The organism is Flavobacterium sp. ZB4P23 (assembly GCF_003970375.1).
Lineage (GTDB): Bacteria > Bacteroidota > Bacteroidia > Flavobacteriales > Flavobacteriaceae > Flavobacterium.
On record NZ_RYDK01000002.1, the window covers coordinates 342,111 to 399,781 of the forward strand.

Annotated in this window: 42 protein-coding genes, 2 tRNA genes and 1 pseudogene (2 of these 45 cut by a window edge); 22 read left to right on the forward strand and 23 right to left on the reverse strand. The window is 35.8% G+C overall.

Going from position 1 to position 57,671, the window contains the following annotated elements:
* Positions 1–486, reverse strand: the 5' portion of a protein-coding gene (locus tag EKL99_RS04720) for a carboxymuconolactone decarboxylase family protein (protein WP_126568854.1). It extends 66 nt beyond the left edge of the window; only the first 486 of its 552 coding nucleotides appear in the window; its start codon is at positions 484–486; its stop codon lies off the left edge, out of view.
* Between the two features lie 88 nt (positions 487–574).
* Positions 575–1,429, reverse strand: a complete 855-nt coding sequence (locus EKL99_RS04725; RefSeq protein WP_126568855.1) for an AraC family transcriptional regulator — start codon at positions 1,427–1,429, stop codon at positions 575–577.
* Between the two features lie 511 nt (positions 1,430–1,940).
* On the opposite strand from EKL99_RS04725, the gene EKL99_RS04730 reads away from it, so the two are divergent.
* Complete coding sequence (locus EKL99_RS04730) at positions 1,941–2,405, forward strand: hypothetical protein (RefSeq protein WP_126576486.1); 465 nt, start codon at positions 1,941–1,943, stop codon at positions 2,403–2,405.
* A 192-nt stretch (positions 2,406–2,597) separates the two neighbouring features.
* Here EKL99_RS04730 and hemL read toward each other — a convergent pair whose 3' ends face one another.
* From hemL to EKL99_RS04750, 4 genes are all read right to left on the reverse strand, one after another.
* Positions 2,598–3,884 carry a glutamate-1-semialdehyde 2,1-aminomutase gene (gene hemL / locus EKL99_RS04735; protein ID WP_126562220.1) on the reverse strand — a complete coding sequence of 429 codons (1,287 nt, stop codon included), beginning with the start codon at positions 3,882–3,884 and terminating at the stop codon, positions 2,598–2,600.
* Positions 3,885–3,916: 32 nt separating this feature from the next.
* On the reverse strand, positions 3,917–4,822 hold the full coding sequence (locus EKL99_RS04740) for a glucosaminidase domain-containing protein (RefSeq protein ID WP_126462017.1): 906 nt from the start codon (positions 4,820–4,822) through the stop codon (positions 3,917–3,919).
* Positions 4,815–5,729: a 1-aminocyclopropane-1-carboxylate deaminase/D-cysteine desulfhydrase gene (locus tag EKL99_RS04745; protein ID WP_370453903.1), complete on the reverse strand. Its 915-nt coding sequence runs from the start codon at positions 5,727–5,729 to the stop codon at positions 4,815–4,817. The genes EKL99_RS04740 and EKL99_RS04745 overlap by 8 nt, the downstream gene beginning before the upstream one ends.
* A gap of 201 nt (positions 5,730–5,930) precedes the next feature.
* Entirely contained in the window at positions 5,931–6,209 is a 279-nt protein-coding gene (locus EKL99_RS04750; protein WP_126462014.1) for a hypothetical protein, read from the reverse strand.
* 125 nt (positions 6,210–6,334) lie between these two features.
* Here EKL99_RS04750 and EKL99_RS14510 point away from each other — a divergent pair, with 125 nt between their 5' ends.
* The 7 genes from EKL99_RS14510 (at position 6,335) to EKL99_RS04785 (ending at position 13,549) form a co-directional block, all read left to right on the forward strand.
* A complete protein-coding gene (locus tag EKL99_RS14510) occupies positions 6,335–6,523 on the forward strand; it encodes a DUF5522 domain-containing protein (RefSeq protein WP_126462011.1) in 189 nt (62 codons plus the stop codon).
* Between the two features lie 17 nt (positions 6,524–6,540).
* Complete coding sequence (locus EKL99_RS04760) at positions 6,541–8,577, forward strand: urocanate hydratase (protein ID WP_126576487.1); 2,037 nt, start codon at positions 6,541–6,543, stop codon at positions 8,575–8,577.
* 49 nt (positions 8,578–8,626) lie between these two features.
* Positions 8,627–9,163 (forward strand): DUF4136 domain-containing protein, encoded by a 537-nt coding sequence (locus EKL99_RS04765; protein WP_126462005.1) that lies wholly within the window; start codon positions 8,627–8,629, stop codon positions 9,161–9,163.
* A 60-nt stretch (positions 9,164–9,223) separates the two neighbouring features.
* Complete coding sequence (locus EKL99_RS04770; RefSeq protein ID WP_126562216.1) at positions 9,224–9,625, forward strand: group III truncated hemoglobin; 402 nt, start codon at positions 9,224–9,226, stop codon at positions 9,623–9,625.
* 36 nt (positions 9,626–9,661) lie between these two features.
* Positions 9,662–10,822, forward strand: coding sequence for an esterase-like activity of phytase family protein (locus tag EKL99_RS04775; RefSeq protein WP_231507372.1), 1,161 nt, complete (start codon positions 9,662–9,664; stop codon positions 10,820–10,822).
* A 99-nt stretch (positions 10,823–10,921) separates the two neighbouring features.
* On the forward strand, positions 10,922–11,419 hold the full coding sequence (locus tag EKL99_RS04780) for a hypothetical protein (protein WP_126576488.1): 498 nt from the start codon (positions 10,922–10,924) through the stop codon (positions 11,417–11,419).
* A 372-nt stretch (positions 11,420–11,791) separates the two neighbouring features.
* Entirely contained in the window at positions 11,792–13,549 is a 1,758-nt protein-coding gene (locus tag EKL99_RS04785; protein WP_126576489.1) for an aromatic amino acid hydroxylase, read from the forward strand.
* Positions 13,550–13,653: 104 nt separating this feature from the next.
* On the opposite strand, the gene EKL99_RS04790 is transcribed toward EKL99_RS04785, so the two are convergent.
* The 4 genes and pseudogenes from EKL99_RS04790 to alaS form a co-directional block, all read right to left on the reverse strand.
* Positions 13,654–14,274: a DUF4230 domain-containing protein gene (locus tag EKL99_RS04790; RefSeq protein ID WP_126562723.1), complete on the reverse strand. Its 621-nt coding sequence runs from the start codon at positions 14,272–14,274 to the stop codon at positions 13,654–13,656.
* 2 nt (positions 14,275–14,276) lie between these two features.
* Positions 14,277–15,227, reverse strand: a complete 951-nt coding sequence (locus tag EKL99_RS04795) for a GSCFA domain-containing protein (protein ID WP_126576490.1) — start codon at positions 15,225–15,227, stop codon at positions 14,277–14,279.
* 26 nt (positions 15,228–15,253) lie between these two features.
* Positions 15,254–15,583, reverse strand: a pseudogene (locus EKL99_RS04800) (GxxExxY protein).
* Positions 15,584–15,673: 90 nt separating this feature from the next.
* Positions 15,674–18,367 carry an alanine--tRNA ligase gene (gene alaS, locus EKL99_RS04805; protein ID WP_126576491.1) on the reverse strand — a complete coding sequence of 898 codons (2,694 nt, stop codon included), beginning with the start codon at positions 18,365–18,367 and terminating at the stop codon, positions 15,674–15,676.
* Positions 18,368–18,705: 338 nt separating this feature from the next.
* On the opposite strand from alaS, the gene EKL99_RS04810 reads away from it, so the two are divergent.
* The 7 genes from EKL99_RS04810 (at position 18,706) to EKL99_RS04840 (ending at position 25,508) form a co-directional block, all read left to right on the forward strand.
* The gene (locus tag EKL99_RS04810; RefSeq protein WP_126461980.1) at positions 18,706–19,683 is read left to right on the forward strand and encodes a M23 family metallopeptidase; all 978 of its coding nucleotides are present in this window, start codon (positions 18,706–18,708) and stop codon (positions 19,681–19,683) included.
* Positions 19,684–19,759: 76 nt separating this feature from the next.
* Positions 19,760–20,092 (forward strand): MerR family transcriptional regulator, encoded by a 333-nt coding sequence (locus tag EKL99_RS04815; protein WP_126576492.1) that lies wholly within the window; start codon positions 19,760–19,762, stop codon positions 20,090–20,092.
* 69 nt (positions 20,093–20,161) lie between these two features.
* Positions 20,162–20,749 (forward strand): LemA family protein, encoded by a 588-nt coding sequence (locus EKL99_RS04820; protein WP_126576493.1) that lies wholly within the window; start codon positions 20,162–20,164, stop codon positions 20,747–20,749.
* A 149-nt stretch (positions 20,750–20,898) separates the two neighbouring features.
* Complete coding sequence (locus EKL99_RS04825) at positions 20,899–21,336, forward strand: TPM domain-containing protein (RefSeq protein ID WP_126455359.1); 438 nt, start codon at positions 20,899–20,901, stop codon at positions 21,334–21,336.
* Positions 21,336–22,121, forward strand: a complete 786-nt coding sequence (locus tag EKL99_RS04830) for a YgcG family protein (RefSeq protein WP_126576494.1) — start codon at positions 21,336–21,338, stop codon at positions 22,119–22,121. Before EKL99_RS04825 ends, EKL99_RS04830 begins: the two co-directional genes overlap by 1 nt.
* Positions 22,122–22,308: 187 nt before the next feature.
* A complete protein-coding gene (locus tag EKL99_RS04835) occupies positions 22,309–22,722 on the forward strand; it encodes an Rrf2 family transcriptional regulator (protein ID WP_126576495.1) in 414 nt (137 codons plus the stop codon).
* Between the two features lie 242 nt (positions 22,723–22,964).
* On the forward strand, positions 22,965–25,508 hold the full coding sequence (locus EKL99_RS04840; protein WP_126576496.1) for a TonB-dependent receptor: 2,544 nt from the start codon (positions 22,965–22,967) through the stop codon (positions 25,506–25,508).
* A 259-nt stretch (positions 25,509–25,767) separates the two neighbouring features.
* Here EKL99_RS04840 and EKL99_RS04845 read toward each other — a convergent pair whose 3' ends face one another.
* Positions 25,768–28,590: a T9SS-dependent M36 family metallopeptidase gene (locus EKL99_RS04845; RefSeq protein WP_126576497.1), complete on the reverse strand. Its 2,823-nt coding sequence runs from the start codon at positions 28,588–28,590 to the stop codon at positions 25,768–25,770.
* Positions 28,591–29,217: 627 nt separating this feature from the next.
* Between EKL99_RS04845 and EKL99_RS04850 the strand changes: the two genes are divergently transcribed.
* Together EKL99_RS04850 and EKL99_RS14515 are read left to right on the forward strand one after the other, a co-directional pair.
* Complete coding sequence (locus tag EKL99_RS04850) at positions 29,218–29,970, forward strand: DUF2490 domain-containing protein (RefSeq protein ID WP_126461962.1); 753 nt, start codon at positions 29,218–29,220, stop codon at positions 29,968–29,970.
* A 112-nt stretch (positions 29,971–30,082) separates the two neighbouring features.
* Positions 30,083–30,226 (forward strand): hypothetical protein, encoded by a 144-nt coding sequence (locus EKL99_RS14515; RefSeq protein WP_231507373.1) that lies wholly within the window; start codon positions 30,083–30,085, stop codon positions 30,224–30,226.
* Positions 30,227–30,355: 129 nt separating this feature from the next.
* Here the strand turns inward: EKL99_RS14515 and der are convergent, their stop codons facing one another.
* Both der and era read right to left on the reverse strand, forming a co-directional pair.
* Positions 30,356–31,666 (reverse strand): ribosome biogenesis GTPase Der, encoded by a 1,311-nt coding sequence (der, locus tag EKL99_RS04860; protein WP_126461959.1) that lies wholly within the window; start codon positions 31,664–31,666, stop codon positions 30,356–30,358.
* Positions 31,667–31,938: 272 nt separating this feature from the next.
* Positions 31,939–32,820 (reverse strand): GTPase Era, encoded by an 882-nt coding sequence (era, locus tag EKL99_RS04865; RefSeq protein ID WP_126452863.1) that lies wholly within the window; start codon positions 32,818–32,820, stop codon positions 31,939–31,941.
* Positions 32,821–32,938: 118 nt separating this feature from the next.
* On the opposite strand from era, the gene EKL99_RS04870 reads away from it, so the two are divergent.
* Both EKL99_RS04870 and EKL99_RS04875 read left to right on the forward strand, forming a co-directional pair.
* A tRNA-Met gene (locus EKL99_RS04870) sits at positions 32,939–33,011 on the forward strand.
* 34 nt (positions 33,012–33,045) lie between these two features.
* Positions 33,046–33,118 (forward strand) — tRNA-Met (locus EKL99_RS04875).
* A gap of 575 nt (positions 33,119–33,693) precedes the next feature.
* On the opposite strand, the gene EKL99_RS04880 is transcribed toward EKL99_RS04875, so the two are convergent.
* The 7 genes from EKL99_RS04880 to EKL99_RS04910 form a co-directional block, all read right to left on the reverse strand.
* On the reverse strand, positions 33,694–34,653 hold the full coding sequence (locus tag EKL99_RS04880; RefSeq protein ID WP_126576498.1) for a type IX secretion system membrane protein PorP/SprF: 960 nt from the start codon (positions 34,651–34,653) through the stop codon (positions 33,694–33,696).
* A 45-nt stretch (positions 34,654–34,698) separates the two neighbouring features.
* The gene (locus EKL99_RS04885) at positions 34,699–44,550 is read right to left on the reverse strand and encodes a T9SS type B sorting domain-containing protein (RefSeq protein WP_126576499.1); all 9,852 of its coding nucleotides are present in this window, start codon (positions 44,548–44,550) and stop codon (positions 34,699–34,701) included.
* A gap of 158 nt (positions 44,551–44,708) precedes the next feature.
* On the reverse strand, positions 44,709–46,937 hold the full coding sequence (locus tag EKL99_RS04890; protein ID WP_126568865.1) for a PorP/SprF family type IX secretion system membrane protein: 2,229 nt from the start codon (positions 46,935–46,937) through the stop codon (positions 44,709–44,711).
* Position 46,938: 1 nt separating this feature from the next.
* Positions 46,939–48,399, reverse strand: a complete 1,461-nt coding sequence (locus EKL99_RS04895; RefSeq protein WP_231507374.1) for a gliding motility-associated C-terminal domain-containing protein — start codon at positions 48,397–48,399, stop codon at positions 46,939–46,941.
* 75 nt (positions 48,400–48,474) lie between these two features.
* Entirely contained in the window at positions 48,475–49,761 is a 1,287-nt protein-coding gene (locus tag EKL99_RS04900; protein ID WP_126576500.1) for a hypothetical protein, read from the reverse strand.
* A 174-nt stretch (positions 49,762–49,935) separates the two neighbouring features.
* Positions 49,936–50,376 carry a hypothetical protein gene (locus tag EKL99_RS04905; RefSeq protein WP_126568867.1) on the reverse strand — a complete coding sequence of 147 codons (441 nt, stop codon included), beginning with the start codon at positions 50,374–50,376 and terminating at the stop codon, positions 49,936–49,938.
* 600 nt (positions 50,377–50,976) lie between these two features.
* Positions 50,977–51,831: a leucine-rich repeat domain-containing protein gene (locus tag EKL99_RS04910; protein ID WP_126576501.1), complete on the reverse strand. Its 855-nt coding sequence runs from the start codon at positions 51,829–51,831 to the stop codon at positions 50,977–50,979.
* Positions 51,832–52,096: 265 nt separating this feature from the next.
* Here EKL99_RS04910 and EKL99_RS04915 point away from each other — a divergent pair, with 265 nt between their 5' ends.
* Positions 52,097–52,285: a hypothetical protein gene (locus EKL99_RS04915; protein WP_126576502.1), complete on the forward strand. Its 189-nt coding sequence runs from the start codon at positions 52,097–52,099 to the stop codon at positions 52,283–52,285.
* A gap of 20 nt (positions 52,286–52,305) precedes the next feature.
* Here the strand turns inward: EKL99_RS04915 and EKL99_RS04920 are convergent, their stop codons facing one another.
* Positions 52,306–52,581: a 4a-hydroxytetrahydrobiopterin dehydratase gene (locus EKL99_RS04920; protein WP_126576503.1), complete on the reverse strand. Its 276-nt coding sequence runs from the start codon at positions 52,579–52,581 to the stop codon at positions 52,306–52,308.
* 174 nt (positions 52,582–52,755) lie between these two features.
* Here EKL99_RS04920 and EKL99_RS04925 point away from each other — a divergent pair, with 174 nt between their 5' ends.
* Entirely contained in the window at positions 52,756–53,904 is a 1,149-nt protein-coding gene (locus tag EKL99_RS04925; protein WP_126461947.1) for a GNAT family N-acetyltransferase, read from the forward strand.
* Here EKL99_RS04925 and EKL99_RS04930 read toward each other — a convergent pair.
* Positions 53,897–54,796, reverse strand: a complete 900-nt coding sequence (locus EKL99_RS04930; protein ID WP_126576504.1) for a diacylglycerol kinase family protein — start codon at positions 54,794–54,796, stop codon at positions 53,897–53,899. The two genes, EKL99_RS04925 and EKL99_RS04930, sit on opposite strands and share 8 nt — an antisense overlap.
* Positions 54,797–54,860: 64 nt before the next feature.
* On the opposite strand from EKL99_RS04930, the gene EKL99_RS04935 reads away from it, so the two are divergent.
* Positions 54,861–55,829, forward strand: coding sequence for an App1 family protein (locus EKL99_RS04935; RefSeq protein ID WP_126461942.1), 969 nt, complete (start codon positions 54,861–54,863; stop codon positions 55,827–55,829).
* 32 nt (positions 55,830–55,861) lie between these two features.
* On the opposite strand, the gene EKL99_RS04940 is transcribed toward EKL99_RS04935, so the two are convergent.
* Positions 55,862–57,671, reverse strand: the 3' portion of a protein-coding gene (locus EKL99_RS04940) for an ABC-F family ATP-binding cassette domain-containing protein (RefSeq protein ID WP_126461939.1). Its footprint extends 98 nt past the window's final position; 1,810 of the gene's 1,908 nt are visible here — the last part of the coding sequence; the start codon falls outside the window, past its right edge; it ends in the stop codon at positions 55,862–55,864.

Consider the following 57,671-nt stretch of genomic DNA (forward strand, 5'->3'; position numbering starts at 1 on the left):
GTTACTAATTGTTTTTACCGCAATTCCGGCAATAATACCTAAAACATGCGTTTCTGTATATCCTGCGGCTAAAAAGGCATCAACTTCTTCTTGTGCAACATTCCCGCGGTTTGCAGTAAGCGAACGCGTTAGTTTTGATAAAGCGGCTAGTTTTAGATCTGGCACTTCTTTTCCATCGCGAATGGCATTGGTTACTTCAGTGGGTACTTTTGACATTTTATCGGCAATAAAACTGTGAGCAGACGTACAATATTCACAATTATTTTCATAAGCTACCGAAAGAAAAACAACTTCTTGTTCTACAGAATTAAAACCTGAATTGGCTCTAAAGCTGTTGTATCCATAAATATAGATATCTAACAACGCTGGATTTTGCCCCATGCCTTTGTACATATTAGGTACAAATCCTAATGTTTTTTGAGTGTTGTCAAAAATTGCTTGAGATATTGGAGAAACTGGATTATTTTCTAATTTTAAATGTGCCATAATTTTTGTTTTATATTAATTAGTATTTGTTATTCAACATTACAAAGGTGCAACAAATAAGAAGCTTAGACTTTTGTAATTCGTTCAACTATTTGGGTAATTGGTTCAAACGGAAATTCGATGGCGTTTGACTGTATTTTTCGTGAAAAAGTGTCGAAAAATTGGCTAAATCATTGAAACCACAATCGAAAGCAATGTTTGTAATGCGTTCATCAGATATTAATAAAAGTTCAGCTGCTTTTTCTAATTTTTTATTTCTAATATAATTGGCTGGACTATCGTCATAATTTTTTTTGAATTCTCTCTTGAATGATGAAAGACTTAGGTTGGTCATTTGAGCCAACTCTTCCGAACTTATAGGATTGTATAAACTATTTTCTATAATTTGCTTAAAAGTATAACTAGTAGGAGAAAAAAGTTGAGATAAAATTTGTTGAATAACAGGCGCATTTTTGGTTTGACATAAAAGCAGAATTATTTCTTTTAATTTAATGACTAACAAATCTTCGTTAATAAGTGTGGGATTGTCAAAATAAAAAAGCAAGCCTTCTATGTATTTTTGGATTAGAAAATCGTTATTGATTTGGGTTATATCAATAGTTTGATCGACTAATTTTGGTTGCTGAAAAATCTTAGGCAGATCGGTCTCATAAATTTTCTTGAGTATTTCAGGATGAAAATGGACAAATACGATCTGACTTTTTTTAGAAAGAGTATTGCCTTTCATTTGACTGAAGTAAGTACCACATTTGAGCAAAACCGCTTCGTTTACGGGTACTGATATACTTTGATGCTGCATTTTGTAGTCTACTTGCCCTTCGAGCATGTATAGAAAACAAGCTTCATTAGGCACTGGATTTGGGATTTTGAATGGTGCTTCTATTGTCACTTTTTCAAAAATTATATTTCCGAATAATTGGTATTGTTTTCTTTCTGTAATCATTTGAATAGTGTTAAGAGCAAACCAACATCTCGTTTATTTTTTCCGAGACGAAAAACAAAAACCTAGTTTTAGAGTCAAATGGAATTAATCCCTTTATAAATTCCAGCTTCCACTTTTTTTAGCGATTTCCGTCAATGGCTATTCGTTTTTGTTTGTCGCTTTATAATTAGCTAAAGTACTATAAAATTTAGATTTCAAAACCATATCTAACTCTTTTACTACGATATTTAGCTTTTTTTTGATAGTCTTTACCATCGAGTCTAGAGTTAAATTACTACTGTTTTAGGGGTGCAAAAAAACAAATAATAAACCATAGTGATAGTTTTTTAGAATTTCACAACAAATTAACGATTGAGTTATCGCATTAATTATAAGTAAAGCTATCCCAAATCAGGATTTTAAATATGATTTAAACCTTTACTACCCTAAAATCAAACGATAATTTTTTGTTAAGGATTAAACTTTTTAGGTCTATTGTTATCTTATATACATAAAACTTAAAACAAAACAAATGAAAAAATTATTTATCGTTGCATTATTAGTTGTCGGAATGACAAGCTTTGCACAAGAAAAAGAAGCAAGACCGGAAAGAGCTCAAATGGAGCAATTAACTCCTGATCAAAGAAATCAACTGCAGTTAAAAAAGATGACTCTGGAATTAGATTTGAATGCTTCACAACAAAAAGAAATGAGTACAATCATCGCGGAACAAAGTATTAAAAGAGAAGCTAAAATGGCCGAACGAAAAGCAACTAAAGATTCAGCTAAAAAACAACCGACTTCTGACGAACTTTTTGCTAAGAAAAGCCAAATGTTAGATGAGCAAATTGTGATGAAAAAACGAATAAAAAAAATTCTTTCAGCAGACCAATATAAAAAATGGGATGAAATGAAAGGGAACAAACATCACGGAATGAAAAAAAGAATGATGCATCATAAAAACAAAAAACCAGTAGAAACGGGTAATAAAAAATAATCCTTTCACTTAAACTAAGTAATAACCATGGTATAATGTCGTATTTTAAAATCAGGATAAAATTATATAACAATCTGATTTAAAACTATTTTACTTAAAGTTAATTCTTTTGACTTTACGCCTTTTAAACTTTCGACTTACTTATTTCATCTTACTTCATAAAAAAGCCCCAAAATTTGGGGCTTTTTTGATTTAAAATGTTTTCGAAACTTTAGCTATCGCTTGAATGGTGAAATCTAAATCTGCATACGTTAATGCATCCGTAATAAACCACGTTTCGTAAGCGGATGGCGCAATATAAATTCCTTCCTGCAATAATCCGTGAAAGAATTTCTTGAACGTTTCGTTGTCGCCGTTTGCAGCCGTTTGAAAGTCTACAACCGGAGCCGCATCAAAGTGAACCGAAATCATTGAGCCAATAGTGTTGATTGTAAATGTAACATCATTTGCTTTCAGCACTTTATCAATTCCTGCCGCCAAATACGCTGTTTTCTCTTCTAGTCTTTTAAAAATAGTACGATCACTGTCTAAAGCTTGTAACATGGCTAATCCTGCGGCCATTGCCAATGGATTTCCAGACAATGTTCCTGCCTGATACACAGGACCTAACGGAGCAAGATAATTCATGATTTCTGCTCGGGCGGCAAATGCACCAACAGGCAATCCTCCACCGATTACTTTCCCAAAACAAACGATATCAGCCGTTACATGCAATAATTCCTGAACACCACCAGCGGCGAGTCTGAATCCGGTCATTACCTCATCAAAAATCAAGAGAATTCCGTTGTCGGTACACAATTGGCGTAAGCCTTCCAGAAAGCCTTTATTAGGCGGAATACAACCCATATTCCCCGCAACAGGTTCCACGATTATAGCAGCAATTTCATTTTTATTCGCATCTATTAAAGTGGCTACGTTTTCTAAATCATTGTATCGTGCCAGCAAAGTATCTTTGGCCGTCCCTGCTGTAACACCAGGACTGTTTGGCGAACCAAAAGTAATGGCTCCACTTCCGGCTTGTATCAAAAACGAATCCGAATGTCCGTGGTAACAACCTGCAAATTTGATTATTTTATCTTTTTTTGTAAAACCACGAGCCAGCCGTACAGCGCTCATACAGGCTTCGGTACCAGAGTTTACAAATCTAATTTTATCGATATTTGGAACCATAGCAACGGCTAAAGCAGCAATTTGTGTTTCTAATTCTGTGGGCATCCCAAACGAGGTTCCCAACTTCGCTTTCTCTATCACGGCGTTCACAACCGGTTCGTAAGCGTGTCCTAAAATCATTGGTCCCCATGAATTGATATAATCAATCAAACGGTTGCCGTCTTCATCGTACAAATAAGCACCTTTGGCACTTTTGACAAAAATAGGAGTTCCTCCCACTGCTTTAAACGCTCTTACAGGTGAATTTACGCCACCAGGAATTACTTTTTCTGCTTCAGCAAAAAGCTGACTACTTCTTTTATATAACATGTATGAAATTATGAATTATCGTTATTTTAAAATTATTTTACTACCAGTTTTTGTCCAATAGAAAGGGCATTGTCCGAGAGGTTGTTTTTTTGTTTTAAATCCTCAATCTTTAATTCGAATTTTTTCGAAATAGAATATAGCGTATCGCCTTTTTGAACCACATAGGAATCCAGCCCCTTAGGGATTGTATTTCTGGATTCAACCGTTAATTCTGTTATCATTTGTTTTTCATTGGACACATAATTAATATCCAGAACCTGATTGTCATATTCATGCAAATTGTAGCGTTCAATATACGAAATCAATTTATCCGGATATTTAGGATCTGTGGCATATCCGGCGGCTTTTAAGCCTTTGGCCCAAGCTTTATAATCGCCTTTTGAGAATTCAAATAATCCAGCATAGCGGCTTCTTCCTGTTAAAAATAAAGCGTGATCTTTAAATGATTCTGATGGATTGTCATATTTTCTAAAACATTCCTGTGCAGCATCGTCATCATGCCTGATACTTTCACCTGTCCAGCCTACATGGCATTTTATTCCAAAATGATTGTTCGCATTTAAAGCCAAATTACCCTTCCCGGCACCAGACTCTAAAATGGCCTGCGCTAAAATAATACTTGCAGGAATACCATAATTCCTCATATTGCCCATTGCAATATCTTTGAATATGGAAACGTAGGTTACAATCACATCATTTGTAACTATTGTTTTTGAAGTTGAAACAATCTCTTCCGTTTCACTATTATTCAGTTCTTTACTTGATGATTTTCCTGCGGTGGCACGTACTGTTTTGGTTTTCTTTTCATATCCCTTTTTAGCCGTCGTAGCAATTTTTGATTTTGAAGGCGCTTTTTTGGTAGTAACAATAATTGGTTTAGTGGCATTACAACTCACCAAAGTTATTAGTATAAATAGCAGTAGGATTTTCTTAATCATTGATCTCAATTATTGGTAATTGTTTGTTCCGAAGTTTCATATTCATTCCCTGAATTCCCTGAATTCCGCCCGTATGAATTAGTAAAATTTTTGATTGGGCAGGAAAATAGTTTTTTTGAATTAGATCTATAACACCAAAAACCATCTTTCCCGTGTAAATTGGATCTAAAGGAATCTTATTTTGCTTATAAAATGAATTGATAAACCCGATTAATGCTTCATTAACTTTTCCGTAGCCCCCAAAATGATAGTCTGTAATGAACTCCCAGTTTTCATTTTGTACAAAACTACGAATTTCTTCTTTCAAAAAGTCGCCTTTTAAGGCCGGAAACCCTAAAACTTTTTGATGCGGCAAAGCACTGTTTATGATGCCGGAAATGGTACCGCCAGTTCCTATCGCACAACAAATATAATCAAATTGAGCATCTTCCTGAGTTAGAATTTCCTCACATCCCTTGATAGCAAGATCATTAGTCCCGCCTTCCGGCAGGAGATAAAAACGACCGAATTGTTGTTTTAATTTCTCCAAAAATGAGTCATCACTTTTTAACCGATACGCGTCTCTTGAAATAAATTCCAGTTGCATTCCACAATTTTGAGCGAAAATTAATGTTGGATTCTCTGAGATTTTACTTTCTAATTCCTCACCACGGATAATCCCGATGGTTTTAAATCCTTTTTCTTTTCCCGCATAAGCCACAGCTGCTATATGATTGGAAAAAGCACCTCCAAAAGTAAGCAATGTGGTCTGCTCGTTTTTTTTGGCTTCAAGCAAATTGTATTTCAGTTTTCTAAACTTATTTCCGGAAACAAAAGGATGAATCAAATCTTCTCGTTTGATGGTTACTGAAATAGAGTTCGGAAATGCTGTAATTACCTTTTGATTCAAACGAATATTTTTTGACACAAAGGTAAATTTATATATAAAAAAATACAACCTTTATAGATTGCATTTTGTATTAATTCTTTTCAAGTGGATTTAATTTTTAATTATAATTTTCTGACCACCTCTATTTTGTCTTTTGTAGCTAATTTTACAATGTAAATACCATCGCAAAGACCCGCAGTAGAAAACGCATAGCAGGTATTAACTCCCGAATTTTCTTTCTTAAAAAATCAATTTTCCGGCTACATCATATAAACCACAAGCAACAAGATCCAATAACAAGAGATTACTGATTTTTAGATCTTTTGCAGAATTGTTTTGATAAATTACAAAATTTTTACGCACTGCCTCTTCAACTCCTAAACGGGAATTGTTTTTAAAGGTAATTTCAAACTGGGTATTATTGACACCAGCTGGAAGTGACAACTCATGGAAATCGTTTTTCATCTCTAATCCATGATATCCTTTTGGAATTAAATATTTAGAAACAATCAGAAACATTCGCTATAAAATTATAAATTTGTACTACTAAAATGGTGCTTTTTAATGAAAAAGCGCAATCATTTGAATCCCAATTTAGCAATTGAACGAAATCGAATGACGCCTGCAATCGCACAATACCAAATATGATGGACCAAAGTACTGAAAATAAATTAATAGAAGGGGAAGATTTCTATTACACACCCGAAGGCTATAAATGTTTTACTGAAAAACACCATTTAAAACGGGGTTATTGCTGTAAAAGTGGCTGTCGTCATTGTCCGTATAAAAGCCCGCTAACCCCCAAAGGGGGAAAAAGAAGAGATTATGAATAATAAAAGCTTACATTACTATGACTAATTCACCTCACATAACTCCTACCACAATTCCGATTTCAGAAACCAGGACCCTTTTTAAAGAACAAATACAACAAGGAATCCCATCGGTTTTACCAAAACCAAAACCATACGATATAGATATCAATCACGCACCAAAGCGTAAAGAAATCCTTTCGAATGAAGAAAAAAAATTAGCACTTCGTAATGCTTTGCGTTATTTTGAACCAAAACATCATAATGAGCTAATAAAAGAATTTCGACAAGAATTAGAAATATACGGCCGTATTTATATGTATCGCTTTCGTCCCGATTATGAAATGCGTGCGCGTCCAATAAATGAATATCCTGGAAAAAGCGAACAAGCCAAAGCAATTATGCTGATGATTCAAAACAATCTGGATTACGCCGTGGCACAACATCCGCACGAATTGATAACCTATGGCGGCAATGGAGCTGTATTCCAAAACTGGGCACAGTATTTATTGACGATGCAATACTTATCAGAAATGACCGATGAGCAAACATTGACGATGTATTCCGGGCATCCAATGGGATTATTTCCCTCGCATAAAGAAGCGCCACGAGTTGTAGTAACAAACGGCATGGTAATCCCTAATTATTCTAAACCGGATGATTGGGAAAAAATGAATGCTTTAGGCGTTTCTCAATACGGCCAAATGACCGCCGGAAGTTACATGTATATTGGCCCGCAAGGAATTGTACACGGAACAACTATCACGGTTTTGAATGGTTTTCGTAAAATAAAACGCAGTCCAAAGGGCGGATTATTTGTTACTTCTGGTTTGGGCGGAATGTCTGGCGCACAACCTAAAGCCGGTAATATTGCCGGTTGTATCACCGTTTGTGCCGAAGTAAACCCTAAAATTACACATATTCGCCACAGTCAAGGATGGATTAATGAAGTGATTGAAAATATTGATGCGCTGGTAAAAAGAGTCGCTTTGGCGCAAGCCAATAATGAAATTGTGTCCATCGGATATCTTGGAAATGTGGTTGAGGTTTGGGAAAAATTTGACCAGGAAAACATCCATATTGATTTAGGATCAGATCAAACTTCGCTACACAATCCTTGGGCAGGTGGCTATTATCCTGCTGACATTTCCTTTGAAGAAGCCAATGAAATGATGGCATCAACTCCTGATTTATTTAAAACAAAAGTACAAGAAACATTACGACGTCATACGACAGCAATCAATAAACACACTGCCAAAGGAACGTATTTCTTTGATTATGGAAATGCTTTCTTACTGGAAGCTTCCCGTGCCGGTGCAGATGTCATGGCAGAGAATCACATCGATTTCAGATATCCGAGTTATGTACAGGATATCATGGGACCCATGTGTTTTGATTACGGTTTTGGCCCTTTCCGATGGGTTTGTGCTTCGGGAAAACCAGAAGATTTAGCCAAAACAGATGTAATTGCTTGCCAGGTTTTGGAAGAAATGTCCAAAACAGCTCCCGAAGAAATTCAGCAACAAATACAAGACAATATTCATTGGATAAAAGGCGCACAAGAAAACAAATTGGTTGTAGGCTCACAAGCACGAATCCTTTATGCAGATGCTGAAGGACGCGTAAATATTGCCGAAGCTTTCAATCAGGCTATTGCCAATGGCGAAATAGAAACCGTAATTTTAGGTCGCGATCACCATGATGTTTCCGGCACCGATTCTCCATACAGAGAGACTTCTAACGTTTATGATGGCTCAAGATTTACCGCCGATATGGCGATACAAAACGTCATTGGAGACAGCTTTCGTGGAGCCACTTGGGTATCCATTCACAATGGCGGTGGCGTGGGCTGGGGAGAGGTAATAAACGGCGGATTTGGTATGGTTCTTGATGGTTCAAAGGAAGCGTCAAGACGTTTAGCATCAATGCTTTTCTGGGATGTCAACAACGGAATTTCCAGAAGAAGCTGGGCTAGAAATGAAGGAGCAGTATTTGCAATAAAAAGAGCGATGCAAACGGAACCTTTATTGAAAGTAACCATCCCTAATATAGTCGCTGACAATTTGTTGGATTTTTAAAAATTTGAACGTATCTTTAATAAACATTTAGTAATCAAAAAAACAGGTCATGAAAGCAATTAAACTCCTTCTCGCATTTCTACTTTTAGTATTTGCCTCTTGCGCTTCCGTAAAAGTATATTCTGATTATGATAATAATGTGGACTTTATTCAATACAAAACGTACGCTTTTCATAAAAAAGGCATCGATCGAGTTGAAATATCAGAATTGGACAAAAAAAGAATACTCAATGCCATAGATCGAGAATTAAGTAAAAAAGGAATGACCAAAAGTGAAAATCCAGATTTGCTGATTAATATATTAACTAAAGAAAGAGAACGCATTGACGTAAATCAGTTCAACGCAGGCTGGGGTTACGGATGGGGTTGGGGATGGAATCCTTACTTTTGGGGAGGCCGCAGCAGTTTTGTTTCCTCATCAACGGAAGGGACATTGTATATTGATTTAATTGATGCCAAGAAAAAAGAATTGGTTTGGCAAGGCGAAGGAGTTGGTTATTTGACCGAAACCCGAAGTGAAAAAGAAAAACAAATTAATGAATTTGTGGCAAAAATTCTTGAACAATTTCCGCCCAAAGTAAAATAGTTTACCATCACATTTCAACATAAAAGCCTACCTTTGCGTAGGCTTTTTTTATACCTAATTATGGCACAATTTAACGACATTTCCACATTCGAAGATATCAAATTACTAGTGAATACTTTTTATTCTAAAGTTCAAAAAGACGAATTTATCGGACCCATATTCAACGAAAAAATAGGCAATCGCTGGCCGGAACATTTAGAAAAAATGTATCGCTTTTGGCAAACTATTTTACTTGAAGTGCATTCCTATTCCGGAAGTCCATTTCCACCACACAAACAATTACCGGTCGCCAAAGAACATTTTGACCGCTGGATGCAAATTTTCACTGAAACAACTGACAACTTATTTTCTGGTCCATTAGCCGACGAAGCTAAACTTCGGGCAAAAAATATGGCTGAAATGTTTAATTACAAAATTGACTACTTCCGCAATCTTGAGAAAAGTCAAACGGACAATTCATAGTTTTTAAAGTGGGTTTAATCCAAAATATGTTCCTTTTTGCAAACAGCAACAAATTATTATATGCGCAATTTATTATTACTTGTCGTTTTACAAGCTTTCCTCATTTCTTGTTCCAATTTAAAGCAAACAGCTGACAACAAGTCAACCCCAAGTTTAAAACTAATCAGTTCCATTGAAATTCCTTTTGAGGAAACGTTTCAAAACACAAAAGTGGGCGGATTGTCCGGAATCGATTATGATGCCAAGAATGATTTGTATTATTTGATCAGTGACGATAGATCCATGTTTAACAATTCAAGATTTTATACGGCAAAAATTCATTTGCTCGAAAATAAAGTTGAACGTATTGATTTCCAAAGTGTCACCACTTTAAAAAATGCAACTGGGAAAGCGTTTGGCAATTGGAATACCATGCCAACTACTTCAGCAGACCCGGAAGACATCCGATTCAATCCAAAAACGAACACTTTGCTTTGGAGTAGCGAAGGCGCTCGAGTGCTAACAGCAGATAAGGAAGTTTTACAAGATCCTTCTCTAAATTTCATGGATTTAAAAGGTGATTTTCTAGGCAATGTCACCTTACCGGAAAATTTAAAAATGCAGAAACTGGAAAAAGGTCCGCGAAACAACGGCACTTTAGAAGGAATTACTTTTGACAAAAACTATAAAAATGTCTATACCAATATTGAAGAACCATTATTTGAAGATGGCGACCAAGCCAATACTAGCAAAGGCGGTTTGATTCGGCTGTATCAATTTGATGCCAAAACAAAAAAGAACACCGCTCAATACGGCTATAAACTGGAACCTATTGCTCATGAACCTGTTCCGAAAGGTGCTTTTGGTGTAAATGGCGTTTCGGCAATTCAGTATTATGGTAAAAACCAATTGCTGGTTGTGGAACGCTCCTATTCTACCGGGACACAAGCCTGTTCGGTTAAAGTATTTATGTGTGATTTAAAAAAAGCAACTAATATAAAAAACTACAGCTCTTTGCAAAATCAAAAATTCGAATTGGCTTCTAAAAAACTGGTACTTAACATGGATGATTTGGGAATTTTTATTGATAATATCGAAGGACTTACTTTTGGTCCAAAATTGGCAAATGGTAATCAATCTATTATTTTCATTTCAGATAATAATTTTTCAGATAAACAAAAAACGCAGGTTTTGGTGTTTGAGTTGGTGAAGAAGTAAATCCAAAAAATAGCTATCAATCCTCTATCCAGTTCGCCAAAGAACATATTCAGTACCAACAAAAATGAGAATGCACAATGTTTAATTTAGCGGAAGTCAATGAAACATAATTGGAGAATGTTTGAAATTATACTATCTGGAATTCAGATTTGCCTCGGTATTTTAATATGGTTTTTTGTCTATTTAACTTGCAATCAATATTATACTTTTTTGTGGAAAAATCCATTAATAGACCATCATAGCATTGTTCAAATGGCTGTCAGAAAAAATATAACTTTAGTAATTCTATCACTTATTGCTATTTCATCAGCAATACTTTTAATCAAAAACTTATCTCAAGGCTGGGTGATGAGTGTTATAACTTGGATTATGCTTATAATAACATTGATAATTAACTCCTATCGATTAAACCAAAGCAATCCTAATGAGTTAGATTTAATTTCTATATTTATTATAGGAATAATTACATTTGTTTTTATAGCTATTGTATTCGCATTAAATAATATAGAATTCAAACGGAAATACAGCCCAACCATAAAAAACTGGATTTTCATAGCAATTTCTATTGTTGTACTGACAGCTTTAAAATTTTTATAAGCTTAAGCGAGAGTGTGACGAACTGAGCAGACTTTGTACGTGTAATGTATTGATGAGATTGCTTCGTTCCTCGCAATGACTGAACGCAACTAAATTATGTTGAATTATCTAATCTCAAATTAAACCTCAACTCCCCTAGCCCCGATTGCAATGAAAAGCTTTTTGTGAAAGCCGTTTTGATTTTTCTTGTTTATAAAAAGCGACTCCTCTCCCCAACCCTCTCCAAAGGAAAGGGAGAAAAGAGGAATACCTCTTTTTATTTCTCCTGCCGGAACATTAGAAAAACAAACGGGTTTGCAAAAACTTGCAATGAAAAGCGGGAAATCGCTCCTGAAATTCGTACTTTTGCAGTAGAACTACAACGTTTTCGATATGAACTCAACTATAGAAAGCAATCCGTTATTAGACCGATTGCCAAAGCACTTAAAACAATTCATTAAGCCTCAGGATTATAGCGATTATACGCCCATAAATCAAGCGGTTTGGCGTTATGTGATGCGCAAAAATGTAGCTTATTTATCGAAAGTGGCGCATAGTTCCTACCTGGAAGGATTAAAAAAAACAGGAATTGAGATTGATAATATTCCGAGTATGTACGGTATGAACCGCATTCTGACTGAAATAGGCTGGGCGGCGGTTGCGGTAGATGGATTTATTCCGCCCAATGCTTTCATGGAATTTCAGGCCTATAATGTGCTTGTAATTGCTTCTGACATTCGCCAACTTGAACATATAGAATACACGCCCGCACCAGATATTATTCACGAAGGTGCAGGTCATGCTCCCATAATTGCTAATCCGGAATATGCGGAATATTTACGCCGTTTTGGCGAAATAGGCTGTAAAGCGCTCTCTTCACATAAGGATTATGAAATGTATGAAGCCATCCGACTGCTTTCCATCGTAAAAGAAGCTGAGGGAACTCCCCAAGCTGTTATTGATGCTGCCGAAAAATCGGTAGAAGATTTGCAAAACAATATGGGTGAATTATCAGAAATGGCGCAAATTAGAAACCTGCATTGGTGGACTGTCGAATACGGACTCATTGGAACCGTAGAAAATCCTAAAATTTATGGTGCCGGTTTGTTATCTTCAATAGGCGAAAGTGCGCACTGCATGACAAACGAGGTCAATAAAATTCCGTATGACCTATCAGCAGCAAACCAGAGTTTTGACATCACAAAATTGCAACCGCAACTTTATGTCACACCAACATTTGCTTATTTAAACCTAGTTTTAGAGGAATTTGCGAATAAAATGGCACTCCGAACAGGCGGTTTATCCGGAATAGAAAAACTGATAGACTCAAATGCTCTGGGAACAATTGAATTGAGTACAGGCTTGCAAATTTCGGGCGTTTTTAGTACCGTAATTGCACACGAAGGCAAGCCTATTTATATACAAACCACCGGAAAAACGGCTTTAGCTTCTCGCCAAAAAGAACTGGTTGGTCATGGAACTTTGACACATCCTGAGGGTTTTGGGAGCCCTATTGGAAAGCTGTTAGGAATCAATCTGGCAATTGAAGACATGAGTCCAAAAGATTTGAATGCCTACGATATACTGGAATCTAAAACGGTCAAACTGGAGTTTGAAGGTGGCATCACTGTTGAAGGTGAAATCATAACCGGCTCCAGAAACTTACAAGGCGAAATTATTTTGATTCGCTTTAAAAACTGTACTGTGTCACACGGAGAAACAATTTTGTTTCAACCAGAATGGGGAATTTATGATATGGCTGTGGGCAAAAAAGTGATTTCGGCTTTTTCAGGCCCTGCAGATGTGAATAGTTTTGATTTGATTTCGCATCTTCCCTCGAGCAAAACCATTAAAGCGAAACATACCGCAGAACGTGATGACTTAGAGGTTTTGTACCAAACTGTTAGAAATAGTAGAGAAACCAAGGAGACAGAAACACCCTTGAAGCCTATATTCGAAAATTTACAAACCAATCACCCAAAGGATTGGTTATTAGCTGTTGAAATCACAGAGCTGCTAAAAGAAAGAAATGAAATTAAATTATTACAGGAAATATTGGTTTATCTCGATCAATTAAAACAAAAAAGACCTGAAGTAGCACATTTGATTACTGGTGGTTTGGATTTGATTTTTGATAAAGAGAAAGCTTAGTTTTCCAATTTAGGTTTATCAAATCGAGCGCAGTCGAGATTTTTCAATAGGCTTAAACAGCTATAAAAATGGTTTCGACTGCGCTCAACCTGACAAAAAAACTATTATAATTTAATTTTTTGTCCAAAATCTTTTTCGCTTTCGATTACTTTTCCTTCGTATTGTAATTTCCAGCCCATTGAATTACTCAAAATTAATATTTTGGACAATTCGCTGATTAATCGGTTTTGAGCATTGGTTTTCAGTGAAGATTTTTCTATTTTCTTGGCGAGATTTGCTTTGACCGATTTATTGATCTTATTATAATCATCTCCCGTAAACGGATTCAGCTTGCTTTGTTCTACGTTATAAAACTCAATATCCGGACTTATTTTTATTTCTTCTTTTGGAATACTAACAATAGTGATGGTTTTATTTTTTTCATCTATTTCATATTTCATTTGGCGCAAATCATAAGCAACTGTTACATCAGCATTGACTATTACCAATGCTTTTTTCTCAAAAGAAAGCATATCCAACAAATATTTTTGTTGATTTTTATAGGTAATCACTTCGGAGAAATGGCCTTCAGTAACTACTAATTTTCCAACATTTAGAATTTGTTGCTGAATGAGATTTGTGTTGTACTGGATATCTTCATCGTCGTTTTTCTTAAAATCGCAGTATTTGAATAATAAAAATATTCCCCCGATAACTACTATTGTAATACCTATTCTTCTTAACATAATTAAAATTTCATAAATGAATATTCTGATTCCAATTTAGTGATTTTTTCTCTGACTTTAGACTCAAATTTTAAATGACTTTCAGATTTCGGATTAAAAGGCTTGTGCGAAAGACTTTTTTGAATAGTTGAAACTTCATCCATTGTAGCAAAAGCAGTTTCAGAAATTGTAGTTTCCTTGAAACGTTTCCAAATATAATCGATTGCCACTGGATTGGGATGCAACATATCTTCAGTATAAAAACGGTAATCTCGAAGTTCATCCATCATGATTTCGTAGCTGGGAAAGTAATTTATAGTCGAAAGTCGAAAGTCAAAAGTCCCATGAAGCGCACTAATTATATTGGCTTTGCTCCATTGATTTTCGACAAAACCATCTTTGATGTGACGCACTGGAGAAACGGTAAAAATAATGGTGCAACTAGGATTTACAACATGAATTAATTTCAGTGTCTTTACTATACTTTCTTCTATTTCTTCAACAGAAAGTAATTCTTTCTGAAACAGCTTTTGCGGTACTTTATGACAATTAGCCACAACACAATTGCTTTCTATATTTCGATATACCCACGAAGTTCCGTAAGTAATAATAATATGGGAAACATGCTGCAATTGCAGTTTTATAGCTATCAGTATTGCATTTAAAGAAGCTAACAATTCCTCTTTACTAGAACTGCTCAAATCCGAATGCACATCAAAACAATGCCAGCGTTCGTTGTAAAAAAAAATGTCGCTTTCTGTAAGTTGCTTTCCGGAAACAGCAAAATCAACTAGTTTTTCAATCGCTATAGGATGAAACAAAATGCCAAATGGATTACAACTATTTTGAAATTTAAAATAGTCCAGTTTCTGCGCCATATTTACCGCAAAACAAGAACCCAAAGACATGATTTTAGAAGTATAATCAATAGGAAACTTACTTTTAGGAATGGGAACTTGGGTTCTGAAATTCATATTTATTTCTCGCAAAGCCGCATAGGTTAAAGGTTATTTACAATTCTTGTAATTCCTGTTTTAATTAGTGGTTCGTTGAAATTAATTAACAAGCCAAATTTCATTCCTGTAATTTTCAGATACGTTTAAAGTTGTATTGGATGAACATTAGCAATTTGTTCAACTGATTTTATTTCTAAAATAACTTTATTTTCTATGATTAAGTCAGTTCTGAATCCAATATCTAATTTTACTTAATCCCAGACAACGGGAAGTGGTTTTTGACTTTCAACTTGTAGTCCTCTTTTCGTTAACTCATAAAACAAAACAACTTCATAAACTGATTTTAATAACCCTGGACCAAACTTAGTGTGCATCTTTTAACAAACATCAACAACAATTTTTGAAATCTCGTTTTCAGTCATTTTTTTATTTCTCGCCAATATATTAAAAAAATTACGATATAATTACTTTACAAACTCAATTGCTTTTTCTAAAGCTTGCTGAATTCCTGCGACATTCTTCCCTCCTGCTGTTGCAAAAAATGGTTGTCCTCCGCCTCCACCTTGGATAAATTTACCCAATTCACGAACCACTTGTCCTGCATTTAGGTTTTTCTCCGCAACTAATTCTTTAGAAATATAACAGGTCAACATTGGTTTTTCTCCCGAAGCTTCGGGATTCACTGTAGCCAAAACTAGAAACAAGTTATTTCCTAAATTTCCTAATTCATACGCCAAATCTTTTGCTCCCTCCGGATTCAAATCGACTTGTTTTGCCAAGAATTGAACGCCATTAATTTCCTGTATCTCAGCGATTAAACTCGCTTTAAGATTTTTGACTTTATCTTTTACCAAAAACTCAATTTGCTTAGTCAATTTGACATTTTCTTCTTGTATCGAATGAACGGCTTTCAGAATATCCTGAGGATTTTTTAAGGCTATTTTTACTTCATTCAATGTGCTTTCATGCGAAGCAAAATGTGCTTTTACCGCATCACTTGTAATCGCTTCTACACGACGAATTCCTGCAGCAACCGCTCCTTCTGAAACGATTTTGAAATGCCAGATTTCAGCTGTATTTTTCACGTGGATTCCACCGCATAATTCCATGCTTTCGCCAAATTTAATCGCACGAACCTCATCTCCATATTTCTCTCCAAAAAGTGCCATCGCTCCTTCTTGAACTGCTTGCGCGAAAGGAATATTTCTTCTTTCAATTAGTGGTAATTGCTCTTGAATTCTTGCATTTACAAAATCTTCCACTTGCTGCAATTCGGTTTCCGTCATTTTAGCAAAATGAGAAAAGTCAAAACGCAAGTAGTTTGGATTTACTAGCGAACCTTTTTGTTCTACGTGTGTTCCAAGAATACTTCTCAAGGCTTGGTGCATTAGATGTGTCGCCGAGTGATTTCTGGAAGACAAACTTCTCAAATCTTGATTTACTTTGGCTACAAAACCAGCATTTATATTTTCCGGTAATTTTTTTGCAAGATGTAAAATCAGGTTGTTTTCTTTTTTCGTATCGATGATTTCGATAGTTTCATTTGCAGACCCGAGCGTTAGCGAACTGGCGGAGCAAACTAACGTTCCTTTATCACCCACTTGTCCTCCACCCTCTGGATAGAAAGGGGTCTTGTCTAAAACGATTTGGTATAAAACACCCTCTTTTTTACTGTCTACTTTACGAATGCGAGTGATTTTTACGTCACTTTCTGATTGGTCGTAGCCTACGAATGTTTCTACATTTCCTGGAACTAATAGCAACCAGTCTTCGGTAGAAACTTCTGATGCGGCACGGGAACGTTTTTTTTGTTCTTGCATGGCGGCGTTAAAACCAGCTTCGTCCAGTTCGAATCCTTTTTCTCTAAGAATTAATGCGGTCAAGTCAATTGGAAATCCAAACGTATCATACAATTCAAACGCTTTTGTTCCAGAAACTGTTGAACCTTTAGTTTCGGCAACCACATTTTCTAATAATTGCAATCCTTGGTCTAATGTTCTCAAGAAAGAAGATTCTTCTTCACGAATTACATTCGTAACCAATTGTTGTTGCGATTTGATTTCCGGGAAAAACTCTCCCATTTGATTCGCTAAAACAGTAACTAATTGATTGATGAACGGTTCTTTTATATTAAGAAACGTAAATCCGTACCGAATGGCACGACGCAAAATTCTACGAATTACGTAACCAGCACCTGTGTTTGATGGCAATTGTCCATCGGCAATAGCAAAAGCAACCGCACGAACGTGATCGACTACTACCCGAATAGCGATATTTATTTTTTCCTCATCTGCATTCGGTACGGACAAGTCTCGACTTGTACCTACGGAATTTGATGTGTATTTTAATCCTGTAATTTGCTCTACTTTTTCGATAAGTGGCATAAACACATCCGTATCATAATTGGATGTTTTTCCTTGTAATGCCATACACAAACGCTCAAATCCCATTCCGGTATCAACGTGTTTTGCTGGCAATTTTTCCAGAGAACCATCGGCTTTACGGTTGAACTCCATGAATACATTGTTCCAGATTTCCACTACTTGGGGATGATCATTGTTAACCAAACTTTTTCCTGAAACTAAGGCTTTTTCTGCTGCAGAACGAATGTCAACGTGAATTTCTGAACACGGCCCGCAAGGTCCTTGGTCTCCCATTTCCCAGAAATTGTCTTTCTTGTTTCCAAGAATGATACGGTCTTCGTCAATTAATGCCGCCCAAATATCCCAAGCTTCCTGATCGAATGGTACGTTTTCACTTGGATTACCTTCAAAAACGGATACGTATAAGTTTTCTTTTGGAATTTTATAGACTTCTGTCAAAAGTTCCCATGCCCAGTTGATAGCTTCTTTCTTGAAATAATCTCCAAAAGACCAGTTTCCCAGCATTTCAAACATGGTGTGATGGTAGGTGTCAAAACCTACATCTTCCAGATCATTATGTTTTCCTGAAACACGAAGGCATTTTTGCGTATCAGCAATTCTGTTGCTTTTTGGAGTTCCGTTACCTAGAAAATATTCTTTGAACTGGGCCATCCCTGAATTGTTGAACATTAGTGTTGGATCATCCTTGAGAACTATGGGTGCCGATGGAACGATTAAGTGTCCCTTTGATGCGAAAAAATCTAGAAATTGTTTGCGTACGTCTTGTGATTTCATTTTTTTATTTAAATATTTAAAGATTCAAAAATTTAAAGATTAGTTAGAATTGAATTTTTCAATCTTTTAATCATTAAATCTTTTAATTTCTTTTGCCCCAGATAGTAGTGAAAAGCTTCGAGATTTATACATTTATTTTTTCTTGAGGTGGCAGAGCGACCGAAGGAAGCTCCTGCTAGCTCATTAGAAAAAAAATGTATAAACGAGAACTTGCAACAAATAGCTGGAATAGGCACATTATTTTATTTATTATTGAAAAAAGGGTGTAACAAATGAAACATTTCTTAAATTTGTTCGTCTAACCTTTTACAGTGTGCAAAAATAGGGTATTTTAAAATATGTCGAAAGTAAAATATTATTACGATTCTGAAAATTTAGCGTATAGGAAAATAAAAACTCGAAAAAGAAGAAAATTTGGTGTTATCATTCTGTTTTTGCTGGCCTCGATATTATTTGGTTTTTTGAGTTTTATTGTATTATTGAACACCCCTTATTTTGAAACGCCTAAAGATCGGTTGCAGGCTCGTGAAATTGAAAATTTAAGATTGAATTATGCGATTTTAAATAAAAAAATGGATCAGGTAAATAGCGTAGTTGAGGCTCTTGAAGACAGAGATAATAATTTGTATCGGGTATATTTCAATAAAACAGCAATTCCTGACTCTGTCCGGAAAGCGGGATTACCGGGAATAAACAGGTATAAAGTACTAGAGGGATATGACAATTCCCAGTTGGTACTGAATACCACCAAAAGAATTGATGTATTAAGTAAGGAACTCGCCATTCAATCCAAATCACTGGATGTCATTTTGAAAATGGCAGATGCTAAAAGTGATTTTTTGTCTGCCATTCCTGCCATTCAGCCAGTGCGAAATGAAAATTTAAAACGACTGGCATCTGGTTTTGGTTATCGAACAGATCCGTTTACAAAAGTAAGAAAAATGCATGAGGGAATGGACTTTACGGCCAAAACAGGAACTCCAATTTATGCCACTGGAGACGGAATTGTAATAACCGCCGACAATAGGGCCTCTGGATATGGAAATCATATTGTAATTCGGCATGGATTTGGATACGTAACATTATACGCGCATTTGAGTAAATATAAAATACGAGCTGGACAGCGTGTAAAACGCGGAGATGTAATAGGATATGTGGGAAGTACCGGAAGATCTGAAGCACCGCACTTGCATTATGAAGTTCATAAAGATAACAAAGTGGTAAATCCGCTTAATTTTTATTATGGAAACATTTCGGCAGTAGAGTATGTTGCTATAGCACAATTAGCGAATCAAGAGAATCAATCGTTAGATTAATCCTTTAACAAAGTGTTCTGTATTCAGTCGTAACAGTTTATAAAAGAAGTGTTCAGAAAAGATTAAAATAAAAAATATGCACATTGAACTTTCTAAAGATAAAAGATATTACAGCATTGGCGAAGTAGCCAAAGCATTTGACGTGAACGCCTCGCTGATACGTTTTTGGGACAATGAATTTGATGTTTTGAAACCAAAAAAAAATGCCAAGGGCAATCGCATGTTTACACCAGAGGATATCACTAATTTGCAATTGATCTATCATTTAGTCAAGGAAAGAGGTTTTACGCTGGAAGGGGCTAAAACCCATTTGAAGGAAGGACAAAAGAAGGCTTTGGATAATTTTGAAATAATCCGGAAATTAGAAACGATACGCACACAATTAACAAATATTAAAAACGAATTGTAATCCCAAAACAAAACAGGGATCCCACTATTTACAATTAAAATTAAACAACAAACATTAAATTAAACAAAGATGAAAAGATTTTTGCCTTGGATTATCGTAGGAGTTATTATTATTGGTATGTACAGCTGGATCAAAGGGATTAATAATACTGCGGTAACAATGAACCAAACAGTAGAACAATCGTGGGGAGATGTACAAACGGCGTACCAAAGAAGAAATGACCTGATTGGAAATCTAGTAAATACTGTAAAAGGTGCTGCTGATTTTGAAAGAAGTACCTTGACTGCTGTTATTGAGGCACGTGCCAAAGCTACCTCAACTACTATTGACCCAACGAACATCACACCGGAAAAATTAGCTGAATTCAACAAAGCACAAAGTGGTGTAAGTAGTTCTTTGTCTCGATTGTTAGTATCAGTAGAGCGCTATCCTGAGCTGAAAGCCAACCAGAATTTCTTGAAATTACAAGATGAATTAGCTAGCACAGAAAATCAAATTTTAACAGCAAGAACGCGTTTTAACGAAGCAGTTAAACCTTATAATTCACACATTAAAACGTTTCCAAACAGCTTATTTGCAGGAATGTTTGGATTCAAAGACAAAGCATATTTTACTGCTGTTGAGGGAGCGGATGCACCTGTTGAAGTAAAATTCTAAAGTTAGATTATTAGACTTTTTATCTTTTTAGAAGTCAAAATAAAATAAATTTAAATTAAAGAAAAAACCTTTAAAAATTAACAATTTTTGATTTCAGGTTCAACAATTCTGAAATCAAAAATCGTTAATCTTAACTCAAAAATATTTCAATGTCAAAAGTAGCAGAATTATTAACCCCGGAAAACGAACAGGAGATTGTTGAAGCTATTCGCATGGCTGAAAAAAACACTTCTGGTGAGATTAGAGTTCACATAGAAAAAACAACTTCCATGGATGCGTATGAACGAGCCAGAGACGTTTTTCATGAACTTAAAATGGATGAAACCGAACTTAAAAATGGTGTTTTAATATATTTAGCTGTTGATGATCACCAATTTGTAATTTGTGGAGACCAAGGCATCAATGATGTTGTTCAAGATGACTTTTGGAATTGTACACGGGATCTAATGGTCGTTCAGTTTAAAACCGGGAATTTCAAGCAAGGACTTATTGACGGAATCACCAGAGCCGGTGAACAATTACAAAGTTATTTTCCTTGGCAAGAGGGAGACACGAATGAATTATCAAACGAAATATCTAAAGGATAATGCTATTACAAAAAAAGAATACCCTAATTTGCCTAAAGTTGTTTGTTTATCTGTTATTTACACAAGTTAGTTTTGCGCAATTTACCATACCTGAAAAACCAACGTTACAAACCTCTGTTTACGATTATGCCAAGGTTTTAAGTGCCACAGAAAAAGCACAATTAGAAGAAAAACTGATTAAATACTCTGATTCTACCACAACTCAAATTGTAGTGATCACTATAGAAAGCCTAAAAGGGGAAGATGTAAGTCAATTAGCTACCCGGTGGGCACAAACTTGGGGAATTGGAGGAACTGCAAAAGAAGACAATGGTGTCATTATTTTACTCTCTAAAACCGAAAGAAAAATTGCAATAAACCCTGGTTATGGTCTAGAAGACAGGCTTACCGCAGGAACTGGTGGAGAAATAATCCGGAATATAATCATTCCAGAATTTAAAAAAGGAACCTATTACAGTGGATTAGACAAAGGAACAGATGCCTTAATTGATGTTTTTAAAGGCAAATACAAAGGTGTTCGCAAACAAACACCAAAAGAAAAAGAATTCCCGATCCTTCCTATTATAGTTATTGTGATCGTGATACTGGTATTAATATCCCGAAATAAAGGGGGTGGAAATTCCGGTGGCGGAGGTCCAAGTCTACTCGATGTCATTATTTTAAGCAGTCTTGCCGGTGGCAGAGGTGGCGGCGGTTTTGGCGGTGGAGGCTCTTCTGGAGGTGGTTTTGGTGGCGGTTTTGGTGGCGGGGGATTCTCTGGTGGCGGATCAAGTGGTAGTTGGTAACTTAGGGCTGGGATGTGTTTCCGCATTAAAACCTTGTTTATTAAACAAATACAACCGTGATTAATACCCAACCCAAAAAAGTAGATTTCTTTTTAAATACCAATAATTTAGCTCATTTTTTTGAAACCTATTTACAGAATAGCAATAATCCAAATTAGTAGCCAAATTAACCAATCAATGACATTACATGCTTTCACATAAAGCCAAATATGCGCTAAAAGCACTGCTGTTTTTAGCGCAACAAGAAGAAACCCATATTTCTCGAACTATCGAAATTGCCGAGGCAGCCTCTATTCCAAAAAAGTTTTTGGAACAGATTCTATTGGATTTAAAGCGTGGCCATTTCGTAGGGAGCAAACAAGGGAAATTTGGCGGTTATTATCTTTTAAAATCTAAAAATGACATTACTTTAGCCGATATTCACAGGCTTTTTGATGGTGCAATTGCCCTGCTACCTTGTGCCTCATTGAATTTTTACGAACGTTGTTCTGATTGCGTTAATGAATCGGAATGCCTACTAAGACAAGGATTGATTAGTATTAGAGAAGAAACTTTAAAGGCTATGGAAGGCATCACTATTGCTTCATTGGTAAAAAAATAAAAAATATTATTTAAACTCTACTAATTTTATAGAATTAATTATATATTTGCCTCGAATTTAATATATCATTAACAATACAAATTTAAAAGTATGAAAACGTACCGAAGTAAGTTTGCTTTTTTGAATAGAAAATCTCGCAAAAATCAACTAATTATAATTACAAAAAAGAGCTCTCAAATGATGTGTATGTGTTAGTAAAAAAATTTAAATTAAATTCTACTAATTACATATACTTACTTTAAATGAAAAATTATATAAATAATACCCTTGTAATACTATCCGTTTTAACGTTCACAATATCATTTGCGCAAAACATTGAAGGTGTAATTACAACAAACCTAAACATACCATTAGAAGCCGCAAATATTGTACTAAAAGAAACAACTTCTAACACAATTACAGATTCTAGCGGAAAATTTACGATTGACTCGAAAGGAAAATTCCCTTTAACTCTTTTAGTTCAATATGTGGGATATAAAACCGCAGAAATAGAAATTACTTCCTTACCGATATCTACATTACAAATAAATCTTACTGAAGAAAATGTATTGGTCGAGGTGGTCGTTTCTTCAAGACGCCGGATAGAGAAAGTACAAGATGTGCCAATTGCAATCTCCGTAATAACGGGAAAACAGGCAGAACAATCTGGAGCTTTTAACGTTAATCGCATAAAAGAACTTGTCCCATCCGTTCAATTGTATTCATCAAACCCCAGGAATACCGGAATTAATATTCGAAGCCTAGGTTCTCCTTTTGGACTTACAAATGACGGAATCGATCCGGGTGTTGGTTTCTACGTTGATGGCGTTTATTATGCACGTCCAGCTGCAACCACTTTAGATTTTATCGATGTCGAACAAATTGAGGTATTGCGTGGTCCACAAGGATCATTGTTTGGTAAAAACACCACTTCGGGTGCCTTTAACATTACTACACGTAAACCAAGTTTTATATCAGATGCTACCTTTGAAGTAACCTACGGAAATTACAACTTTTTGCAAGCTAAAGCTTCGGTTACTGGAGCTTTGAGTTCAAAAATCGCCGGTCGAATCTCATTTTCCGGTACGCAACGTGACGGTTTAATCCATAATGTTGTTACTGAAAAACCTACAAACACATTAAACAATCAAGGAATTAGAGGACAATTACTTTATACTCCTTTTGAAAGAACAAATATCATATTAGCTGCAGATATCACAATACAACGTCCAGATGGATATGCTCAGGTAGTTGCGGGTGTCGCACCAACAGAAAGAACGGCTTACCGTCAATTTGATGCTATTATTGCTGATTTGAATTATCAATTGCCAAGTTTAAACGCGTTTGACCGTAAAATTGATCACGATACGGCATGGCGTTCAGGACAAGATATGGGAGGAATATCTCTTAATGTAGATACAAAAATTGGCAACGGTACACTAACGGCAACAACAGCTTGGCGTTTTTGGATTTGGGATCCATCAAACGATAGGGATTTTACAGGATTACAAGTATTAGCCAAATCGCAAAACCCAACCAGACAGACACAAATAACACAAGAAGTACGCTATGCAGGTCAGCTTACCTCAAAATTAAGCGGTGTAGTAGGTTTATTTTTTATTGACCAAACATCACAAACAGATGGTACAGAAGAATCCGGTAATGCACAATGGCGATTTGCGCAAAGTACTACCAGTAATTTATGGAAGACACCTGGCCTATTTGAAGGATATGGGATCAAAACCGATGCCCGCATTAGAGCTTCCAGTGCGGCAGTATTTAGTCAGTTAGACTGGGTAATAACAGAACGTTTACATGTATTACCAGGTTTACGTTATAATTTTGACAAAAAAGACGCTACTTACAACCGTATCACATATGGAGGACTTCAAACGAATGATCCAGCCTTAATTGCCTTGAAAAAATTAGTTTATACGGATCAGTCTTTTTTATCTAATACTAATAATATTAATTTTTCTGGAAATATAACCGTTTCTTTTAAAGCAACTGACAAGATTAATGTGTATGCGACTTTTGCAAAAAGCTACAAACCCGTTGGAGTAAACGTAGCTGGATTACCTACTCTTGCCGGGCAACCAATTCTTGAACTTGCAGTAATTAAACCGGAAGAAGTAAATCATTATGAAATTGGAGTAAAAACAGCACCGTTTAAAAACTCAATATTCAATTTTACCTTCTTTAATACCGATATCAAAGATTTTCAAACCAATGTACAGGCCGCTGAATTAGGTATAAACCGTGGCTATCTTGCCAATGCAGATAAAGTAGAGGTAAAAGGGGTAGAATTAGACGCCAGTTTTGTAATCAACAAACATTTAACCATCAATGGAGCAGCGACCTATACAGACGGTAAATATGTCAAATTTATAAATGCACCCCTTCCGTTAGAACAAACAGGAGCAGCAGTATCCTTTAAAGATGTTTCCGGAACTGCTTTACCTGGTGCTTCAAAATGGGCAGGATCTTTAGGAGGTGAACTTTCAGATAATGCCAAATTTTTTGGAAATACAGGAAAAATATTCTTTGGAATCGATTCTTATGCCCGTTCTGAATTCTCTTCTAGTCCATCAGCTTCAAAATATTTAGTCGTTCAGGGTTATGCCTTATTTAATGCTCGTGTAGGTTTCCGGGCAACAGATGGTTTGTCGGTACAATTCTGGGGACGTAACCTTTTAGACAAAGAGTACTACGAACAACTATTACCGGCGGGTGGAAATTCAGGACAATATGCAGGGGTATTAGGCGATCAAAGAACGTATGGTATTACACTTCGTTATTCGTTATAGTAGCACTAAATATAAACAAGCATAACAGCACCAGTAAAACTGAGTTTTGATTGTGCTAGATATGCAAATAAAACTAACCGTATTAATTATTTTACATTTTTAAACCTTTAATGTTGAACTATTTTGTCCTCTAAAGCAGCATATACTCTGTTTTTTTTGTGCGGCATTTGTTATACAAAAAAACTGCCCCAAAAAAGCGACTAACTTTTTGAGGGCAGTTCAATATACATAGGCTCATTGAAAAAACCATTGAAGGTTCTTATTTTTTAATTAACTTCTGACTGTAGCTTGTACCATCTTCTAATTTTATAGTGACAATATAAACCCCTTGAACCAGATTACCCGTGTCTACCCTAGATTGGAAACCTAAGTCCATTTTAGACTCTATTAATTGTCTTCCGTTCATATCAAATATAGAGACTACAGCCTTCCCCGCATTTTTATTTGATCTGATAAACAGCTCAGAACTCATTGGATTAGGATAAATGCTGAATAAAATTTCTGTGTTGTCCAAAAGGGTTAAATTACCACAAACCCCTATTAAAGGAACGTTAACAGTAAAATCTTCCACCTGATCATTCCTTCTTTCTGAGGTTCCTTGTTGCGCTAAAGCCCCAACCCCTCGTCGGGCAAATACCGCACGTATCAAGCATTCATTTGCACCACCATAGAGCACAGCATCAGCCTGTATAATTGAATTTCTTCCCTCTACAAATCCAACATTACCACATGTAATTAATTTTAAACCATCCATTACTAATTGGATAGCCATATTATTTCCACCTGTACCATAATAAATATCCGGATCAAAACCATACTTACCGATAAAAGCCCAATACATATCCCAAATCATAGTTGACCAAACAAATCCTACACCATGAGGTACGCTTATTGCAGGATTCGCAATATCAGCATAAGTATAATCATTGATTGACATATCAGTAGAATATGGAGAAGGACGTATACCAGGCCCTTCGATACCCTGAAACTGTACATAGGTTCCAATCCCTCTTTTTTGTTCGGGGGTATCGTTTATTTTTTGGGTCATTATAAGTCCAAAAAAGTCAGACCAACCTTCTCCCATTTGCTCTTCATAAGCTTGACTCAATAAACAATCAAAACGATTTCGACCTCCAACTAACCGTGTTGATATTCCATGCCCATATTCATGAGCAATTATTCCTTGATCCAAATCACCATCTCTATTGATCAAATTAGCAAGAGGACCTCTGTCAACTAACCGACCGAAAACAGGTTCTGTTGCCATTTTGTCTAGTAATATCTTTCCGTCCTCAAAAGACAAACCTACTGTGGGGATTGTAATCGTTTTGTATGGTACACCGCCTCCATTTACTGGACCAGCGTTTGGAGCGTTGTTAATGATTATGACACCAATAGCACCATTGTCCTGCGCTATTGTAATTTTATCAACAAATGGACAATTACCACGGATGACAACAGCAATTTTACCTTTAACTGCAACCGCACCAGCAGCTGTATAAGCTGTACATCCATCCCTAGGATCAGGACTCTGCGCTGGTGTACCGGGGGGAGTGGAGTTAGTTGAAACCCATGGAGTCCCGTCATCTTCTACAAGAACTAATCTGCTGTCAATAGAAGGATCCCCTTCTCTAGGAATAGCTACAAATGGAAAGCGCACGGATGCATATGATTTCCGAAGTTCAGTTGCACTTGGAGGAATGACATCAAGAAACTCCCCAAAAGGAGATGCGCCCCATAAAAACATTTGCATTGTTGGCTCAAATCCATCAATCAAAGTACCAAAATTAGCATTATTAAGCCCACTACCGTCCTGAGCTTCAGCCTGTACTTCATCTCCATCCCAATCATTAATGGTTGCGCTGGTAGGTCCAGCAAAACGATCGTAATCACCCTCCTGGAAATTCCCATTCGTTTCGTCAAAACCATAGGCATAGGAAACATCATGCATGTAGTTGTTCCAAACAAATAAATTGACAATTGCAGCTTTTTGATAGGCTATCGGAGCCTTGCCTAAATCTAAAGGGTAGTCAAAACTCAGCGTACCTATACTGCTGGGCGCAGCAAAAGAATCTTCGGTCGCTGACCCGTTAATCTTGCCCCCATCTTCATAGGACTGGACGTTATTACCAACCGTCTTGGATTCTATTTTTCCACCAAATTCATGCCAGCCTTCCGGTGAAGGGACAGCACTTCCTGTTTTTTGTGTACCGATACGTGCTGGATTATTAATCATAGTCCTGCTGCCATGATTGGGAGTCTCAACACCCAAAGGAAAAGCATTGTATTTAGATCCATCCGTAGCAGAAAGTGCTACATTAGATTTCGAATCGAGTACAATAACATTTTTACTATCTTTTTTAAAATTAAAAAAAAGATTGTCTTTTTCATAGCTATGGCTGTGATTCTTGTGACTCCTTTGATTCACAGGTTTCTCATCAGTTACAACAGGTATATCAAAATTACAACTGATCATTAAATCGGATTTCTCTAAAAGTGTCCCATTAGAAGCATTGATCTTTGTTTGCCACCAATGCGAGGCTGGATCTTTAACAATAATCTCATAGGACAATACGAAAGTACCGGTAGAATTCTTAAAATAATTTAATGGAGCTTCAAAATTGCTTGTCTCTAGCTCCGAAGGCTTAAGATCTGATTTAGTAGCATAATTCACTACACTAACTCCGGCAGTATTGCTCAATCCTAACTCACTGAACGCCTTTCGTGCGGACTGAGCTGCGGTCAAACTAGCATTGCTACTACTGATGTTTCCGTATATATTTTTCACAAAAGTATGCTTAAAACTAGTAACCACATTGTTTTTTAAAAGCACTGTGGCTGCTGTATTTGCAATTTTAACCCCTCCTACCTCTTGTTGCAGATACGCAATTAAATAATCCGAGTTTTTAAGCGTCCCATAACTGGTTATGGTAAATTGATTGGCATCTGTAGCAGATAAATTTAAACTTGCAAAATTCACAAGCAGATAGTTTTTTATAATATCTTTTTTATCTTGACCATGACCTATGGTGCTCAGTGTTAAAAAATAACAAAACAAAAAAACAGAGTAAAGGTTTCTCATAATTAGCAGATTTTTAATTACTTAATTCAAATCTAAAACGAATGTAAATTATGAAATTTGATTTAATAAATTTTAGCGTATAATTTGAAATAAAAAACTAATAATTTATATTTAAACGTAAAAAATCAGGTAAATAGCAATTTATTACACTAAAATAAAAGAAAAAAATATTTTTCAGCAATGCCAAAAACATATTTGTACACGTTTATAAAAGGCAATTTTAGGCGATTAAAAATTCTAGCGATTAAAACTAAAGGCTAAACTTACCTATCCGTTTTATTTCTTTTAAAAACAAACTGATTTATACTGTTTTGAAGACTACAAAATGCTATCCATATCTAATGCAACAGTGTTAAACAGCTATATACTTGGCCTCAATGAGTACAAATGACATAAAACCACTAGGTTCTACACCCAAGTTTTCATAAGTTTTACCTGCACTATAACGAAGTAAAAAAGTATTGATGAATTACTTACAAAAACATTAACTCACTTAATTATAACCAGATTGTTAGTACCTTATTTTGAATGCATACCAGTTTTAAAATATTTCATAAAATAAAATAAAATATCTCCTATAGAAATACTAGACTTTGTTTAAATTTGCCTTAATTGAAATAAAATTTAGTGAAAACCATTAGAATTATCTTGTTTTTATTTGTGTCACTGGGCTGCCAAGGACAAAGCAGCAAAATAGTGGATCATCAAAGTATTCTTTGGACACGCTATTACAACCAATTATCGTTAAACGAGAAGTGGTCTCTGCATTCTGAATTTGACAATCGTCTTTTTGTAAAGCCTATAGCTGAAAATTTATATGTTATTCGTGTTCAAGGACGTTATAAAATTAATGATCATCTGGAAACTGGAGTCGGTTTTGCTTATTTCTCTGTTGACACGCAGGTTCCTGAAATTAATTTTGATTTTGAAATCCCGGAATATAGAGGGCAACAGGACATTACATGGAAAAAAATCATAGGTAAAGTAACTTTCCATCAACGTTTTCAATTAGAAGAACGTTTTATTCATAACGCTAGCAAGACTGCTTTATCGCCGGGAACCTCGTTTTCATGGAGGTTCAGATATAGACTTCAAGGGGATTATACCTTTTGGAAAAAAGAAAAACACTTTGTCAAAGCAATATTATCTGATGAAGTAATGGTTAATTTTGGAAAAAAAATCATCAAAAATACGTTTGACCAAAACCGAATTTACATCGCTCTGCAATATGGTTTTAATCCGAATATTGCTTTAGAATTGGGCTATTTAAACAGTTTTCAGCAGCGATCCAACGGAATTGATTATTTCAATAGAAATATTATCCGATTCAGTATATTGCATAAAATAAGACTCCAAAAAAAGAACCGAAAGAACTATTAGTACGTATATATTTTTACAAAAATACTAAATAATTACATTTTAAGTATTGATTACAAGTGTATTAACTAAATATTTAGAATTTAAGATGTGTCTTTAATTAAAAAATATAGCCATGAAAAATTTCGCAATTAAACTCGTGTGGTTTACCACCATTTACGTTTTTGTATTTGCCGGTTTATGTCAAACCACTATTCCTTTGCCAATTTTAATGATCCGACATTGCAATCCTATTTATGGTTTACACCGTTCTAGCTGACGATTAAAACTATAAAAACATTCAAATATTGGTACAGTGACCATCCTACGGAAACTTTTGAAGAAGAAAAACGTTAATTGCTCAAATCCATTTTATGCAAAAAAAATCCCGATAAAATCGGGATTTTTTTTATTTTTCTCTGATATAAATATCGATTGGAACGCCTGAAAAGTCCCAGTTTTCTCTAATTTTATTCTCCAGATAACGTTTGTATGGTTCTTTTACATATTGTGGCATATTAGCAAAAAACACAAATTGTGGTGTAGGTGTTGGCAACTGCATGCAGTATTTAATTTTTACATACTTCCCTTTTGTTGCCGGTGGCGGGTAGGCTTCAATCACTTTCAACATAAATTCGTTGAATTTTGAAGTTGCAATATGCTGTTTTCTGTTTTCAAATACTTTGACGGTTGCTTCTAATGCTTTTAACAAACGCTGTTTGGTCAAAGCCGAAACAAAAAGAATAGGCACATCCGTAAATGGCATCAATTCTTCTCTGATTTTAGCTTCATAATCCCGAGTTGACATCGTTTCTTTTTCGACTAAATCCCATTTGTTTACTAATATTACAACTCCTTTACGGTTTTTCTCAGCCAACCAGAATATACTTTGATCCTGACCTTCAAATCCACGCGTGGCATCAATAATCAAAATGCAAATATCCGCATGCTCAATCGCACGAACCGAACGCATTACTGAGTAAAACTCTAAATCTTCCTTCACTTTCGCTTTACGACGAATACCCGCAGTATCCACTAAGTTAAATTCGAAACCAAAACGGTCAAATTTTGTATCAATTGCATCCCGAGTTGTTCCCGCAATATCTGTAACAATATACCTGTCTTTACCAATTAAAGCATTGATAAAGCTTGATTTTCCAGCATTAGGACGTCCAACCACTGCAAAACGAGGCAATACAACTTCTTCCTGAGTTGGCTCTGGTTTTATAGGAAAAGCATCAATTAATGCATCTAATAAATCACCAGTTCCACTTCCTGAAATACTGGCAAACGTATAATATTCTCCTAAACCAAGGTTGTAAAACTCAATCGCATCTTTCTCACGCATGGAATTATCTACCTTGTTTACAGCCAGTAAAACTGGTTTTGTCACCTTACGCAACAATCGTGCAACGGCATCATCCATTGGAGTAATTCCTTCCTCTACATCTACCACAAAAATGATAACATCAGCCTCATCTATTGCAAGTTCGACTTGTTTACGGATTTCTCCTTCAAAAACATCATCAGAACCACGCACGTATCCGCCGGTATCAATTACAGAAAACTCTTTTCCGTTCCATTCGCTTTTTCCGTAGTTTCTGTCACGGGTCACTCCCGAAACAGAATCTACAATAGCTTCTCTTCTTTGTATCAGCCTATTAAAAAGGGTTGATTTCCCTACATTAGGTCTTCCTACTATCGCAACAATGTTATTCATAATCCTATTTTCAAATATTTTGCAAAGGTATGCTTTTTTTAGTTTGTAGTGACCAGTTTTGAGTATTCAGCAAAAAAGCACACTAACTGCACGCCTTCAAACTAAATTTCAATGCCTTTTTAGGAGCTATTTCCAGCTGTCCACTCTATCTTTTATGTTTTAAAGAAAAACATAAAAGGATGCCGTTCCCATCTGGGCTAGGGCATTTCGAATTCTAATATTATTTATCGAAAAGTTTTTAGAGCTGAGCGCTAATAAACTGAACACTGAACTTATTGATTATACCCAAATCGTTTCAACATATTAACGTTGCTACGCCAGTTTTTGTTGACTTTTACGTACAATTCAATATGGATTTGTTTTCCGAAAAACTTCTCCAAGTCGGCACGAGCTTCCATTCCTACTTTCTTCAAAGCAGCTCCTTTATGTCCGATGATGATTCCTTTTTGAGTTTCGCGCTCCACCATAATCAAAGAACGGATTCTGATGATATTTTCATCCTCAAAAAACTCTTCGGTAACAATTTCTACAGCGTATGGAATTTCTTTACTATAATTCAATAATATTTTCTCCCGGATGGTTTCATTCACAAAGAAACGTTCTGGTTTGTCTGTCAATTGATCTTTCGGGTAATACGCCGGTGATTCCGGTAATAACTCAATGATACGTCCAAAAACTTCCGGCACATTAAAATTCTGCAAAGCAGATATTGGAAAAATTTCTGCGTTTGGAACTTTCGCTGCCCAAAAAGCAACTTGCTCTTCTAGCTGCACTTGGTTTGAAGTATCAATTTTATTCAATAAAAGCAGAACCGGGATTGTGGCGTGAATAATTTTATTAAAGAAAGCTTCATCTTTCAAATCCTGCTCTCCAATTTCGACCATATAAATCAAGATATCAGCATCTTCAAAAGCAGACTTCACAAAATTCATCATAGATGCCTGCATTTCATAGGCAGGCTTTATAATTCCTGGCGTATCTGACAAGATCAATTGAAAATCTTCCCCGTTTACAATTCCAAGAATTCTATGGCGTGTTGTTTGTGCTTTTGAAGTAATTATGGACAATCGTTCTCCAACAAAGGCATTCATTAATGTTGATTTCCCAACATTTGGATTTCCTATGATGTTTACAAAACCTGCTTTATGTGACATTTCTAATATAATTTATTGTGCAAAGGTAGACATATCAAGTCAATAGACGAAATAAAACATTTTTTAAAATTTATGTTTGAATTTATTAAATTTGGTTGTACATTTGCACTCGAAACAACGCGGGATAGAGCAGTAGGCAGCTCGTCGGGCTCATAACCCGAAGGTCACAGGTTCGAGTCCTGTTCCCGCTACTAAGTTAATCGTATTGAGATTACAAACGCACATCGCGGGATAGAGCAGTAGGCAGCTCGTCGGGCTCATAACCCGAAGGTCACTGGTTCGAGTCCAGTTCCCGCTACTGAGGAGAACCCATCAAAATGTTGATGGGTTTTTTCATTTTCACTATCTACCTCAACCCGTACAAACATTGAGATTAGCTCAAAAATTCCATTCACTTTTTTGGTTAGATATTCCCTATTCTCTGCCCTAATGGACAAACCCTCTGGAAATATCAATTTTTGAATTCTTATTTTGTTCTCGATATCTCCTCTACCCCAGCAATCACTAATGTTTTTAGCTTTATCAACTACTTTTTCTACATGTTTTTTGTGGTTAGATAATTTATTTGAGGTCGACTCTATTTTATCTGAAACCTCCTTTAATTCGGCATCAAATTACAAAACAGCAAATTCCTAGATATTGACAGCCCAATTCTAATTTAAAGTGATCATCTGATCCAGTTTTAATTGACTAGAATAAATTATCTATCAAATACTAATTTATTACTGGTAATTAATAATGTTAAAATATTTCGTGTAAATACATCTAATTTTTTCGAACCATAAAAATACCCCCATAATCAAATGACATTGAAAGTTTTGAAAAATTACTAACCCAAAACTTTCTCTGTACCATTTTAATAATTAATTAGAACTAGTGCACCGGACTTTGCGTACAAGGACAGTTACTAATGCCTGCAAGAAAGTCAAGCCCAATTGTAACGACATGAGTTCCCGTATTAAATACCGCTAATTGATTAAGAGTAACTTGATAAGAATATCCAAAATAAAAATTAGACTTCTTAAAACCCATCATTGGCCCCACATTTAATGGTTTAAAAACTTGATCATTAAGAAAGCGATAGGATATTCCAGCCCAATAATAATCATCATATTTATTAAAATGCCTGTATTTTATATTCACGTCAGTACTGGAACGTTTATCGCTGGCAAATAGTTGATAGTAAACAGAAGGTTCATACTCCACCCTGCTATTGGTAGGGCTTTTAAAAACATATCCGGAATAAACCTGATAATTCAAAAGTAAACTTGGCTCTACATCCCTATACTTATCAATATTCTTGGGTAAAATATTACTGGCATTAAAACTTAAATAAAAGTCTTTGTTTCTATACAATGCGCCGACGTCAAAGTTATTATTTGAATTAAATCTGTTGTCCGTAATGCTTGGATCATAAGAGGGAGGATCCAGTTCATTAATATCAATCTTAAAAGTATTGATGTTGTAGGAAATCCCAAAAGACAAATACTGCTTAGAATAATAGTCTAAAATAAGATGATGGGCAAACGAGACTTTAGCCCCTGTCTGTCTGGTATTCCCGTTTTTATCATTATACAATGAAATTCCAACACCGGAGCGATCCGCAATTCTAAAATCGGCATACACGGATTGATTATCCGGGGCATCCTTTATACCAACCCATTGCGTCAACCCATTGGCTCTAATCTTAAGATTATCTCCAATTCCAGCGAATGTTGGGGATATTACAAAATGATTGTCAGCCAAATATTGCGTATAAACCGGCAAATTTAACTCCTGGCCGTAACCCGAAGTTACAGCCAAAAGAAAAAGAAATACTATTGTTTTTTTCATTTAAAATCTTTTATTGTGAGAGAACATAGTTCACCGCTTTTATAATTATCTGTACAAGGTGAAATGCCCAACAAATTCACGAGCATCTTTACTATTTTGCAGTTTTAAAACATACCAGTAATCTCCTGATGGTAATTCTAAACTGTTGTATTTACCATCCCAATATTGTCCTTCCTTGTACGTGGCGATTTTACGTCCATACCGATCATAAATATCAAAAACCAAATCTGGGTAATTAATTGTTTTACTTGGACCCCACCCGTCATTATTGCCATCTCCATTTGGTGTAAATACATTAGGTATTTCGATGTCAATAAACTCAAAGTAACGGCTTGCAGTTGCGCTACAACCATTGGTGTCAGTAACCTCAACCGTATAATCCCCCGATTTGTAAACTATGAAGTTACTCTTCGTTCCATAGGACTCTCCATTAAGTGTATATTGATTCCCACCGGCACCACCTGTAGTTACCGCAACAATTTCATTTAATCCTCCATCATTTAAAGTTATTGCTAATGGATCAATCTGAGCAATATCGAAATTCATCGTTCTTTGAATGCATCCATTGGTATGTCTCACATCAATAAAATGATTTACGCCTGGAGCCACATTTGTAAATACATTGCTGGGCTGATAAGGTGTGCCATCAAGTGAATAATCCAAATCAGCAGGGTTTCTAATACTTGCATCTACTGTTACTGTAACCGTATTAGTAGCGGAATTGTTCACACAACTGTAATCAACAACTGCCATTGGATTTATTTTTATCGATTCTGGCAATGCTACAGTCCAGTCTATATCACAGCCGTTCGCATCCCGGATATATACCGTATGGGTTCCTCCCGTCAATCCGATGAAGTCGAATTGCGTTTGTGTCGCAGTTCCGGTGGTATATGTTCCGTTAGGATTGTCCAGACTTACGCCATAAGGTAAAACCCCTCCGGTAACATCAATCATAAATGCCCCGTCTTTATCCCCGAAACAAATTTCAGGAAGTATGGTGCCCGGAATGGTAGATGCTACTATTGGTGCCGGCTCTGTAATATCAAAATTGATTTTTACATAACATCCCAAAACATCCTGAATAATAACATCGTAATTACCTGGTGCCAGCCTATCGAATATATTGGTGTCAAAAAACTGGTTCAAATTAGGGGAGATGGCATATTTAATAATACCCGTACCTCCGGAAGCATTTACGGTTAGCATACCGTTATTGGCTCCGTTACAAGTTACCACTTTGGTTGCATAAGGTGCAATCAGTGGAGCAACTGGTTGTGTAATGGTGATTATTGAGGATACTGTTGCACAATCCCCACTATCCACTTTTATCTGATAATTCCCTGCAAACAAACCTGTAAAATTACCGGAAGCGGTTGGCTCCTGCACGATTGCGCCCGATCCATTCAATAAAGTATAACTGTAATTCCCCAGACCTCCCTGGGCTGTTGCAACAATAACCCCTGTATTATCCCCCGCACAATTAATGACCGCATTTGTCTTGTCTAAATTAATGACTAGAAGTGGTAATGGATCAATCGTGATATCATTAGATAAATAGCCCACACAATTATTTGAATCCTTAACATAATAATGATATGTTCCTACTCCCACAGGGAATGTTACTGATGGATCGAATGTTTTCGCACCATATGAGATACCATCGGCACTAAAAGTGTATGGAGGAGTTCCTCCGTTTGCACTCAACGTAAGTCTGGTTTGCGTCAAACAGGTTTGTGTTGCCGCTACCACTAAATTGGTGGTTACTCTCGTTGGCTGGGCAATAACTATTGTATTTGAAAAACCGGAACAGGACCAATCATCAGATACTAAAACTTGATAAGTTCCTGCTCCTAAATTATTAAATACATCCGACATCTGTGGACCATTTTTAGTAACCGTACCATCTGGAGCGGTTCGAACCAGAGTATATAAATAATTCCCCGAACCACCTGTTATTGTATTTACCGTAATGACCGCACTTGTATCTTCATTACAGCTTACCGTAGCAACATTTGGACTTGCTGTTACGGTGATAGGCGTTGGAACAGAAAGCTGAACCAGCTTAGATGATCTTATACAACCTTTTGCATCTTTAACATTTACAGTATAGTTTCCAGCAACCAAATTATTAAACGTAGAACTGGTAGAATATGCAACGTTGATTGTTCCGACCAATTCATATTGAAGTGATCCCCAACCGCCCGTTCCTGTAGCTGTTATCGTTCCCTGATTATTGGCACAAGTTACATTAGCCGTTTCGTTAGCTACCACCGCTAAAGGTAAAGCCGGAGAAGCCACCTTAACCGCATTTGATTTTTTTACACAAAATGGAGTCATTTTTTCGGTTACATTCACTGTAAAATTACCGGCAGAAAGTCCCGGAATTAATTGGGTTGTCGGTGCAATTCCTGAGCCGGTTACTACCGAACTTCCAAGATTATCAAAAACTTCATAATCAAAAGCTCCAGTATAACCAGTTACATTAATACTAATTACCCCATTGGCATCACCAAAACAAATTACCGGTGTTGTTGCCGTGGCAACGACATCAATCGTGTTAAATGGCGCTACGGTATAAGCTGCAGTCGTTATAAAACAACCTGTTTCTGTATCATTCACTTGGAAATAATAAGTTCCAGGAGTTGTTATGTTGAAAATGTTTGATGGTTGAGCTACCCCACCTGGCAACAATTGATAGCTGTAATTACCTGAACCTCCACTTGCCAAAACAGCAATAGAACCCGTGCCATTACAGTCAATTGGAGTGTTCGGATTCACAGTTCCCGTCAATGGAATTAGGGTTGTAATTGGCACCGAACCATTGGCGATACAACCATTGGCGTCTTTTACAAATATATCTAAAGCATCATTACGTCCATTATCAATTACACTAAAAGTATTTGTTAGGGTATAACTGATTCCGTCTATGCTGTACAAATAAGGAGATGTTCCGCTTCCTGCCAATTCCGTAATGGTTACCGTTGATGCCGTTTTGCTATTATCCGGAGCGCAAGCAAATGGAGTAGCCGTTCCAGAAACGGATAAAGCCAGTAATGGCTCTATAACTACCACATCATCTGTGAAAGAACAACCTCTCCCTGAGTTTACACGTACGGTGTATGTTCCCGCTGTTAACCCTGTGAAAATACTTGAAGTTTGAGGAAAAACACGTGTTGGTCCAGTAATCTCATAGGTATAAACGGGATTGTCATTTATTCCCGGGCCAAGGTTTACCGCTATAACACCGTTGTTTCCACCTTTGCAACTTACATTGGTTACAGAAGTGGTAAATGTAACTGGTGTTGGTGCCGATAAAACAACTGGAACTTTTTGACTACATGTTGTTACTCCATCGGTAACGTGCACTTGGTAACGTCCAGCAGCAAGTCCCGAAAATACTTTGCTCGGTTGTGGACCTGTAATAATTGTGGATGTACCGTCTAATAAAGTATACGTATAATTTGCCGGAACGGATCCTCCTGTCGCATTTACGGTAATTGCACCATCGTTGTTGGCACATGTTGGCAATGCCTTTATCGTTGGCGTTAATCCTAATGGTGCTAAGATTGTTAAGTCTACTTTATTCCCACAACCATTAACATCTTTTATCTCAACACTATGAGGTCCTGATGATAGGTTAGATATTGTAAATGATACCGTTTGCGTTTGGAAGGCTCCTCCATCTATAGCAAAACTATAGGGTGCCGTGCCTGCGGTTGATAATGTTACATCTATCGCAAAATTACCCTCGGCTGGTGTACATTGATTTGCAATAACGGCCGCAACTACTGGTGTTGGGTCTTGTGAAACTATTTGTACAACTGTTGTTTTTATACAGCCGTACGCATCTTTCACATGAGCATAATAGCTACCAGCATTTACATTGAATGTATTAGCGGAAGCCCACAATGGATCTACTGAAAGAGGAGCAATTGCTGAATTTGTTAATTGGAATAAATATGGTGCTGTTCCATTTTTGGCTACTGCGCTAATTACTCCGGAATTTGGATTACAATTAGCGTTTTTGATTACTGAAGCAGTAACTGATAAATCAATAGCAGATTCTGTTATCGTAAAGTTTGTCGTCACTTGACTACAACCTGCGTTAGTTGCTCCAAGGTCTTCTTTTATTAAAACAAAATAAGTACCGTAAGGCAAAGCCCCTAAATTAGATACTGCTAATGTTCCTTTTGCAGGAATCGTTCCTGAACCTGTAATACCAGTGGGGACTAATGATAATGAATTAAAAATTTCATACGTAATATTGGTAGGTGAACCATACTTGCTCTTAACGCTAAAAGAAACATTTCCATCCTTGTTTCCTTTACAAGTAATGTTGTTTGAAGTTATACCTGTAGCACTTAAAGTTGAATTTGTTGGAATTGGTACTGCAGCTGTTTGATAGTAATAACACTTAGATACATCATCATATACAATAAATGTATAGGTAACTCCAGGCAATAAATTAGTAAACGTTGTTTGTTTACTTCTTACAGGATCTTCAGCTAACCACGTTCCTGATGCTGGGTAAGCTTGTCCTGGACCTGTATAAATACTAAAGTAAAAAGGTCCATTTCCTGTAAATGCAGAATTCACAGCCACTGTAGCTTGCCCACCGGTAGAACAATCAGCTGGTGGTGATGTTACCGTTATCCCTAAACCATTAGGAGGTGAGGCTACTAATATATTTTGAATTAATTTAGAACAACCATTTATATCTACTACATTAATTTGATACAACCCAAAATCAACTACATTAAAAGCTTCTGAAGTAGTATTTCCACTATTTAGTTCCTCAGCATTATAACTATTATTTCCTGTTACGAAATAATTATAGTTTGGTGAACCTCCAGTAACACTATCTATAATAATAGAACCTTTAGAAATTTCACCAGCTACACAAGCAATATGTTCTACGTGATAATTAACTACTATTGGAGCTGGCTGCGCAATTTCAATTGTTTTGGTATCTATACAAAACTTAGCATCGGTTACTGTTATGGTATAATTACCCGCTGGTAAACCAGAGGTTTGTGTACCATAATTTATACCGGTTGTATCATTATTAACATTTATTACAAATGCTGGCGTTCCCTTAGTGTTGTCAATATTTACTTTAATGGCAGCCGTTGAATCGCCGTTACATAATATTTGTTGTGTTTGTACCACAGAAGTTATAACTGGTGAAACCAATGGGTTAATGGTAATAGTTCCAGATGTTGCAGGGCAATTGTTGCTATCCGTCACCTGAAATTGATACGTTCCTGGTGTAGTAGTGTTATACGTAAATATGTTTCCTACTACAGGTACCGAAGTACCATAACCACCATTATTAAAATTAACCTTATAACTAAAGCCTGCATAGCCACCTGATATAGTTCCTGTGATGGTAGCATCTGGTGGTGTGCTACAATCTAAATCTTTGGTTAAAACCGTATTGACTGTAAGTTGCGACGCAATAGCTTGTGCCAATGGTGTCGAAAGACATCCAAAAGCATCTTTTACAATTATGGTATAGTTCCCTGGTGTTAAATTTGAAAAGGTATTACTCGCCTGATAACTAATTCCGTTATCAATACTATAGGTATACGGGGATACGCCGGAACCTGCCGTTACCATTATTGTAGCTTGATTCGTTGTGTCATAACACAAATCTGATCCTGCAATACTGGCTGTTGGAGGTGTTGGCGTGCTTAAAGTAAATGTATTAGTTTGTGTACAATTATTGGAATCCGTAACACTTGCCGTGTAAAGTCCTACTTGAGTTAGGTTTGTAAAAGTATTGCTTGCTTGTGGTCCTAAAACAGTATTGTCTGGTTGTGTCAGGGTATAGGTATTTCCTCCCCATCCGCCTGTGGCATTAACTACTGCACTTCCACTGGCATTACATTTTATAGGGGAAACCGTAGTTGTCATTGATAATGCCTCTGCTGGTTGCGCAATGGTAACCGATGTTGTGGCGGTACAATTCGTAGCTGTATTAGTAAGCACTATAGTGTAAGTCCCTGCAGGTTGATTAATCAAATTAATTGGTGATGCACCAACTCCTTGTGGGGTTCCATTTATTGTGTAAGTGAATCCTGTTGAAGATGAAACCGTAAATCGAACCGAACCTGTATTAGTTCCGAAACACTGTACGTTACTGACTAGTTGGCCAACAACGGCTACTGTCGGTAAAGAAGCAATACTGTAGCTTTCTTGATACGTACAGTCTTTTTCATCTTTTACCTGAAAAGTATACGTTCCTGGTTCTAATTCGGAAAACACATTTGACTCTTGATAAGGTGTTGCTAATCCTGCAGGTGCAGTTATCTTATACATCTGAAGTCCAAAACCTCCAGTTGCCGACAGCGTTACATTTGAGGTGTTCGATGGACATGTCAAATCCGTAGCCGAAAAATCCAAATTTGTAGGTGGAGTTAAGGGTGCAACGGATACCGCATTAGTTACAAAGGTACAGTTGTTCGCGTCTTTTATTGTGATCATGTAAGTACCACCTGTCAATCCTGTAAACACATTACTCGTTTGGAAAGTAGTTCCATTAATACTATACTGATAAACACCTGTTCCTCCAGAAACACTTTGAGCCTCGATAATTGCTGTCTGCAAACAAGTGTAAGGTGCGGTCAATGTACTGCTTCCTTTGATAGCCATAGGTACAGCGATGGTAATGGATTGCGGCGGGGTTGTACAAACTGAAGTTCCTGTTGCGTATGTAATTGTATACTCGACGACCACATTATAATTTCCCGCTGTAAGATCGGTAAAAATGGGAGAATTTAAAAAAGTAACCCCATTGTCAATACTGTATCGAAGGGCATTCCCATTCGAAACAATGTTCGTTAAGGAAATAGTTCCATCACCAGCAACATCTGAGCATGACAGATCTGTTCTTACAACATCAAAAGTTGGACGAGAAATTCCGGCTACCGAAATAGAAACTCTTGCGGTACAACTGTTGGCATCAAAAACGTCTATAGTATAAATGCCTGCGGTAGATACTGCAATTACCGGGGAAGTTTCGTAATTTGTGGAATTATTGACAAAATATGTATAGGGAGGTGTTCCTCCCACTGGATAAACGGTTATTTCCCCATCCGTACAGGTTAAAGGTTTAGTTAGTGTCACAGAGGCCGTCAATGAGGAAGTGTCAGGAACGGTTGCTTGAAAAGCTTGAATACAACCGTCTTCTGTCGAAACCTCAACGTCATAAACTCCTGAATTCAAATTAGCAAATGTATAATCACTCGCAAGTATGGGCCCCACACTGTTGATTAATACTCCCCCTTGGGATATTTTATAAAAATATTGAGGTTCCACATCATTCGCAGCCAATTTTAAACTTCCTTTTCCTCCATTACAAAGTGGCGCTGTAGCAACCACTGAAACAGTAAAATTTCTTTCGCGGATAAAAACATCAGGGACAGTAAACAAGCAAGGATTACTGGTAACTCCCACTTGCCGAATATATACTGTGTATAAATTTTGAGTTGTTATATTAAAAACATTACTTGATTGAAAAGGGCCTTTTGGACTCAAACTGTATTCGTAGTCCGAAGGAACCCCTCCCACCGTAATGCGCCCGGGAGTGCTACACACAATATCCTTCTTTGTGACTGTCGGGGATAATAAATTTTGATAGACATTAAAATAAAACCGATTAAAACACCCTCCGGAATAATTTAATGTCATTCGGTATTGACCTGCAGCAGTAGCTGTATAATCGGGTCCCGTTCCAACTTGTGCCCAAGTACAAGCTGAATTCTCGTTGGCACAATTGGAATCTGAAACCGCAGCGCAACTGGCTTCATTTAATTTTTCCCATACAATAGTAGAACCATCAGATACATTAGATTGTATTGCTCTGGTAGCATTGGCTCCACACAAGTAAATAAGCGGAAGCGATTTTCCATCATTAGAACAGGTCACCACATTATCGGCAAAAGGGATTACTGGATTGGTGACAGTATTCCCAAAAGGTACAACAGTTATTTCTTCGACTATATTTAAGAAACAAGGGGGTGCTGCCGTATTATGCACATAATATTTACCTAATTGCGTGGCCAAATAAGTTTGACCTGTCCCAATTTCCGGAACTCCGGACGGATCCCTCGACCAAGAATAGGAAGCATACCCATCGGATGCGGTCAATAATACATTGTTTCCGCACAATACCTGACTGTCCCCATAAGAACACCCCGAAACCCCTACAAGAAAATTCGTGGCGGTTGGTGCAGTGGTAATATTACAATTGGTATAAGAGGGCAAACTGGGATCATCGGTAACCAACATTGGATTCTCTAGTCCTCTGTAAGTGGCAAAAGCCTGATTCTTTATCTCATTAGAACAGGCACTACTCAATTGGTTACAAGTGGGAACAACCTGTACTTTGAAACGTATTTCGTAGCGAGGGTCACCAATCTCAACTAATGTTTTATCTATTGAAAAAGTGATTGACCTGGTAGCCTTATCATAGGTTGCTGTAACTCCGGGCGGCAGGTAAGTAATATCGGCAGGGTAATTGAATATAATATTATTAGGAAGCACATCCCTTATAGTAAATTGGGTAGCAGGATCATTTCCTGTATTTTGAAAACCAATCACATAAAATAAATTCTGCCCTAAAACCACATTGGCTGCACTGGCGTCATTTCCCTCAGCATCCTGTACCAGTTTGGTTAGTACTATTTCTGGTGCAATGATATCAATGGCAAATACATTAAAATAAGAATAATAAGTTCCTTGTTTACCACGAGCCATTTGCAAACTTATTTCTGCCGATGTAGCATTGTTTTCTACAACTGTCTGCTGCGGATTAGGAACGCTAATAATCCCAGAATCAAATCCTAACGTATTGGATCCATTGGGATTTCTTGCCGTAAAATTACCCGCCAAATTATTAATAGTACTATTGAAAAAATGATTCGATGGCCTTTCTTTCGTAGTTATGGCTTTCCCATTTATTTCTAATTTACTCCCTACCTCATCCTTATCACCCTCTAGACCCGCTATTCCAAAAGCTAAATTAACCGCTCCCGCCGGCCTGGATCGAAATCCAGAAACGTCAAAAACTGTCGTTTGTCCATCACTCACCGCACTAAACCCATCGAAAGTGGTAATCGATTGCGCCGACTTCTCAGGATCTTCATAAATCACAATAAGATTCCAACCCGCGGCAAGACCTGTGGTTCCGTTAAATCCTAAACTTGAAGTAATATTTGCTACCGTATAAGTCCCTATCGGATTGGTCGCGCCTTGCACTAAAGCCGTAATATCGGCATAACACGCATATGGTTTATCTGCATTAGTCCCAATAGGAGCTACATTAGCATCATAGATAATAGCTCCTGTCACATCTTGATACGAACTGCCGGGAATTTTGAGCTTGATTTTATTAATATCTGATCTACTCCCTGTTTGCAATAAGGCTCCCCAATACAAACCTGCATAAACAATTTTAAAACATTGGGGATTCGGCATAATCAAATCGGCGCTGCTAGATGAAAACGTATCGGGATCACCATCAATATCAATGTATTTCATATCAATGTTTTCATTGAATGACAAAACACCTGAATCGACATTATAAGGATTATTATCCTTACCAAGGATATTATTACCCATCATAACCATGCTCCCCCTAACATCAGAATCAAACCTTGGCGAAAACGGTTTGAAATTTTGTCCGTAAGAAAAAGTAATCAAAAACAACATAGAAATAGCAAAGGCTACTTTAGAAAAAACCGTCTTTTTCAAAAATTTTAAAGTATCATCTTGCTTTACATCACAATTTCTACCGATAAACCTGGGTAAAACAGCAAAAATTGGCGTCGAAAAAGCACCTCTATTCTCTAAAAATAACTTAACAATTAATAGGTGATTTTTTAATCTCATTTAAGGAAATTTATAGTTCCAAGAAAATTTTTTATTAATTTTTTATTAATTCCCATTAACCCTCAGGGGCATGAAGGTTAATGAGAAAGTATAGAATTCTGTTTTTTCTATTCTAAAAAATTAATTATTACTGTCGTTTTCTTCATGAATTATTTTTATTAATTATTTTCTACCTTAACTATTGACATCTTACCATTGTATGGCTTATTCCCTCCGGATTTTAATGCATCATTTGCCTGGTCTATCGAATCAAATTTTTCATAATAAATAAAATATTTACTCGTAGTAACATCGTAAAAGAAATCAACATTCGATTGACCTGCAGCTACTGTTTTGGTTAAGAATTGATCTCTTTTAGTACTATTTTGATGTACTGCAAGTATCAGATAATAACCACTTCTCAAATTTTTAATATTCCTAAGAATTTGCAAAAAGGACTGTTCCTCGCCATAATCAAAATCTTCCGATTTTAATGGGACTTCACTATAAGGTGTTTTCTCTTTTATTTGGCTTAATGTAGCTCTGTCTTTCAAATACCTTTCTTGGTCGTTCTCAAATGCAGCACGTTTTATTCTTCTTTTTTTCTTTATTTCTGCCTCTGTGTTGATTTTCTCTAACGAGGAAATTAAAGTTTGGTTTAACTGAATTGTTATCAATTGTTCCGCTTTCAATTGTTCAATTGTTTTTAGATAAAATTGATTGAACTCATCGTTCTTATTAGATACTTTTTTGATTCTTGCGCTGCGTAGACTCTCTAACCGTTTAATCTTTTGCGTCTCACTATTATTTAGCTCAGTTATTTCCGATTTTAATGGTTCTAATGCCTTATTTTCTGCCGTAACGCTTTTGAATGGTTTTGGTGCCCTGAAAATTCCTTTTTCACTCAAATCATTTTTTTCTTTTAAATCTTTATGGTCTTTTCCTTTGTTTGCAACTGTTATATCTAATTTTTTCAATAACTCCTGCTGAGTGTTTTTAACACCTTTTTTCAATTTAGCCAAATTATCCATCAATCTGGCATTTACATCATTGGGCAAGGTAGCTAATCTTGTTTGAGCAAGAGAATCCGCTTTAACTTTGGCAGCGAGTTTGGCTTGAGCAGTAACAGTCGGTTTAGCCTGAAAAGGAACTTCCAATTTGGCCTTGGTTTGGGCAACTGGTTTTGTTTGAACAGGAGTATTCGTTTTAACTTTAGCGTCTGAGGCTAATTTTACCTGAGCAAGCGCTACTGCTCTTGCCTTAACCTGAGCAAGGGAATCTGCTTTAGCTCTAGCCTTAGCCTCGGCAATTTCTTTTAATCTTCGCACTATTTTTTGTTCTTTTTTCGCAATCAAATCCTGTTTTGGCTCTCTCAATCGTTGCACATCGATTGGAGATAAAATAGAAGATTCTTTCGATTTAACAGGAACATATCTTCTTTCAGCAGGCGGAATAAGTGATCCTTCCTCCTCCTCATCATCGCCATAATAATAGGTTTTATTTTTAAACTTGTAAGCCAACACAATTTCATGCGATGAACCAAAATTTGATAAATTTCCTGTCCCCTTTTCAAAATTATATTCGAGGGAAATCTTTGGAGTTATATTCAAACCCATCCCGGCAGAAATTCCATAAACCGAATTATATCCTGCTTGAGCCCAAACTCCACTGGGAATGGCAAACATCATTAACCCAGAAACAACTGTTTTATCCTTTTTAAACTCCGACTTAATTAGGGCAGAAAATTTGCTTTTGTAAAAATGACCATAGGTGTCTAAATAGCCCGTATACATGATATGGGCTTCAACACTATTTCCAGGATCATCTTCAACTATCTTAGAGGTTTTTAGATTGTATAAAACCAGATTATTTACCGATACTCCAAAATCTAAAAAAGCAGTTCCATAGTTTATCCCCGGATTTATGGTAATCAAAGTATTTGACGGTATGCTTTCTAACGACGGATCGGAAACATTGGTAATCACCTTACCTCTATTTAAACCACTTTTATAAAAGCCTACATTCATTCCAAAAGTCAGATTACTATCTTCCTGAAGTCTAATATTTTGAGAAAAATTTGTAATGGCCCCAAAAGTGGTGAGCACCCCATAATTTTGTTGAAACAATCCGACGGCCATACCTCCATTTTCCGCGAATCTACCTGAATATCCGAATAAATATGTCTGTGGTGCATCATCAAATTGAACCCATTGTCTTTTATTGTAAAAACTGAGATAGGTACTTTGTTCCTTGACAAAACTGAAAGTGGGATTGATCAAAAATCTGTTAAACTTCAAAGAATTTCTCACAGGCAGCGAAAACGAACTAACTCCATCCCTTTTATCTTGGGAATGGAGTGCCTGAAATGTACCATAAAAAAAGACTATGGCTAGTAAAGTTTTCCTCATATCATTTAAGCACTGTTATTGAACCTTTTCTCACTTTCCGATCTTGTGTGGTAATTATATAATAATACACTTGATTTACATTTTTAAAAACTGTTATATTTTCAGGCCAATTATTTTGATAATTATTTGTCTTAAGTACCAATTCCCCAGAAGAACTTATCAATAGTATTTCTGCATCCGAACCACTTGCATATTCTTGGGGTATAATCCAGGTATCGTTGATTCCATCTCCATTTGGACTTATTAAATTAGGTATGCTTACAACTTGCGCATCAACATCATTATTGATTTGAAAAGATAATTCCTCTGACATAACACATCCTGAAGTTTGTTTGATAACTACTTTATAACTCCCTTCCATAGTAACCTCATAATCACTTCCTATGGCGTTCGGAATAACAGCATTATTAAAATACCATTGGTACTCCGGATTTGAGGCTGTTGTTTTTACGGATACCGTCAACGATTCATTTGGTGAGATGGTGCTTGTCTTCGGAACATTAATACTGCTATTAAATTGATACTGTTCCAAATCTATCGAAGCATTGGCAATGCATCCGCCAAAATCAACAACTACAGTATACTGACCCGGTTGATTGGTTACATAAGTTTGACTTGTTGCACCTGTTAACACCCCATTATTTTTATACCATTGGTAGCTGGTTCCGGTTACCGTAGTTAATATTGTTGAACTTCCGTTAGAACAAAAAGGATTCCCAAGACTGGACGTTATCGTAGCAACGGCCGTAGAGGAAGATTCACTTACGATTACCCGGTTTGAGTATGAATTTGAGGTACAAGAACCATAATTAGTTTCAACATAATATTTCCCTGGTTGATTAACCGTTAAGCTGGGGGTAGTCGCAACAGGAACTAAACTACCTTCTTTGTACCATCTATAAGTCAATCCAGGATATTTCAACGGAGAGTCATTAGACCCAGTTCCGGGATTATCAATCGTTAAAACACAACTCTCCCCTGAACAATACATCGCTGTAGCATTAAAGTTATTAATAGAAAACGGGGAATCTTGAATTTTATAGTAGGCTGGAAACACAGCAGAATTTGAACTTGTAGCAACAGGTCCTGTGCTTTTGATCCTAAGTTTATATTGCTCTCCCGCTGTTGTTTTTGGCACTGAGAAAGTTAAAGTTGCCGGAGAGATTGTAACCGATCCGGGACTTGAAGTAAAAAGAACGGTAGGATTAGTAAAGTTTCCGTTAGGATCTGACATCTCAACAATAAATTGATTGGTATCACTTAATCCTGTAACTGGTGAGAAAGAAAAGTCTACACTAAAAGAGTTAAAACCTCCATTGGCACAAATTTGGCTAAACTGTAAAGAAGGGTTGCCAATAACTATCTGAGCATAAACAGTTTTAGTTAACGGCAAAAGAAACAACATAAAACAAAAAAAATATTTTTTTACAAAACCGCTCATCACATCTTCTATCTTTATCAATACTACTCACCCATACTTCTAATAAAAGCAAGTATCATTTTTATAGTTAAAATTTATAAAAACGATACTGTCTGTTTAATCATTTGAAGCTGTAATCTTTCCTATCCGCAATCTGAAATCAGGGTTTTTCTCATCTGTAAAATTTATAAATGTCTCATTATTGTCGCTTTGAGAATATACATTTGAAAAAGAACCATTGCCATACCAATTTTCTAAATCTTCGTTATTAGAATTATATTCTGTAAAAATATTCCCTCTACAGAAATTGAAATACATTTCTTCAAACCTAATTTTTTGAAGATTTTCCTCATTAATTTCAATTTTGTCGCTTAATAATACCGCCGGGTTAAAACCTGAAATAACGCTTCTTTTAAAATCAAAGGAAGCATTCTCAGCTATATATATCGCCTCTTTTACCAAGCCAGATTGAATATCAACATTTATGTTTTCGCTGTTGTTAACCAATGTTAAATTTGTTGCAATCACCGATGTTTGTTTTTTAGAAAAATCAACTTCTTCTTTTCTATCATATGAACAGACATCTATGCATCGTGACCCCAAACTACTAGTTATATAAGAAGCACGAATTACCAGAGAGTTATTTATTTTACACTGTGTCCCATAATTAAATTTAAAATCATTCCTTCTGGATTTAAAAGAAACCATTTTATTAAGTTTCAAATCCCCTCCAAATATTTCAAATGAATCTCCTGCCGAATAACCAACCATTATATTCTCCAGAATTGTTTTGTTCCCGATGCCTGCTAATAATAATGCGTTAAAATTTTCTTTCCCTTTAACTTTTTTACCAGCAAATTCTATCCTCACAAACCTTAAAATCCCCGAATTACTGTTTGTTTCCTCCCCACCGTAAGACGTTAAAGAAGTGTCCAAACCATAATTCACAGAAGAGGTATTATCCAATTTATTTATTGGTGCATTACCCAAAATAACGATACCTCCCCAATCCCCAGCTCTTTTGACACTCCTGTTTGAGGTAAAAACAATCGGATCTGTTTCTAGTCCATCTGCAATAATTGTTGCTCCTTTAGTTATAATAAGTGCAGCAGTAGATTCGTAATCCCCAATTATAACCGTTCCAGGCTCAATGGTTAAAGTGGCATTATTGACAACATAGACACTGCCTTGCAGTATGTATTTATTTTTTTTATACAATTTTGTGTTTACTGCAATAGTACCGGCCAAAATCTGATTGGGCTCACCATAATCGATTTTATTGGGCTTAAATTCTGTCCAATTATTTAACCAATTATTTGAACCAGTAATTCCTTTTTCTTGTTGTGCGTTTACGCTAAAAACTATAAAAAGGACCATATATGTAATTTGTGATATCGATTTCATTAGGACTATAAGTTAGATGGTAGGAGTTTATCTTTAGTGTATTACTAAAAAACGTCAGTACGATTTTCTGAATGATTTCAAAATGCATCGATAACGAGTATTTATTATATTATAACTCGATTAATGCTACATTACTCTTATAAAAATTTAAAAAGACAACTAAATTAATAAATCTTACATTTCATTGAATTCATGTAATGATTTCATTGTGTTTTCATAAAATAAGATGGCTGCTATTAAATTATTTGTGTCAGAATAGGGAACCATTTTTTTATGAAAATCCAAGGTCACATCAAGGAAATCGTTAGTACTTTCAGCCTGTTGAATCAAAGCCTTTTTATTATCATTAGGAATTCCTAAATCAGCCAAAGTAACACCTGGTTTAGTGACTAAGGCAATATAAGGCAATGTCTTCACAAGTACATTAATACGTTCTATATACAACTCCATCAATTCCGCTTTTTTCATTCCCTGCAGCTCTTTCAATTCGTGATACTTTTTTATCGTTGTCGTCGAGCTGATAATACTAGTAGATACCTTTTTATCTTGTGCAGAAACGGTACCTGTTACAGATAACAAAAAAAACAGACTAAAAAAAATAATTTTCAATTTCATAATTTAGATTAAATTTTAATTTAAACAAAAATATACAATAAAACGCATTCTACAATGTTTATATTGTTTTTATTTGAATGTAAAAGACTACAAAATATGTTAAAAATGTATGATCATCGAACAAACTTGTTTTTTATCGATTATTTTCGATTTTACGACATAGTCAATAATAGAGAATTAACAGGGCTTAATAAAAACATTAATTTATTTTTTGGAATGCTACTTTTTGAACTTCAAAACAGAACCTCATGGAGTAAGAAACCTATCCACTAAAGAAATAAGTCTAAGCTAACTAATGGAGAACTCATTTTGAAATGGAAACATCAAGAAAGGTGTTGACCGATTTGTTTTTTCATTAGAATAACCAAAAACAACTAAGAAATTCAAACAATAGAGATCCAAAAAACTTCCCAAATATTTAAAAGGAATAGATCAAAACAGACAACTAATACACGAATCCGTAAAGCATTTTAAAACTAAAAAAAACCTGCGTGATAAGTCACACAGGTTTTTTACCAACTACGTTTACTAAAATCAACCTATCCAAAATCAACTAAATTCAATTTATTAAAAGATACTAAGCGGTTATTTTATTTAAAATTAATCCTCCGAAACAATCGCTGAGTTTCTATTGGTCGTAACTTCTAATAGCACTGCAACGCCTTTGTCATTCAACATTGTCATATTTAACACATCTAAAACTGCTAAATCTTTAGACACTACTCCATTAAATCTATTGTATGAAATATTCATTTCTTTAAGATTTTCTAATTTTTCTAATTCTATTGGCACTTGACCGTTCATTTTGTTGTCAAATAAACTAAGATTTTCAAGTGCTGTCATGTTTACCACTTCACTACTTAATACTCCCGAAAGTTTATTACTATTTAAGAGCAATATTTTTAACGTTTTTAAATCATATAAAGAATTTGGAATTTCCCCTATAATTTCGTTGTTAAATAATGATAGTATTTCTAACTGTTTCAAGGATCCTATTTGCATGGGCAATTCCCCTGAAAGCGCATTCATATACAACTCTAAGTCTTTCAAATTACTCATTTCACAAATAGAGGAAGGAATTGTTCCTGACAACTTATTAAAAGAAAGGTTCAATACTTTCATTTCTTTTAATTTTCCAATAAAAAAAGGAATCGAACCTGATATTTGGTTCTTGTGTAAATCCAACTCTTGAAGACCTACGAGATTAACAATTTCAGCTGGAATTTCACCCACTAAATTATTATCAGCTAGATGTACTGCAATCACTTTTTCGTCTTGTACTTTTATGCCATACCAAGTGGTAACAGGTGATGATAAATCCCACTTGACATGCCACTGACTTCCACTAGTGGACTGGTACAGTTTTACTAAGGCATCTTTCTCCTGATCAGATACATCGGCCAACATTGAACATGAAAAAAAAATGATTGAAAACAGAGTAGTTACACTTTTCATCCCTTTAAATTTAGTCTTTTACATTCCTAAAATAGATGGTTTCTAGTTAATCAGCAAATAAAACCGATGAAATACATGTTTTATAATTTTAAATAGAGATATCTCTTACAGCAAAATATTTTTTAGAGTGCGTTCTATAACTACTCTGTCAATGATTGAACTTCCTTTTTCTTAGAACAATTCTAATTAAATTTAGCTTCATCAGGACAAAATAAATTACAAAACACCTGACTGGCAGTATATTTTGGATGGATATTTCACAAATATGAGAGTAGTAATTTGCCCCAAAATTCAACAACAACAACAACAACAACAACAACAACAACAACAACAACAACAACAACAACAACAACAACAACAACAACAACAACAACAACAACAACAACAACAACAACAACAACAACAACAACAACAACAACAACAACAACAACAACAACAACAACAACAACAATAACAACAATAAAACTACATTCCCTAAAGCTCTTCGATGGCTTTTGCCAAATCAAGATCCTTATCCGTTACACCATCTGCATCATGAGTAGTCAGCCGAATGGTTACTTTATTATACACGTTGCATAATTCCGGATGATGATTTTTTTTCTCCGCTTTTATTCCTACTTGAACTATAAAACCTAAGGCTTGAGTAAAATCCAGGAACATAAACTTTTTCTCAATTCCATTATTAATATACTGCCAGTCTTTCAATTTTTTCAACTCTGATTGAATGGATTGTTCGGTGTACCTTTTCATACTTTTATTTATTTATGGGTTGATCTGCCTGTAACTTGCTGATGTAAAACAATATTCAGATTAAAACAATTATGAAGATCCAAATTTCAGGAATATAAAGTTAGTAAATTTTGATATATTGAAAAATAATTTAACTTTATTAACTAATTTTGGCGAAAAATATTTCTTTTTAATTTGAATTCAGCATACTCCTTTAAAATTTATACTACTACTGCGCAGCTCCATTCAAACTGGGATGACATGGCGATTTCGACTGTTTTTTTATCCAAAAAATATCTGGATGTTTTAGAAAGATCATCCCCTGAGAACATGATTTGTCATTATATTGGACTCTTTGAAAATGACACTTTAGTAGGGATTGCGCTTTCCCAATTTCTGGATTTAAACAAACTGGAATCTTTTGGAGAACGCGATAAGTGTATCAAGACAGCGGTACGAAATTTTGTTTTCAGGAACTTTGGATCTCATGTACTGGTTATTGGCAACAATATGTTAACCGGACAAAATTCTTTTGCTTTGTTAGACACCATTGATAAAAAGAGAGCTTTACAAGTATTGAATACTGCTGTAACTGAATTAAAACAACGCTTTAAATCCAAAGGCAAAAAAATTCACATTACCACCTACAAAGATTTCAATTGCGAGGAAATCAAAACCTTCCGTATTCCGGAATTCAAAAATGAATATCCGTTTTCGACACAGCCTAATATGGTTTTCACCATTAATGAAGCCTGGAAAACAGAACAAAATTATATTGACTCTCTTTCAAAAAAATACCGGGATCAATATAAAAGAGCAAGAAAGAAGGCAGATCAGATTGAAAAAAGAAAATTACACCTGGAAGACATCATTGCCTTGGAAGAAACGATTTATGATTTGTACCTTCATGTGGCTAAAAATGCTCCCTTTAATACTTTTTTTCTTCCAAAAAATCATTTTAGGATTTTTAAAGAAATTTTCAAAGACAAATTTCTTTTTTATGGTTATTTTTCAAAGGACAGACTAATAGGTTTCAATACTTTGATTAAAAACGGTTCCATAATGGATACCTACTTTCTGGGATATGATGAAAGTGTTCAGCGCGAGAAAATGCTGTACCTGAATATGTTATATGACATGATTGCCTATTCAATTAATAAAGGCTTTCAGGAAATTATCTTTGCAAGAACTGCTTTGGAAATCAAAAGTTCTGTTGGCGCTAAGCCCATAAAAATGTATGGATTAATAGGCCACAGCAATAGGGTTGCCAATCATTTTATGCCAAAGATATTCAAATATTTAGAACCTAAAATCAAATGGCAAGAACGCAATCCGTTCAAATAAATCCATAATCTGGATCAGTATATGGTACGGCAACTTTCATGTGTTTGGGTAAAATTTCGACATTTAGCTTAGTTTCGGATCCACAATATTCACCGTCAACTTGAAAGCTAACCGGCACACTAGTCGTGATTAAAGCATTTTTTACTGATATTATTTCTATATCTTCTGCATCATCTGTTGTTATATTTCCGGTAATAATTTTCCCAAGCACTACTAAATCTAAATTTTTCAAGATCACTAATTCAAATTTCCCATCGTTCATTAGTCCGTTAGGATTAATAGAAACTCCTGTTCCATATTTTTTTGAATTGGCAATAACAATCATTCTCGCTACACATTCAATAGTGGGAAAATCACCTGTTATTGTGGCAAAAAAAGGCTCATCTAAATCAATCAGAGTAGACACCGCTTGCAAAGCATACCCCAGTTTTCCCCGAATCGTACTTTTTTCATAGTTCTTAATCAATTCTGCATTAAGTCCAATATCACTTAGGTGAACACTTTTTTTTCCATTAATAGAAATCATATCAATCATCATGTACTCATTGTGAAAAGCAATTTCTAAGTTTTCCTCAAGTGTGGCAGGTAAATTCAAGTCTACTGCCAATCCATTAGCTGATCCGGCGGGTAAAATTCCTAAAATTACATCTTGATTTTCCATTGCTTCGGCTACCATTTTTATGGTTCCGTCACCCCCTGTAATAATAATTCGTTGTGGTTTGTAGGTTTGATACAGCACCTTTATTTTATCAATATCATTTACTCCCGAGGTATTATAAATTACTGGATTAAAATTTTCTTTTTCAGCAAAAAGTGCCACAGCATCAATAAATTCAGATTTATCAATGTCACCGGAAATAGGATTAACAACAACAATAATGTTATTTCTCAAACTTTATCTTCTTTTATTAATTAAAATTAATTAAATTCATCTCCAATCAAAAGTACTACAATAAATGAAACCAATTTTAAAATTATATCGTGGCTACGCTAATGAGCAAGAATTAATTGTCATGGGGCATGTGTTCAAACCAACAACAGTTAAAGAATATAATTTTCAAAAAAAGAACTTTAAAAATGCTACTTCAGTAATCAAAATGTTTCAAATAAAGACACAAGCAAATGCTGATGTGTATTTAGAACAAAACAATTCCAAAATCCATACCAGAACACTAAATGATGGTTATTTTAAGTTTTGCGTGCCACTAGATCAGGATTCTAAGTATGGCTGGATTGATTATAAAGTGAGTATTACTCATAATAACGAAACCATTACAGCCAAAGACAGTTATATTCGTCCACACAAAGGAAATCTGGGAATCATCTCTGACATTGATGATACTTTTTTAGTTTCTCACACGCTGAATCCTTTAAAAAAATTATATGTTTTATTGTTTAAAAACATATATAAAAGAAAAACTTTTGATGATGTAGTTACCCATTATCAAGCCTTGAGTTCGGCAGGAAGAACAAACAAACACGAGTTAAATGCGTTCTTTTATGTTTCCAGCAGTGAATGGAATTTGTATCGTTTTGTCATACAATTCACTGAAATTCATAAGCTTCCAAAAGCCGTTTTATTACTGAAAGACATCAAGACGAGCCTGGCTGATTTTTTCATCACCGGAAGTGGGGATCACAACCACAAGTTTGACAAAATAAAACACATTCTAGAGTTTTATCCCAATTTAGAGTATGTACTTCTAGGGGATGATTCACAACATGACCCCTATTTATACGAAGCTATTTGTAAAATTTTCCCAGTTACCGTAAAAGCAGTTTATATCCGACAAACTGGGACTTCTAAAAAAGAAAAAATAATTACAATTATGGAAAATTTAGAAACCTTAAAAGTTTCTATTTGTTATTTCAAAAACAGTAGTGAAGCTATTGCACATTCAAAATCTATTGGGATTATTAAATAAAAAAAGAGCTCCAAAACCGGAACTCTTCTTTTTTACACAGTATCAATTTCTTCCTGAACAGCTTCCCAATCTAAAAGAAATTTGTCTAACTCAGCCTTTTTCTTATTGTACGCCATAAAAAACTTAGCATCCTCAATATGTTTATCATAATTAGAAGCCAGCATTTTATCATCTTGCTGAATGTCTTTTTCTAATTGCTTGATTTGGCTTTCGATCTTGCTTAACTTGTTTTGTAATGCTTTTCCTTTTTTCTGATCTTCGTATGATGCTTTATTGCTTTCTTTAGGTGATGCTACTTTCTGAGCCTCTTTTTTTTCTACTTCACGCATGTTTTCCATATTGCGTTGTTCTAAAAAATAGTTGATATCCCCTAAATATTCTTTTATTTTTTGGTCTTTAAATTCATATACTAAATTTGACATGCCCTGCAAGAAATCCCTATCGTGAGAAACCAGTAATAAAGTACCGCCAAATTTTTGAAGAGCGGCTTTTAACACATTCTTCGATTTGATGTCCAAGTGATTAGTAGGCTCATCCATCAATAAAACATTAATAGGTTGCAACAATAATTTACACAACGCCAAACGGTTTCTTTCGCCTCCGGAAAGGACTTTTACCTTTTTATCTACATCGTCACCACGAAACAAGAAAGAACCCAGCATATCGCGTACTTTCATTCGGTTCGTATCTGCCGCCGCATCTTCCATCGTTTGCAACAAAGTGATTTCGCCATCCAGATATTCAGCCTGATTTTGTGCAAAATACCCCAATTGTACATTATGTCCTAACTTGATATTTCCTTTATACTCGAATTCGTCAACAATAGCCTTAATAAAAGTTGATTTTCCTTGCCCGTTTTGTCCTACGAATGCTATTTTACTTCCACGCTCTACTAATAGATTGATATCTTTCAAAATCGTTTTGTCCCCGTAGCTTTTGGTCACATTTTCAGCTTCTATAACTACTCGTCCCGGTTCTTTCGAAACTGGAAAAGTAATATTCATAACGGAATTGTCATCTTCATCTACTTCAATACGTTCTATTTTGTCAAGTTTTTTAATCATCGATTGTGCCATGGAGGCTTTAGAGGCTTTGGCACGAAATTTTTCGATTAATTTCTCTGTTTCTTCTATTTTTTTTGCTTGATTTTTTTGCGTAGCCAATTGTTTTTCACGAATCTCATGACGCAATTCTAAATATTGAGAATATGGTTTATTGAAATCATAGGCTTTACCAAGGGAAATTTCGATTGTTCTGTTTGTCACATTATCTAAAAACATTTTATCGTGCGAAACAATTACCACCACACCGGGATAATTGCGAAGAAAACTTTCCAGCCAAATGATACTCTCAATATCCAAGTGATTCGTGGGCTCATCCAGCAGCAAAACATCATTGGCCTGCAATAATAACTTGGCTAATTCGATACGCATTCTCCATCCACCGGAAAAAGTTTCGGTTTGATTATCAAAAACATCTCTTTTAAATCCTAAACCAAGTAAAATTTTCTCCGTGTCCCCCACATAATTATAACCGCCCAATAATTCAAAACGATGGGTGTAATCCGATAAGTCTTCAATGATTTGACTGTATTCATCACTTTCATAATCCGTTCTGGTAACCAATAAGTGATTGATTTCTTCGAGCTTTTTCTCTACAATTTTAATCTCTGTAAACGCTTCATATGCTTCTTCCAGAACCGTTCTTCCTTGTTCAAAGTCAATATCCTGACGCAAGAATCCCATACGAAGGTCTTTCTCTTGAGAAATAACACCTGAATCTGGAGCAAAATCTTTTGCTAACATTTTAAGCATGGTCGATTTCCCCGCTCCGTTCTTTCCT

Coding starts and splice junctions, on each gene's coding strand:
- EKL99_RS04725 (WP_126568855.1), bottom strand. CDS start 1,429: ATGATTACAGAAAGAAAACAATACCAATTATTCGGAAATATAATTTTT.
- EKL99_RS04730 (WP_126576486.1), top strand. CDS start 1,941: ATGAAAAAATTATTTATCGTTGCATTATTAGTTGTCGGAATGACAAGC.
- hemL (WP_126562220.1), bottom strand. CDS start 3,884: ATGTTATATAAAAGAAGTAGTCAGCTTTTTGCTGAAGCAGAAAAAGTA.
- EKL99_RS04740 (WP_126462017.1), bottom strand. CDS start 4,822: ATGATTAAGAAAATCCTACTGCTATTTATACTAATAACTTTGGTGAGT.
- EKL99_RS04750 (WP_126462014.1), bottom strand. CDS start 6,209: ATGTTTCTGATTGTTTCTAAATATTTAATTCCAAAAGGATATCATGGA.
- EKL99_RS14510 (WP_126462011.1), top strand. CDS start 6,335: ATGATGGACCAAAGTACTGAAAATAAATTAATAGAAGGGGAAGATTTC.
- EKL99_RS04760 (WP_126576487.1), top strand. CDS start 6,541: ATGACTAATTCACCTCACATAACTCCTACCACAATTCCGATTTCAGAA.
- EKL99_RS04765 (WP_126462005.1), top strand. CDS start 8,627: ATGAAAGCAATTAAACTCCTTCTCGCATTTCTACTTTTAGTATTTGCC.
- EKL99_RS04770 (WP_126562216.1), top strand. CDS start 9,224: ATGGCACAATTTAACGACATTTCCACATTCGAAGATATCAAATTACTA.
- EKL99_RS04780 (WP_126576488.1), top strand. CDS start 10,922: ATGAAACATAATTGGAGAATGTTTGAAATTATACTATCTGGAATTCAG.
- EKL99_RS04785 (WP_126576489.1), top strand. CDS start 11,792: ATGAACTCAACTATAGAAAGCAATCCGTTATTAGACCGATTGCCAAAG.
- EKL99_RS04790 (WP_126562723.1), bottom strand. CDS start 14,274: ATGTTAAGAAGAATAGGTATTACAATAGTAGTTATCGGGGGAATATTT.
- EKL99_RS04795 (WP_126576490.1), bottom strand. CDS start 15,227: ATGAATTTCAGAACCCAAGTTCCCATTCCTAAAAGTAAGTTTCCTATT.
- alaS (WP_126576491.1), bottom strand. CDS start 18,367: ATGAAATCACAAGACGTACGCAAACAATTTCTAGATTTTTTCGCATCA.
- EKL99_RS04810 (WP_126461980.1), top strand. CDS start 18,706: ATGTCGAAAGTAAAATATTATTACGATTCTGAAAATTTAGCGTATAGG.
- EKL99_RS04815 (WP_126576492.1), top strand. CDS start 19,760: ATGCACATTGAACTTTCTAAAGATAAAAGATATTACAGCATTGGCGAA.
- EKL99_RS04820 (WP_126576493.1), top strand. CDS start 20,162: ATGAAAAGATTTTTGCCTTGGATTATCGTAGGAGTTATTATTATTGGT.
- EKL99_RS04825 (WP_126455359.1), top strand. CDS start 20,899: ATGTCAAAAGTAGCAGAATTATTAACCCCGGAAAACGAACAGGAGATT.
- EKL99_RS04830 (WP_126576494.1), top strand. CDS start 21,336: ATGCTATTACAAAAAAAGAATACCCTAATTTGCCTAAAGTTGTTTGTT.
- EKL99_RS04835 (WP_126576495.1), top strand. CDS start 22,309: ATGCTTTCACATAAAGCCAAATATGCGCTAAAAGCACTGCTGTTTTTA.
- EKL99_RS04840 (WP_126576496.1), top strand. CDS start 22,965: ATGAAAAATTATATAAATAATACCCTTGTAATACTATCCGTTTTAACG.
- EKL99_RS04845 (WP_126576497.1), bottom strand. CDS start 28,590: ATGAGAAACCTTTACTCTGTTTTTTTGTTTTGTTATTTTTTAACACTG.
- EKL99_RS14515 (WP_231507373.1), top strand. CDS start 30,083: ATGAAAAATTTCGCAATTAAACTCGTGTGGTTTACCACCATTTACGTT.
- der (WP_126461959.1), bottom strand. CDS start 31,666: ATGAATAACATTGTTGCGATAGTAGGAAGACCTAATGTAGGGAAATCA.
- era (WP_126452863.1), bottom strand. CDS start 32,820: ATGTCACATAAAGCAGGTTTTGTAAACATCATAGGAAATCCAAATGTT.
- EKL99_RS04880 (WP_126576498.1), bottom strand. CDS start 34,653: ATGAAAAAAACAATAGTATTTCTTTTTCTTTTGGCTGTAACTTCGGGT.
- EKL99_RS04885 (WP_126576499.1), bottom strand. CDS start 44,550: ATGAGATTAAAAAATCACCTATTAATTGTTAAGTTATTTTTAGAGAAT.
- EKL99_RS04890 (WP_126568865.1), bottom strand. CDS start 46,937: ATGAGGAAAACTTTACTAGCCATAGTCTTTTTTTATGGTACATTTCAG.
- EKL99_RS04900 (WP_126576500.1), bottom strand. CDS start 49,761: ATGAAATCGATATCACAAATTACATATATGGTCCTTTTTATAGTTTTT.
- EKL99_RS04905 (WP_126568867.1), bottom strand. CDS start 50,376: ATGAAATTGAAAATTATTTTTTTTAGTCTGTTTTTTTTGTTATCTGTA.
- EKL99_RS04910 (WP_126576501.1), bottom strand. CDS start 51,831: ATGAAAAGTGTAACTACTCTGTTTTCAATCATTTTTTTTTCATGTTCA.
- EKL99_RS04915 (WP_126576502.1), top strand. CDS start 52,097: ATGAGAGTAGTAATTTGCCCCAAAATTCAACAACAACAACAACAACAA.
- EKL99_RS04920 (WP_126576503.1), bottom strand. CDS start 52,581: ATGAAAAGGTACACCGAACAATCCATTCAATCAGAGTTGAAAAAATTG.
- EKL99_RS04935 (WP_126461942.1), top strand. CDS start 54,861: ATGAAACCAATTTTAAAATTATATCGTGGCTACGCTAATGAGCAAGAA.